This window comes from Neolewinella persica DSM 23188 (genome assembly GCF_000373105.1).
GTDB lineage: Bacteria > Bacteroidota > Bacteroidia > Chitinophagales > Saprospiraceae > Neolewinella > Neolewinella persica.
The window spans coordinates 115,343-156,428 of the sequence record NZ_KB890419.1; the positions used below are offsets into that span (position 1 = coordinate 115,343).

Genomic DNA, 41,086 nt, shown 5'->3' on the forward strand with positions numbered 1-41,086 from the left:
AAACCAGTACACCCAAAGCCGCTGTAGCAATGGTCAGCGTAATAAAGGCGAGGAACCACCGACCATATTTACGGTGCGTGGTTCCTCCTTTCACGGAAGCGTAAGCGACGATGGCCATGATAATGGCGATTAAGCCAGACAATACATGTATGGAAATATTGATTTGGTGCAACACGGAGAACTGTTTTGGTTGGAACCAAAGGACCGGCTTACTCCAGGTTCTCACCAGGCGTTTCGGGTAAGTTGGGCAGTTGTATCCGTGAAACGGGTCTCCCGGATGGTGAAACCAACTTCTCCGACGGCTTCTACAGCTGCAGGAGGGCCTTGACCCGATCGGTATAGCCCGCGCTGCTGCGAATACTGCTGCTTTTTGTGTCCGTAAACGTGATTACGTAGCGGCCTTTCAAGTGTGGGGTGATCCCGGCGATCTGGCCCGTATTGATCAGGTACTTGCGGTGTACGCGCAAGAAGCGATCGTCTAGCCTGCTTTCAAGATAAACCAGGGAGTAGTTGCAAAGGCTGCGCTGACCATCAGAATCGTGAAGGAAGGAGTAGTTGTCGTAGGCCTCAAAATAAATGATGTCTTCCAAGGCCATGAAGGCAGTTGTCTCTCCCTTGCGCAGGGGGATTTTAGTGAGGGGTTCTTGTCGCGGAATTCCCGGGGCTTCAACTGAGGTTTTGGCTGCTGGTGGCAGTGCCTCCGGACGCCAACTTTTAAGCATCATACCCAGAATGCCGGAGAGGATGCCGTTGAAAAGGTAGACGCCACCGGCTTGGAAAGGACGGTAGTTTTGTACGTTGAACAGTAAGTAGTCAGCCAATAATTGCCCTTCTGTAGCCAGTAGGCCAAGGAGAAAAAAAGCGGGTAGTAACCACAGCTGCTGGCGGTAAGATGGTGTGCTTTCCGGCCACCATTGGCGGGCATTATGCCCAATGACCAATGACGGATAGCCGATCAAAAGACTAATGATGACCTGGAGGACCATACTGCGGCCAAGGCTTTCGTAAACCCCCAGGGAATAATTCGCCAGGCCTAGTGCAAGCCCAACTAAAATAATCATCCACAAATGTCGATTGGCAGTAGTGAAGTCCGGTCGGTGGAAGGAGGCGATGGCGTAGATGGTTGGTCCGTCGACAAGATCGCTAAGAAATTCCGGTTAAAGCCACCAAACCTTACCTAAAGTACCTTCCACCAGCCTTTTGTCGGAACCAAGCCCCAGCATCATGCCACCACCGCCGGCACCGCATAGTTTAAGTTTGTAACCGTTGTTGGTCCATTTAGGCCTAAGACCGGCGGGGATGAAATCGGAGAATTCCCGGAGCTGGAACTCGCTGAGTTCGGTGGTGTGGTGCCACAAAGCTTGGCGGTCTTCGGCTAGAAGGGCGTCTATAGCGGCATTGGCACTGGTGGTCCATCCAGTGTCGATGGCCCGGGCGAAGCCCGGGTCGCTATCGTAACGAGAGGTGAACCGTTGGATGTAATCGGCCGCATTTCGTTCCTGGCCGGTGTCGACCAGGAAAAAGCCTTCGTTCCAGCCAGAAGGTAATCGGGTAGTTTGTGGTGGCACGCCACCTCCCAGCAATATCGGAGTGTTGAGGTAGCAGATCAAAGGGTCAGTACCCGAGCTGGCACCGTGAAAATGCTGCTCCATCCGGGCAAGATTCTTTCGCAGCGCTTCGCCGCTGAGGGATTTGCCAGAGAGTGTGGAGAAATTGTCCCAGATAGCGGCACAGACGGCCCCGCTACTGCCCAGCCCGTAGCCCGGCGGGATGTCCCCGGCCAGTCGCCAATCATCGAGCAGATGGTCCTCAAGGGCATCTGCGTCGAAAAGATCAGCGGACATGACTACTCGCAGGTAATCACCAAATTTGAGGAGGCGTTCGTCTGGCCGATCCTTGATCCAACGTAAAGATTTCGCGGTATAGGGTACGGCCAATCCACGACCGCCGCGTAAAACGGTGTGCTCGCCGTACAACAGAACTTTGGCGGGGTATTCGCGGTGCATTACTTGTAAACTCGCTGCACGATGAAGTAGTTCATAGTAGGCAGTGGATAGTTTATGGTGGGTAGTCAGTAGTAGGTAGTTCCTTCCGTAGGGGCTTTGGGTCTATTGCTCTGTTGAGAATAGTACCAACAGACCAATAGCACCAATAGACCATTATGGTAAGGGAAAACTTTGACGCGGGAGTGGGGATCGAACCCACGACCACTGGCTTATGAGACCGGTATGCTACCGCTGCACCATCCCGCACCAGCATCATGTCATACGGAGCAGGGGAAGTTGCGGGACTAGCCTCTTTTTTGGCGGGAACGCAGGTGCTGGGTAGGTTGAAAGAAGCAAAGCGAGTCATAGGTCGTCGCTAGGCGGTAGCCGCCACGAGCGGAGAGAGCATCCCTTCGCGGGAGCCATACCAGACTACTGAATTACCAGGCTACCAGACTAATCACTCCGCATCCACGTCAATCAAGTTGTCATCCGAAACCCGGTCAATCAGCTTATTGTACGGGTCAATGCCAGCTTTGACCGGGGCTTCGTCGACGTAGATTTCGATGACGTGCTCACCGGGGGTGAGCCAACGCTTCTCCAGGAAAAGCGGCTTCTTTTCTGCCATGCCTTGCTTATTGGTGCCGTCTGCGGCAAAGACACCGATCTCGATCAGACTGCGCTCCGTTGGCCGGGATTTCTCCTCCCCGGAGCCTTCGTAGATGATCTTGCGGGTGTCTACCTTCAGGGTGACTTTGTATTGGCCGTTAGCGTCGGGCGTAGTGTTGTATTTCGCTTCCAGCGCCCGGTTTTCGTAGAGGGTGATCTCTTCGAAACTCTCCCGGAGAAAATACTTCAGGGAGTCCGGGGTTACGCTGTTGATGTAGTAGTACCAGTCGTCCGTAGTGGCAAAGGGAGCTGTTTCCTTCAGGGCGAAGGAGTCGACCATGGCCGCAAGGCCCGCGTTGAGCTTTTCTTCTCCGATATAATCAGAGAGTGCATACATGATCAGGCCGCCCTTTCGGTACCAGACGTAGGCCTGGGTGTCGTTATCGAGCAGGGTTTTCTCGAACTTGCTTTCGCCGGCGCGGGAGCGCAGGTAATTGTCGAGTTCATACTTCAGGAATTTACCCATTGAGGCTTCACCGTATTGCTCTTTGGTAACCATCAGAGAAGCATACTCAGCCATCGTTTCGGATATCTGGTTGGCGCCACGGGTAGCGCTTGGCGCTACCTGATGACCCCACCATTGATGGGCTACTTCGTGTGCCGTAACGGTGAAGGCATAGTCATTGTCGGTCGGGTCGCTGAAGTTAGCCGTCCAGCCAAAGTCTTCTGCGTAAGGCACCGTATTGGGGAACGACTGAGCGAAACTGGCATAACGCGGGAACTCGAGGATACGTAACTGATCGAACTGGTAGGGACTGAAATTCTTGGAATAATACTCCAGACTGACCTTGGCTGATTGCATGATTCGATCAATGTTCCAGGCGTGATCCTTGTGGTGGAAAATTTGAATTTTCACGTCCTGTCCATTCGAGTTACGGTAGCTGTCTTCGGCTACTTCGTAGCGGGCAGAGGAGATGTTGAAGAAGTTCTGAATCTTTCCCTCGTTGGCGTATTCGAAGTACCGTCGACCGTCTTTCTCATATTCCTTGATGAGCTTTCCGGGGGCGATGGCGATCTGATCCGGAGCCGTGGAAACGGTTGCCTTAAAGGTGACAAAATCAGCATCGTCATCAAAAAGCAGGGTGCTCCGCCCCAGGGAATCGTCTTGCGGTGGCAAGCTGTAATCTTTAATTTCCAGTCCCCGTTTCTTCCGTTCCAGATCAGAGCTGATACCACCGCCTGGATAGCCAAAAGTTGGAAAGATGGAATTGTTTAAGAAGGTGCCGTTGTAGACAATATCGCGCTGGTAGCCTTCATTGGGGAAAGCACCAAAACCACCCTCGATGAGCATTTCCATGGTGGTAGTCTCACCGGGTGCCAGTGGATCGGCCAAGTGGTAGATCTCGAAATTGGCGTCTTCGACCCGCTTAACCAGTTCAGGGCTCTCACCGCCGATGGTGAAGGTGCTCATCTTCGCCGTTTTCGGACCGTAGGCGTGGTTGATCAGCAAAGTGTCGATTGGCGCGTTACCCTTGTTCTTGATTTGGTAAACCGCCCGGGCCTTCACGTCACGTTGTTCCGGAATCAGGTCAATAAAGACCTCCGTATCGGTGATCTTCGGCTGCGGGAACTTCTCGTACTTGCTGTAAGTCTTCTCGAAGGCCTCCTGTTGGTCCAGCCCTTTTTCGTTGGTAGTATAGGTGTTTTTGACGCTTACATTCTGGTAGATCGTAAAGCCGGAGAGCGCAAAAAGGACCAGTGCACCAAGAATACCCAGTGCCGGTTTCATGCCCCAATCCTGCCCGAAGCGCTGGAAGCGGCTTTTCATGGCATTGTCGGTGCCGCGGGCCCAGAACAAGCCACCCACAATCAGCAGAATGGCACCGAAAGCCAGCCAGTAGACATTGAACCAACTGACGGATTTGACGAAGTGGCCGAAACCATTCATGTCTGAAACAATGTAACTCGGCCGGCTGGCAAACAGAAACATATTGTAGTCAATCTCCAGGATGGAAGGGACGAAGAAAACCGCCGCGTAGGTGCCGATGGCGATGACGTGGCCCAGGAATTTCTTATTCACCAGTACGTGGACAAAGAAGGCCAGGGACATCAATACAATATACTGTGGCCAAGTCAGCAAGTACAGGTCCGTAAAGTATTGACCGAATTCGTAATTAGTATAGCCCTGAATCGTTTGGCTGAAGATGCCGATGACCCATACCATAGTAACCAATAGAAAGGTGACGAGGAACATGGTCAGTAATTTACCGCCATAGGTGGCCCAGTTGGGGACCGGCAGCGCATCGCTGATCTGGTCAAACTTTACGGTACGGTCCCGGTGTACCACTTCGCCGGTGTAGAAAACGAGGATGATCATGACGAAGAAAATGTAAGTCGCGTTCTTCATCTCCAGCATCGTGTAGGTGGTCGGTAAGCTGGGCGTACCGTAAACCGTGTTGCCAAACCATCCGTCCAGGAAGAGGAACAACAGTGCTCCGGAAATAATCCCTGCGAAATAGGGGTCACGGAGAATGGACTTGAACTCGATCCAGGCCTGAGCAAACATGTGGCGAACGTAGTTTCCACTGCGAAAAGTTTGCTGCACCACAGGAATGGACACTGCACCTGCGGCCGCGCCCTGATAGCCTTCCGATGCCAAAGCCTTCTTCACTTTCTGCTTCCCTCCGCCCAGGAAGCGGGCAAAGTCGAAACGGAATAGCGTAAAAACCAGTAAAGCCAAAGCTCCCCCCATCCATATCAGGCGGTTGAGGAGCAAATTCCCGGTAATCGGTGCATGAAAGGTATTCTGCTCCGGAGGGGTGAGGTATTTGGTCGTTTCCTGTAATGCAGAGCCGCCGAAGGGGTCAAGAACAGACACCAGGTTCTGGTTTTCAATGTCCTGCGTAAGTGTGAGTGCAACGAGGTAGAAAATGAAGAACAGGATGCTGCCGACGTAGGAGATGAAAATCTTGCGCGTCAGGGCCACCAGGCAGAAAAAAATGGTACCGGTCAGGATTAAATTCGGCCATAGGAAGGTGGTGGTGCCGTAGATGTAGTCCCCGATGCGCAGCGGACCGAAACGTTCCGGCTCTTCCCACCCAAGAGCTGGTCCTAAGCCATAACCCAGCATCAACCCCAGTACCAGCCCGAGGCTGATGAACAGTAAGGTGATCAACGAGCCGGTATAACGCCCAAGCAAATAGCCTTTTTCGGAAACCGGATAGGTGAAATAGTAGTCCTTCACGCTGTGTTCAATGTCTCTATACACCGGAACTCCCATAACTGCGGAGGCAATCAGGGTGCCGAAAATACTGACCGTCATCAGCAGGTTAGTAACCGTGATAGCAGAGTTTGCAAAAGCTTTTTCGGAACCTGCGTTCGAGGCGTTTGCCGCAAGAAGAAAGCCGAAGAGCAATAGAATGCCGAAGTAAGCCCAGGTGGCGGGGCGCTTGAGGCGGTATTTGAGCTCGAATTTGAGGATGTTGAAGAACATGGCGGGTTGTCTAGTTGTCGGGGTGTCGAAGATATCGGGTTGTCAGGGTGTCGGGGTGTCGAGTTATCAGGTTTTCGGGGTGTCTGGCTGTACTTGACACCCCGGAAACCTGACAACTTGACAACTTGACAAATCAGACCAATTCCAGTTCCATTCGTTCCCCGATCCGGGTAAAGTACACGTCTTCCAGGTCGGCGTTGACGGCGGCGAAGGAACTGTCTGGCTGGTTTTCGCTGAAGACGTGAATTTCCGTTTTACCGGCTTTGAGGCGGGTAGAGATGACGCGGAAGGCTTCCATATGAGCCTGCAGGTCTGCCTTGTTGATGGACTTGCTCCAGACACTTCCCTGGACTTCCTTGACCAGCTCCGCTGGGTGCCCGGTGGTAATCACCTGCCCGAGGCAGATGATGGCCATGTCGTTGCAGAGGTTGGTGACGTCTTCCACAATGTGGGTGGAAAGGATGACGATGGTATTCTCTCCGATTTCGCTGAGCAGGTTGTGAAACCGGTTGCGTTCGGTGGGGTCGAGGCCGGCCGTGGGCTCGTCGACGATGATCAACTTGGGGTTGCCAAGCAGGGCCTGGGCGATGCCGAAGCGTTGCTTCATGCCGCCGGAAAAGGTGCCGAGGTTGCTTTTTCGCTTGTCGTATAGGTTGACGCGGTTGAGCAGCGCACCGACGAGTTCCTTGCGCTCCTTGCGGTTGTTGATTCCCTTGAGGCCGGCCACGTGGTCGAGCATATTCTCGGCCGACACTTTGGGGTAGACGCCGAATTCCTGGGGCAGGTAGCCAAGGATGCGGCGAACGGCATCTTTGTCGTTGAGCACATCAATATCCCCCAGGGTAATACTGCCGGAATCGGCTTCCTGCAGGGTGGCAATAGTACGCATCAGGCTGGATTTGCCGGCACCGTTGGGGCCGAGCAGGCCGTACATCCCCTGATCGATGGTCAGGTTACAATTATTGATGGCGTGGACGCCGTTGCCGTACGTTTTGTTGAGGTTCTCAATTCTTAGCTCCATAGTGGGTGATTTGGACTTGTGTTGCCTTTAAGGTCTGAAAAAATCTTTTTATGCCACGACAAATATGACAAAACACGTAATTATACCTGTACATAACTGGTTTTTAGCGACAAAAGCGCAGTCGGAAACCCGTAGTAAACAGTCTTTAGTACGGGCTTATGTGTCCTGACTTCAGACCATTCCCCTTCAATCTGCCTGACCATTATGGCGCGGCCGCAGGTGCAGGGTGCTATTCTGATCGGCAACGGAGGCCGTTAGGTAACATGTAAAGTGGCATCACCCAAGGTGAATGAGGATTGTAATCCCTTGAGAAATTGTAACTCACTCCGTGCCTTTTCCTCTCTTACTTGGTTGCCTCCCGTTAAAATCCTCTTATTATTTGCCCCTAAGCAAGTAAAGGTGTGAACCCCGTAGCGTTGGAAATCCTTATTATTGACGAATAACTCCCCGTTCCAGCTATGACCAGACTCCGCCAATCCCCACTTGTTTTTCCAACTTTGCCCAACATACTTCGACGGGCTCAGTACACCGCCCGCGTTCGCGCCCAAAGAAGCTGGCTGCTGCTACCCTTACTCCTTTTTACCCTCACCCCTTTACTCCAGGCCCAAATCACGCCCCGGACCCTCCCCGTCCGAGTTGAAGATGCCCTCCGCTTCAGCCTGATCGAACCAATGGGCAACGCCCGCTTCGCGGGCACCGGCGGCAGTATGACCTCCATCGGGGTTGTCGGTACCACCCTGCATACCAACCCGGCCGGCATCGGCTGGAACCGGTACAGCTCTGTCGAGATAACCCCCGGCTTTACTTTCAATAATCTGGATGCCCGCCTGGTCAATGGTACGGGGAACGAAGGTATCCAAGAGAATAAATCGGCCTTCGTTGTCCCTAGCCTCAGCCTCGTCTGGGCTGGTGATACCCGCTCGATCAACTGGTCGACGTTCAACTTTGGCTTCAGTTACACCCGCATGGCGGACTTTAATGAAACGATCCTTTATGAAGGCCGCAGCGAAGGCGGCATCATCGATGCGGTGGTGGAAGACCTGAATGACGGCGTCTTCGACCCTTTCCGTACCGACCTTGCCCAGAACATTCCAAACGTTATCCAGCAGGACGAGCTTGGCTTCTTTTCAGACTTCGACCTCGACAGCAGTCTTGGCGGGCAGATTAACCGAAGCGGACGCGTGGAGCGCACCGGTGGCATCAATGAATTTGCCCTCGGTTTTGGCGGTAACTACAAAGAAAAAGTGCTTTGGGGGCTTACCCTCGGAATTCCGACGATAAACTTCAACGAGACAAAGACTTACGACGAGGTCGACAACCAGGACGAGATCACTTTTTTTGACAACGCCGGCTTCGACGAACTGCTGGAGTTGTCGGGCTCTGGGATCAACTTCAAGTTCGGTCTCATCGGCCGACTGACGGAGCAGCTGCGCCTGAGCGCTGCCGTACACAGCCCGACCTTCTGGACGGTAGACGAAGTGTACGAAACAACCTTTGAGTATAACTTTACCGACAACGGCCAGGCGCAGGGCGGTACGGAACTCAGTCCGCGCAGCGAGGCTGCCTTTAACCTGCAAACGCCCTGGCGATTCTACGTTGGCGGCGGTTACCTAATCGGACGTAACGGATTTGTCTCCATTGACGTCGATTACCTCAACTTCGCGGGCACTTCCTTCAGCTCTGACGATTTTACTGAAGTCGATGTTGCCGCAAACGAGGACGTTGATGCCAGCCTGAAGGGGAGCCTGGGCCTCCGTATCGGCGGAGAGCTCAACCTCAAGCCGTTTCAGGTACGCGCCGGCATTGGCTATCGCCAAAATCCGGTTATTGATCTGCGCAACGACGAAGATGGCCAATTCCTCAACCTCTCGGGTGGGGTCGGCTACGCTAAGGATAAATTCTTCGTTGACCTTGCCGTGCGTGTCGAAAGCGCGGCTTCCTACTATGCTCCCTACCGCACTTTTGCCTTCGACGGGCAAGTGGTGGAAACGGATCGAACGCGGCTGACGGGGCTGATAACGGTGGGTTACCGGGGGTTTTAGTCTTGAGTTGTCGGGTTTTCGAGTTGTCGGGCTATCCAATAGTTAGCAACGGCTAATTTCGACAACCCGACAACTTGACAACTCGCCTTAAAACATAATCCCCAGCATCAGAACAATCGAGCTGACTTTTCCTTTGCTATCATCTTCGCGTGGGTTGCGGCCTTCCCGCAGGAGGCTGGTTCCCTTATCGGTGGTCAGGTCGGCAAAGCCAGACTGGTAGCCAATGCCTGCGATGATGGCCGTACCCGTGGATATACTGTATTCGATGCCACCACCCAGGCCCCAGCCCAGGTTGATGCCGTTGACGTCTTTATTGATGTCAAAATCCTCCTCATCTTCCACGAAGCCGGCATTTTTCAGGCTGCCGCGTGATTTGGTAACGATGCCGAGGTGAAAAGTCGGGCGGACAAAGTATCGAATGTAGCCGAACTCCCGGGTCCGTAGCGTTAGGCCGAGGGGGATTTCGAGGAACTGGAGGTCGTATTTGTAAGACAGGCCGCCGCTGATGGAATCAGGCAGGGCACTGGCGGGCAATGCACTGTCGAGTGATTCGCGCCAGATGTCGACCTTGGTGTACTGATCTTCATAAAAGAGTGTACCACCAGCATTGAAATGGAAGTTCAGACCGGTATGGAAGCTGTAGTTTTCGCGAAAGTAGTACTCTCCCACCAAGCCCAGTTTCATGCCCAGATTGGACCCGTCACTGTTGATCAGGTTGTCGTTGGTGCTCATGCTGCTAAAGGTGGGGCTGGCCTGGATGCCGAACTGCAGATCACCCGGTAATTGAGCGGCAACAAAGGCCGGTAGCAAAAAGAGTGCTATAGCAATTACTGGTAGGCGGAGGAGGTTGAAATTTTTAAACATGTAGGTCCGTTGGTTTAGTGGTCTTTTAATCTATATCTAAAACGAGCCGGCTTAGCTGGTGTTTAGCCCGACTATGAAAGTAAACGTAAAATTAATCCCCCTTAGCCTATTTCTCTTATTATTCTGGACATGTACAGAGGATACAGCTTTGCCTCCGCCCGATATTTCCGGCATCACCGCTTCGGTCAAACTAGTCCGCTTCGACCGGGCATTGATGGCCCTGGACACCGCTGACCTCGCTACCGGCATCAGTCAAATGGAAGCGCAATTTCCGGACTTTACCGACAATTACCTGCGGCACATCATCCCCTTACGGCGAGGTGATTTCAGCCCGGAAGAGCAGCTGTTGATGATGAAGGCTTTTCTAACCTTTTTTTTAATCAAGGAGGTCGATTCCACCATTCTTGAAAATTTTCCCGAAGCCGTACTCGAAAGGCAACGGGAAGATTTCGAGCGGGCCCTGCGCTACTACAAGTATTACCTGCCGGACGCTCCACGCCCCGATACCCTGCTTACCTTTTTTTCCCAGTTTGAACTTGCCGCCGCGCTCTACGGCGACGGCGACATGGCCGTCGGGCTGGAGTTTTTCCTGGGGCCGGATTACAACTACCACCGCATAGATCCCCGGGAGACGATCTTCTCCGACTACCTGGCCCGTACTTACACCCCGGAGCACATGACGGAAAAGCTGATGCGCACCCTGATCGACGACCGCGTCTCCCGGCCGCGCGGCGGCCGGCTGATCGACAACCTCATCTACGAAGGCAAAAAACTGTTCCTGCTCGACAAAGTATTGCCGGAAACGCCAGATAGCATCATCCATGAGGTGACAGCTCCCCAAATGGAATGGCTGCGGAACAACGAAATACCCATCTACGCCCACCTTCAAAAAGAAAAGCACCTGTACAGCACTGATCCAGCCTTGATCAAGAAATACACGCAGCCGTCTCCTTCGTCCCAGGGAATGCCCAGTGAGTCGCCCGGGCAGGCCGTTAACTATCTTGGAAAAAAGATTGTGGAGGCCTTCGTAAAGGCAAATCCCCAGGTCACTATGGCACAGTTGCTGGAGATCGATGATGGGCAGAAGGTGTTGGTGGGAGCGCGGTATAAACCTAAGTAGACTAGTTCACAGTCTAGTAGGTCATGGCAATCACATGGTGCAGCTTTCTGCGCTCGTTTACATTTCCCCAAAGCCAATTGACCCCTATTAGCCGGAGGTGTACGAGCGGTAGCGAGCATTCCCGCGCGGAGCACTGTGAACTATGAACTAACTTCGCTCCATGGCGCAATACATTGAAGACGTACACGACGTAGCCCGAATGATCCCTCCCGGCAGGGTAACCAACTATGGCGCCATCGCAGATTTCCTGACGCTTGGCAGCGCGCGGATGGCGGGTTGGGCCATGAATAAGGCGCACGGCATTGACGACATCCCCGCACACCGCGTTGTTAACCGAAAAGGGGAGTTGAGCGGAAGGAACCATTTTGCCACGCCGACCCTGATGCAGGAAAGGTTAGAAGCCGAGGGGGTGGAGGTTGTCGACAATAAGGTGGTTAACTTTGCAGCACTTTTCTGGGCACCCACCGAATTACTGAAATGACGCAATTACTTCTTGAAACGGCGACGGATGTTTGCTCCGTTGCGATTGCCCGCGACGGGGTCCTCCTGGCAGAGCATACCGCTACGGAATCACACCAGCATTCGAGTCACCTGACGCTGTTCATCCAGCAGGTGATACAAGGGGCAAAAATTGATATAACGGAGCTGGAGGAGGTCGTGCTGAGCGACGGACCAGGCAGTTACACCAGTTTGCGGGTGGGTGGGGCCACGGCCAAAGGGCTTTGCCTGGCGTTACCTGGGTTACAATTACGGGTGGTGCCGACGCTTGCGGCATTAGCGGTGGCTACCGGAGTGACAAAAACTCCGGTGTTGGCCACGATCAACTCCAGGAAAGGAGAGGTCTTCGGGCAGCTTTTTTTAGGGGCGGGATCGCAGGTGCAAAGTGAGTTTGGGAAGCAGGGTATTCCTCCCGGCCTTAACCCTTTGATCCTCGGCCCAACAAATATCCGGCTAACGGAAGAAGACTGGCACGAAAAACTGATAGTTGCGGCTGGAGTAAGGGAGGTCCTCGTCTGTGGTTCCGGGCAGGGCCGGGTGTTGGAAGCCGCACCGGCTGACCATAAACTAATCCCGGCATCCCCCGCACAATGCTCCGCAAGTCACCTCCTTGCACCCGCGGCCTCGCCTGATCATTCCCACCTGGTTGACGTGGCGAGCTACGAACCTTTCTACCTCAATGCTCCCTTTGTGACCAAGTCGAAGAAAAAACTACTGGGGTAATGGAAAGCAACCGCTACGCACTTGAACTGGCCTATAACGGGACCAACTATTCGGGCTGGCAGCGCCAACCTAACGCGATGAGTGTGGAAGAAATCATCGACACTACGCTGAGTACCATTCTTGGAGAAAAAGTAAAAATCGTCGGTTGTGGCCGTACGGATACCGGGGTACACGCCAGCTACTACGTCGCTCACTTCGACTTCGCCGGCCCCTTCCCCCCAGCCTTTCTCCGGCGGTTCAATCGGTTTGTGGCCGACGATGTCGCCATTCTCGGCCTCTACCGCGTTCCGCCCGAATTCCACGCCCGGTTCCACGCCACGGGGCGTGGGTACACTTACCGGTTGGCCCTTCGTAAGGATCCCTTCCGGCCTGATACCGTAGCCTCTTTACCACAGTTTGTGGACGTTGACCAGAAAAAAATGCAAGCTGCGGCAAATATTTTACTTGAATACGGCGACTTTGCTCCCTTCTGCAAAACAAACTCTGACGCCTTCACCATGAAGTGCCAGTTGACGGAAGCCCGCTGGGATTTTACCGAAGATGGGTGGACATTTCACATCTCCGCCAACCGTTTTTTACGGGGTATGGTCCGGCTCATCGTGGGGATGTGCCTGCGTGTCGGTGAAGGGAAATTATCCCTGACGGACCTGCGCCAGGCAATGGACAACCAGACGCGACTGCCAAAACCATGGAGCGCTCCGGCCTCAGGACTTTACCTCAGTAAGGTGGAATATCCTGATAAATCCGCCTGGGAAGATTTGAGTTGAGCCCGTTGCAACCTATCTTTGGGATTCCTATGCGTGTTTTCTATAGCGTTCCGCCCTCTACACACCGTTTCATCCCAAAGACATGTTAACTCTAGTTCTTAGCTTCCTGATGTCTTTTGCATTAGTATTTGCTATTTCTCCCGCAATGATTCGCATTGCTTACCATAAAGGTCTGATGGCAGAGCCCGTAGACCGAAGCAGCCACAAGGTTTCTACGCCGTGTATCGGCGGCATTCCAATTTTTATCGGCATCATTTTTACCACCCTCTTACTCACTCCGCACGATGAGTGGGCCGAACTTCAGTTCATACTAAGCGCGATGGTGATCGTTTTTCTGGTAGGGGTGAAAGACGATATTGAAGGGCTGTCTCCCCGCCATAAGATGGTTGGCCTCATTGTGGCCATCTCGATTTTGGTATCCCGGGGAGAAGTACAACTAAACAATATGTACGGCCTTTTTGGTTTAATTGGCGAGTTCCCCCGGTGGCTAAGCCTTCTGGTCAGTGGTTTTACCTTGCTTGTCATCACCAATGCTTTTAACCTGATTGACGGAATCAACGGCCTGTCCGGCGTTGTAGGAACCATCGCCAGTGTTACTTTCGGTACCTACTTCTTTATGGTGGATGAGTTTTACCTGGGGGTTCTCTCCATGACGACCGCCGGGAGCCTGATCGCCTTTCTTCGCTTCAACGTTACGCCGGCCCGTACATTTATGGGAGATACCGGTGCTCTGGTTGTGGGGCTCTTACTTGGGGTAATGACCATTAAGTTTATCGACATTGCCTCAGCACCTGATCTGCTGCCTAAATACACCTTTGCTAACCCGATTGCGGTAGCCGTCAGTATTCTCATTATTCCACTCTTCGACACCATTCGGGTTTTTACCACCCGCATTCTTCGGGGTAGCAGCCCATTTGTGCCTGATCGTCGGCACATTCACCACCTGCTGATCGATTCAGGTCTGGACCACATGCAGGCTACTACCGTACTTGGACTTGCAAACATGCTCTTCATTAGCCTGGTCTTCGTTCTGGACGATCTACTCGAATTGCACGCACTTATTGCACTGCAAATTGGTATTGCATTACTGGTTACTTTCTTCATCCACCGTAATGTCCGGAGGATAGTAGCGGCCAGAGTAGCTGCTGCCCGCCCGAAAGAAGTTGTTTCGGAGCCGCTAATCGAAAACGCCTAGTGGCTTGGTTGCTGGTTTTCATCGGCGGCGGGCTAGGCAGCCTGGCCCGTTACAGCATCGCCCGTCTGTTGCCACCGGCAGAGCTGGCCGAAGGCCACCTACCCTGGTTTACCTTACTGGCGAACGTACTGGCTTGTATACTTCTTGGTATCGGCATCGGACTGATTAGTAAGAACCAACTCTCCCGCCCACTACAACTCCTGTTGCTTACCGGTTTTTGCGGCGGGTTTTCCACCTTTTCCACCTTTGCCCTCGAGCTGGTCGTTTTGGGAGAGGAAGGGCATGCCGGTGTGGCGTTTTGGTACCTCTTACTCAGTTTGCTGGGCGGGATGGGGGCGTTATGGGTGGCTTTGGTGGTGGTGCGATGATTTTTCTTCGACGGTAACTAGTGCGCTGTCAGGTCGACTTTGCCACAGTTGGCACCTTGTCTTTACCGACTGCATTCCCGTCTAACATGCCTGCCGGCGGCCTACTTTTGATGCTTCAAAAGGAGGCCGCCGGCAGGCAGGCAAAACGTGCTGCCCTGTTTCGAATTAATGTGCCAATATTGGCCTGCTAGCCCAACTCACGATCTGAAACACTATCCTTAGGGGTGAAGCACCCCATCCCCACCAGCACCGCTAAATTCAGCAAATACTGTGCCCCCACTTTATCTGTTTCCATCTGGTCATTGATGATGTTGAAGGCATCGACGATGAGCATGGCGAGTAGTGCGGCCATGATGGCATTGCGGGCGGCGGGATCGGTTTGCCGATGGTACATCCGCTCTCCGATGAGGAGGGCACCGAAGATGTACACCAAGAAGATAAACAGACCGGGGAAGCCCTGCTCTACCAGTGTCATGAGGTAATAGCTATGGATGCCGGAGCGGCCTTCGTTGTCGGATACGTAGGTACGGAAGGCATTAACGGTGTACCCCTTATAGTGATCAAGGAAGTTGCCCGGACCCCAGCCGGTCCAGGGGCGATAAGGGACCATGTGGCCAGCGGCAACCCAGCGATAGAAGCGCTCCATTGTGGAGATGTCTTCCAGCTTATAGGTGGCAGTGATGAGGTTGTCAAAGCGTTCCTGCGTGATGGTGGTCTCGAAATCGGGCGCGTAGTCGAGGTACTTGTTGTCTCGTACAAAGAAGAGTACTACGGCTAAGGCCCCGACGATGGCAAGCCCCAGGGCAGGTTTCAGCCACCGCCACTTAATGATGTAAAAAGCGGCACCGGCCAAAGCCAGGGCAACGAAGGCTGCACGGGTGTAGGAGAAGTATACTGCTGCCAGCCAGATGGGCAGTACGATGAGGGTAAGCCACCAGGTTGATTTACCCCGGCTACGCAACCACCACGAAAGAAAAAACAACCAAGGCACAAAGGTGGCCAGGCAACCGGCGTAAGAAACGTGCTCGTTCATAAACGGGAACATCGTCTTATGTTGCATGGCGAAACTGAAGCCATAGGCTGCGTGCCGTACCAGGGTCTGTAGCGCGACGAACAACAGCGGCCACAGTATACAGTGTACCATCAGGGTCACCTTACGGGGTGTCTTAATAATGAGTAAAGGCAGGAGGAAGTAAGCGCCGAGGTACCACAGTTTTGCCAGCGAAAACTTGAGACTTACCAGAAAGCCCTCGCTATACAGCGTGGCAAAGAGTATCCAGCCTATGTGAGCGTAAAGTAACCAGGCAATGGGGTGGCCGAAGCGTTTTTTCTCGTATTCCGGCCAGTGCCTGGCGGCGTGTAAAATCAGTAGCCCCGTCAGCCCAATGGCGAGCGGCTCCGTGGGTAGGTCTGTTCCGAAGCCGCCGGGTAAAATGATGTTAGTGCTGATCGGGATCATCACCAGCAGAAGCCAGAACAAGGGCCGGAAGTCCAGAAAAGCCTGCACCACCACCCAACCCAGCACCGGCGCTCCCGCCAACCAATAAGCCTCTGATACCATCCCCACGCCCATGCACAACAACGCCAGTGCCGCATAGCCGTAATAGACTTTGCGGGCCGGGGCCGGGAGAGGATTTTTAGAAGTCAGCAAAGAGGCGTCGGTTTTAAAGATCAGAGGTTAATGATCAATACTTGAGCTAGAGTAAGGGGCATCAGCTGAAAATTTCACGCCAATCATATCCTCTTGCAGTGTCGATCAATAAAGCGCCGACTACAGCAATGATGAAACTGAACATGAATGCTCCGATTACCATCAGGCTACGGATCGGGTAACTTTTTGCAACCGGCACCTTCGCTTCTTCGACGACCTCCAGCGCCCGTTGTTCGGAGCGCAGAATGGTTTCAAATTGCTTAAGGCGAATGCGGTCTTCAGAAAGCGCATCATTGAGGTCTTCCCGCTCCTCTTCCAGGTTTTCAATGGAACCAATACTGAGGTTCAGCCGGACCAACTGACTATCGAGATTGGTGCGGGCACTTCGTAAACCAGCTAATTGGATCTCGTATTTCGCAATACTGTCGCGAGCTCCCCTTCCGCCTCTTTGGCGATACGCCAGGAGTTTTGCTTCAGTAGAGGCAGTGGTTGACTGCATGGAGGTGGTCTGCTGAGCCAAAGCTTCACTCTGGGCCCGGGTGTTGTACACGCCGTACTTCTCCCGTAAGTCGCCCAGCCGGCGATTAATTTCCTTCAGCGTCTCCTCGCGGTTTTGTACCTCACTGCGCAAGCCAGCCGCACTACGCTCCTGAGTGCCACGGATAAGTTCGAGGCTGATTTTGTTGATCTCCTCTCGCGCAGCTCGGGCCATGTCGGCCGCACGAATGGGGTCACGGTCGGAAATTTCCAGTTCGATGGCGTCCCGAGGTGTTTTCGTTACGTCGTACAGTCCGAGGAATTCTCGCCGCACGTATACGGGCGCCTTTTTCTTGGTGCTGTCGATGTCATAGGCCTTGTAGAGGTGGAATTTTTGCACCATTTGATCGACGAGCGCGTCGCTTTCAGCGACGGCCATCAGCCGGTCAATATCATCTCCGGTTCCGTAGAACTGGATGCGGCTGTTATTATTTCCAAATACACCATCAATAGACACCTGATCGGGACTTATGGTAAGGAAAGCGGTACGGCTGGTGTAATATTCTGGCACCAGCAGTGAAATAATTACGGCTAAAAGGGTGCCGGCCAGGGTAACGTAAATGATCGGCATACGCCATTGCCATAAACTGCGAAGCACCCCAATCAGATGTGGTGGCGCCGGTTTGGTGCTTTTAGTATCAGAAGCCATGTTCGTAGTTAGGTCAGAAAAGTGCGCAAAGGTACAAGAAGCAGCTTTGCTTTACGTATTACGCAACGAATAGATAACTTTAAGGGGCAGAGTGTGGCTTTTGGGATGATGAATTCAAGAAGGTTTTATGGGCCCATTAGGTTTAGGTACCTCAATTACAGCCCCGAAGCCTCAGCCTGCTTGAGCTAGTCAAAACTAATTGTAAGTTATGGGGGAAGTGTCCTGATGGACCCTAATTCATCTCGATCTCCACCACTCCCGTGGCACCTCGCATGCCATATAAGCTAGTATCCACGGAGCTTTTTAGCACCCTAACCCGTTTCACCTGCTGTACATCAACCATGTTGAAAATGACCGAATAATTATTGCCAATGGGATTGCCATTTACAACGAAGAGCGGCGAAGTCTCAGAATTGATGCTGCTGACGCCCCGTACTGTAATGGTGGCGTCTCCACCTGAGCCGTTAACCTGCACGCCGGATATTTGCTTTAGGTAAAACGTCAAATCAGTTATACCCGTTTTAGTGTTATCGACCTCGAGGGTGTTGCTTTTTCGTTCCTTATCCTGGCTGGCAACCGCCTGCGAAGTACCGCAAGAAGTAGCTAAACTAATAGCGGCCAGCAGGCCGATTAGCGCTGCAAGTGAGAATGAAAAGTTGGGGTACCTAAGCATTACGACTAATCTTTAAGCTTTATTTCAATTACGCCATTACCGCCCTGTAGCCCGTATCGATTCGTCTCGCTGGCAGTTTTCAGCACCTTAATCCGGGAAATTTCGTTGGGGTCGATGCTGTTATAGAGTTGGGCAAAGTTATTGCCAAGTATCGTTCCGTTGACCACAAACAATGGGGTCGTATCAGATTGAGCACTACGGCTATCCCGGACCCGAATCATGGCGGTTGGACCGGAACCGCGTACTTGCATGCCAGCGATTTTCCGAAGATAAGAGGTTAGATCTATGCCTGAAGCAGCATCTACATCCACGGAATTTACGTTGTTTTTCTCCGCAGCGGCCTCGTTTTCCAGGTTTTGAGCTAGGTTGGTGGCACTTTTTTGGGTCGTACAGCTGTTGAGCAAAAACATTGCTAACAGCAGGCAGAGTGAAAGTAGTCGCATGGTCCTTTTATTTTAAACTTAAAGATACGTCTTTGGCGGCTTCTCTTGAATTACCTTTGCAATCTTAAATCCGCCTTCGTCCGTAGGAAGGCACATAATTGTTCTAATGATTAACATGAAATTTCCCGACGGTAACGTCCGTCAGTACCCCGCCGGCAGCACGGCCCTCGACATTGCTTCCAGCATCAGCGAAGGCCTGGCGAGAAATGTTTTCTCTGCTACCGTCAACGGTCAACTAACCGATCGAGATCTTCCCCTGAGCGAAGACGGGACCATCATTTTTCACACCTGGAACGATCAGGGCGGTAAGGAAACTTTTTGGCACTCTACCGCTCACCTGATGGCAGAGGCGCTAGAAGCCCTCTACCCTGGCATTAAATTTGGCTATGGACCCGCCGGCGAGAACGGCTTCTTCTACGATGTTGAGCCGCCAGAAGGCGTAGCTATCTCTACCGACGATTTCCCCGCCATTGAGGCTAAAATGCTCGAACTGGCCCGGGGTAAGAACGACTTTGTCCGGAAGGAAGTCAGTAAAGCTGATGCCATCGCCTACTTCACCGAAAAAGGTGATGAATACAAACTAGAACTTCTCGAAGATCTGGAAGACGGTACCATTACCTTCTACACTCAGGGAGAATTTACCGACCTCTGCCGCGGCCCGCATATCCCGAATACGGGGGCGATCAAGGCCATAAAGCTGATGAAAGTTGGCGGCGCCTTCTGGCGTGGAGACGAAAACAACAAGCAACTCACCCGTATCTCCGGAATATCCTTTCCCAAAGCCAAAGAGCTCAAGGAATACCTGGAGATGCTGGAAGAAGCCAAGAAGCGTGACCACCGGAAACTCGGCAAGGAACTTGAGCTGTTTATGTTCAGCGAAAAGGTAGGTGCGGGTCTGCCGATGTGGTTACCCAAAGGTACCCAGCTTCGCCAGCGACTGATCAATTACCTCACTACGCGCCAGGAGGCTGCTGGTTACCAGCAGGTATCCACCCCGCACATCGGTAAAAAAGAGTTGTACGTAACCAGTGGTCACTGGGACAAGTACGGCGAAGACAGCTTCCAGCCCATCAAGACGCCGCGCGAAGGCGAGGAATTCATGCTTAAACCCATGAACTGCCCGCACCACTGCGAAATCTTCAAGTTTCGCCCGCGAAGCTACCGGGAACTGCCGATCCGCTTCTCCGAATTCGGAACCGTTTACCGCTACGAGCAAACCGGTGAACTTCACGGCCTGAGCCGGGTCCGCGGATTTACGCAGGATGACGCACATATCTTCTGTACGCCCGAGCAGGTGAAGGGAGAATTCCTTGCTGTGGTCGATATCGTACAGGAAGTACTCGGAATGATCGGCTTTGACGACGTTACCGCTCAGATATCCCTCCGTGACCCCGCCACTCCCGAAAAATACATCGGTAAGGACGAGAACTGGGAGATTGCCGAACAGTCCATCATCGATGCCTGCAAGGAAATTGATATGAAAACGGTGACCGCTTATGGCGAAGCGGCTTTCTATGGCCCGAAGCTTGACTTTATGGTCCGCGATGCCCTCGGTCGCCAGTGGCAACTGGGTACCGTGCAGGTAGATTATAACCTGCCCGAGCGTTTCGAACTTGAGTACATCGGTTCTGACAACGAAGCGCACCGCCCGGTGATGATCCACCGTGCCCCCTTCGGTAGTATGGAACGGTTTACGTCCATCCTCATCGAACATACCGCAGGTAAATTCCCCCTCTGGCTGGCACCCGAGCAGTACGTCCTGCTTCCCATCAGCGAAAAATTCAACGACTACTGCGAGGACGTTATGAAGCAGCTGGCCGAACAAGACATTCGCGGTGTGGTCGATGATCGTAACGAAACGATTGGCCGCAAGATCCGCGACAACGAAATGAAACGCATTCCCTTCCTGCTCATCGTTGGGGAGAAGGAAATGGAGGCTGGGGGCGTTGCACTCCGCATCCAGGGCGAAGGAGATAAGGGCACGATGTCCCTTGAAGAATTTACTACCTTTTTTAAGAGCCAACTCTAGGCTGTCTACATTACCATATCATGAAGTTCCGAGGGCACTTTCCAGCTGGAGAGTGCCCTTATTTATTAAGGAATTACTTCACTTTCTTCCCAGTAAAAGTAGGCCCCGGCGTCACGATCGTCATCCCGGTCACTTTACCGCCCTCCCGGTCGAAGGTCAATCGGGCATTTTTGCTGGATACGAAAAAGACATCTTTCTCCAGCGGTACAATGGATTCCCTCGCCGTTTCGGGGGCGAGGATCCAGAGTTTACCGTCTTCTAATTCAAGGTTGAAGGTGAGGCCGATGCTTAGGTCATAGGCGCCGGTATAAGCACGGAGTTGCTTGTTAGTTACCTCGTAGCTAGGAACGTCCTCACCGACATCAACACCGAGCTCCTTCAGGGCTACTTTAGTGGACAGGTTGGTTGGGGCTATCTTCAGGGCTTTTTGTAGACTGGTGATGGCGGCCTTTTCCTGTCCAGCGTTTTTTTGGTACTCTCCCAGTTGACGCCAGGCCCTTTCTGATTTTGGGTAAAGTTTTGTTGCCTTCTCTGCAAAGGGCAGCGCGCTTTCGGCATCGACGTTGTTAAACAGCCGTTCGGCGACGTTAAGTATACGACCTTCTCCCCATTCCGGGACTACGCCAAATTGGCTGCTGACCTTCTCCTCGTAATCAGCAAGGCTCAGTCGCCCCGCTCTGAAGTCATCCATTTTGTTGTTCAGGTCGTAGTCTGAGAAAATAAATTCCAGGCCTTTGTAGGTACTCCTGAAAGGAATGGTGCCGTGGGTTTCTTTCTCCATGCGGTTGAAGTGCCACTTCAGGCCTTGGGGCCCTTTTTCCTCCAGTAATGCCGACAGTTTCCAGGCACCACCCACCATCGTTCCACTTTCATTGCCCATAGTCATGTACAAATGACCTTTCAATTCATCCTGCTCCTTGAAAAAGGCATCGGATTGGTTAAGGACCAGGTCCTGATCGTCCCACCAAAGACTGGGGCTGATAGCGATGTAGCTGTCGAAAATACCGGGGTGGTGTAGCAGGGTATGCGTGGCGAATAAGCCGCCGAAGGAATGACCGATCAGCAGTTTATAGTCCGTGGCCCGAAAGTTCTCTGCCAGGTAGGGCATGACCTCGCCGGTGATGAAGCGCAGCATGTTATCTGCCCCACCAGCGGTGGGGAATTCGTCTTTTCGGGCGGTTGTTGGGGGCGTCAGGTCCCGCGTGCGATCGCCGGTATTTGGGATGCCTACGACGATCATTTCGGGAATTCGTCCCTGATTAGCAAGGAAACTGACACTGGCGGTGGTATGGTGGAAATTGTGGCCACCATCCAGTAAATAGATGACCGGGTAGGCTTTTTTACTACCCTCGTATCCTTTCGGGAGGTAGATGTGCAAGGGGCGGTCCTCGTCCAGTATGTCGGAATGGATCTGGTAGGTTTTACCGATTTCAATGGCTTTGCCTTCAGGGTCGTTTTCTGGCTGGGCGGAAAGGTTCAGGAAGGAAAATAGCAGGCAGGCGGATAGGAGGTAACGAAGTCTCATATGGGGTCGTTTTGGCTAGTCAATGGAAACCTAAGATAGGGGAGTATGCTTAGGAAAGACGACGGTATTGGGGAGGCGTTGCATTAGGGGGCGCGGCCGCAGGTGCAGGGGAAGGTCATGCGGGAGCCCGCGTAGTTTCGGTTGCCCGGCCTTCAGGCCGTGATGGTTCCCCAGCCTTCAGGCTGGGAAAGCCTTATTCAATCATGCTTCTCCGGATTGCGCTCCACTTTTAGCGTATCTCCCGAACGATTACGATACACCCAAGTACCGATCTTCAAAGGGTACTTTTTGCGAGGAACATATTCGTCATAAACCTCATAAGTGTCAGGGTTGACCGTAAGAACTGTGTCGACATAAGAACTGTCAATTTGCTGGTAAGCCCCTTCCTTCATTACGACTTTATCAAGTGTAAGTTCCATGTAGTGACCAGTCAACACGTCGTCAAGATAATAGGCAAAGACGACTTCTTTGTCTAGGTGATGCAAGCCACTGTGTACATTTATCCGCATTTCCAAGCCACTCTGTTCGCGAAATATGCCTTGACGTCTTCGGATGGTATGCCATGAGCCTCCGCCAAAAACAGACACCCGAACATCTGTATTCCCTCTGTCACATATCCCTTTAACCGTATCTCCCTGGTAACTGAATACTATTCTGTCTTCCTCCCGATGGTAAGCAATAGTGTCAGGATTCGCGACGTGAATAATGTAGTAGTTCAAACTATAAACACTCTGTAGGCAGTACCAATAATCTTCATTACCTGATTCAAATAGGGATTCGAGAAACTCATCCGTAATCTCCTGGCCATGCAACAGACCGCCAAAAAGAAAGCATACTAGAATGATGAAGGGCTTAGCCATATAGGATTAACGCTGTACACCTTTCTACATTGCTCCATTTCTGGCCCTACAGCACCCGCGCCCCCGCCCCCCTGAACTTCCGAAACTGCCCCGGCGTACATCCCTTCAATCGCCCAAACTCCCGGTAAAAAAACGGCAAGGTGTCGTACCCGCAGTCGTACCCTACGTTGGCCACATTGGCGTCTGTCTCCAACAGCAACCGGCAGGCCATATTAATGCGGTACTCGTTCAGGAAACGGAAAAACGGCCGGCCCATCGACTGGCTGAAGAACCGGGAAAAGGACTGTTCCGATAGGTTAACCTGGGCGGCAACCTCCGCCAGGGTGATCTTCCGCTGGTAATGGCCGGTAACAAACTGCTGGATGCGTTGCAGCCGGTCGCCCGTCCGGCTGGAACCATCGTAGGAGAAGGCCCGATCCGCCAGTAAGCGAGGATCTTTAGCTCGTGTCAATTCGTCGAGTAACCGGACCAAAAGCAAATAAGCCTCCAGCGGCTCAGCATTGATGATCGCCGCCATCTGTTCGCTAACCTGCTGTGAAGTGCGTTCCGAAAAGCGTATACCCCGGTCAGCCGCAGTCATCATTTTTCTGATCGCCCTAAACTCTGGCTGCGCACCCGGAAACGATGCCCCCCACTGGATAACCAGAGAGTTGGCCGGTTCGTCTCCTGTAGACACATTGCGCCAGCAGTGCGGAAGATTTGCTCCAAGCAATACCAGATCTCCTGGCTCGAAATCGCCCAGGTGATTACCCACGTAGCGAATACCGCTGCTACTTTTTATGTAGGTAAGTTCATACTCAGGGTGAAAGTGCCAGGGGGCATCAAAGCTCGCTTCCCGATACTCGAAAGCGACAAAGGATTGCTCGGGGGCAACGGTTATTTTTTCGAGGGAGGCTTTCATGTTAAACGAAAAGTAGTCTATTCGTTGCTAAAATGAGATAAAATTGATCAGTTGATGACAAAATAGAGTGTAATTGTGCCAAAAGAGGATAATTTGAAGGTAAGGGATTCGGCTACCTTTGGCCACCACACAGCATTCAATAATGCACTTGAGATAAAAACTAATAAATGACCGCTCCCATAACCTGCCTGGCCGCCGTTGCCACGGGTACCGGAAATTTCTCCATCGAAGAAGTGGTCGTCGCGCCACCGAAGGTGTACGAAGTCGTCGTCCGAATAAAGGCCGCAGGCCTTTGCCACACCGACCATGATTCCCTGAGTTGGGGTAAACCCATCGTGATGGGCCACGAAGGGGCGGGGGAGGTCTTTGCGGTCGGCCCTGGCGTACCTGATTTTCGGGTTGGGGATAAAGTAATCCTCAACTGGGCTACCCCTTGCTACACTTGTTTCCAGTGCGAACGAGGGAACGAACACATCTGCGAACAAAACTCCCCGGTCGTTGCCGGAGGTAACGGGTTCACCCCCGGCCACGCCCACCTGGAGGGTACGACCTGGGAGGGCCAGCCCATCGAACGGTCCTTTAACCTGGGCACGCTCGCGGAGTACGCCATTGTGAAAACTTCTGCCTTGGTCCGAATGACCGCAGAACTTCCCTTTGCTTCGGCAAGCATCGTTAGCTGTGGCGTGATGACGGGCGTTGGGTCAGTCATCAACGTCATTGATGGTAAGGCGACGGACTCCGCCGCCGTTCTCGGCACCGGTGGGGTAGGGCTGAACGTGATCCAGGGGTTAAAGATCGCCGGCGTTGGCAAAATCATTGCCATAGACATTAACCCGGAAAGACTCCAGATGGCCCGGAAATTCGGCGCTACAGCTACCCTCCTGGCTGACCGTGCTGACGAAGGCTTGCTACTGGCCGCCGCAGCCGTTAAAGAAATGACCGGCGGCCGGGGTGCGGATTATGCCTTCGAGTGTACCGCCATCCCCGCGCTGGGCGTTGCCCCCCTGGCCATGATCCGCAACGCAGGCACCGCCGTTCAGGTAAGTGGCATCGAACAAGAGATTACCGTCGATATGACCCTGTTTGAATGGGATAAGATTTACCTTAACCCACTCTACGGAAAATGTTCCCCCCGTAGAGACTTTCCCAGGCTGATGGATTGGTACGCCGACGGCTCGTTGCTGTTGGACGAGATGATTACCCGAACTTATCCTTTGGCTGAACTTCAACAAGGCTTTGATGACATGCTGGCGGGGAGGAATGCTAAGGGGGTGGTGGTTTTTTAGACTTCCCCAAAGTCGCCTCTCCCCCGGCCCCTCTCCCCGGGAGAGGGGGACCCAAGCATTAGTATTTTGAGGTGAAAAAGAGGTAGGTTAGAAGCCTTCAAGTATAAGCAAAGACTACCATTTAAGCTGCTTAAGCAGGTAAAGTAAGGCGGTAGCCGCAGCGTAAATTAGTTCCCCTCTCCGGGGGAGAGGGGCTAGGGGAGAGGCGATTGCTTGAGGAGAAGTACCATCATAAAATGTATCCATGCCAAGATTCCGCACCACCGAATTATCCGACCCCCGTTTCGAAACGGATAACCTGCGCTTCCTGACGGTGAAAACACCCAATTTGAAAGGACGAGGGGACATCTGCGTCTTCGTGCCCGTAGGCGTAGTAGCAGAGAATTTACCGCTGGTCATATTGTTACACGGCGTATACGGTTCCTGTTGGTGTTGGGCGATGAAAGCGGGCGCGCACCGCACTGCCGCCCGCATGATCACTAACGGAGACATTCGGCCCTGCATCCTGGTGATGCCCTCCGACGGTCTGTGGGGAGATGGCTCAGGGTATCTTCCGCACAATGGTTACGACTTTGAGAAATGGATAGTCGAGGACGTAATCGATGCGGTTCGGGGAAACATCCCTCAGGCCAAAGCCTCGACGGAAACGTACATCTCCGGACTGTCGATGGGGGGCTACGGCGCCTTGCGGTTGGCGGCAGCCTATCCTGAAAAGTTCGCAGCAGCTTCCGGACACAGTTCCATCACCAATCTTGATGACTTGTCTAAGTTCGTTGAAGAAGATAAAATAGCCTACCTACAGGCGGATGACCACTGGGGAAATGTAATTAGCCTCCTTCTGAAAAACCGGGAAAACCTCCCGCCAATTCGCTTTGACTGTGGTTGGAAGGATGACCTGCTTGAAGCCAATCGACAACTGCACCGGCTGCTGACCGAAGCTGGTGTCCCACATCTGTACGAAGAATTTGATGGCGGGCACGAGTGGATCTATTGGGAGACGCATTTGGTGGATACGTTGCGCTTTTTTCTGGGGTAAAGGGGTGAATCACTGAGTTGGGGAGTCGCTGAGTGGCTGCCGCTTTTACCATTCACTTCGCTGCGCTCATTCGCCTAAGGTGAGCAAGCGAAGCGCGGCGAACGGTTCCTGCGGCAGCTACTCACCCATTCTCTAACTCACCAACTCACTAAGCGAAGCGCGGCGAACGGTTCCTGCGGAGCAACTCAGTGACTCATCAACTCACTTAACTCACCGCCCGCACCCGGGAAGCCGCCCACACCGCCAGCACACTCATCACGATGGTGAAGTACCCCAGCCATTCGTAGTGTTCCAGCTTACCGTCGGGGCCTTCAGTGATGATGAAACCGGCGATGACGGTGCTGGCAAACAACGCCATTTCGTTGATGGATTGCCGGATACTCATGAAGCCGCCCCGGTTCTCGGGCCGCACCACGGAGGTGATCATGGTGGTCGCAGGAACGTTGCGCCCGCTGGCAACAACAAAGAAAGATGAGGTCGCTACCAGGGCAACGGCGATGGACTCCGTATCCAGATTGGTCAGCGCATAGATGCTCCCAAGGGCAAAGAAGGAGGCGATGGTGAAGATGCGCATCCGGCCGTATTTATCTGCCAACCGGCCGAAGAGGGGGAGGAGTACCACGGTAAGCAGACCGCCGATCAGGTAAATGAGGCCAACCTGTTTGTCGCCAAAGCCGATATTGATCTGCATGTAAGGCGCAATGAAGGGGATGATGGTGAAATGACCCAGCATCAACGTCATCGTAAAGAGTAGGGCCGCCCGCTGGTTGGCGTCGGAGAAGATGCGGACGAAGGGGTCAACAACTTTGGCGAACCCGCGCTTCGGAACCAGAGCCGAGGCTAAAGGTGGCATGGCCAGAGTATCCAGTACATCGGCTGCTGACGCTTTCCCTCTTTGCTCCTTTAAACCGTTCCCTGGCACCTGCGGCCCCGCCTGAAAAGCAGCTTCGGCCTCAAGGTGCCCCCGTAATGACGGCACAAAAAACCAGGCTAAAACCACGAAAAAGGCGGCAATGGCTGCCGTGACGATGAACGGAGAGTTCCAACCGTACTCCGCAGCAATCCAGATGCCCGCCGGCACCCCGACAATGCTGGCCGCGCTAAAGGCCGTCATTACCCAACCCATGGCCGAAGCCCGGCGCTCCAACGGAATCACATCGCCAACAATGGCCAGCACCAGAGCGCCTAAAGTCCCGCCAAAAATTCCGGTGCAGGACCGGAAGACCAGCAGCATAATATAGCTCGGCGCAAAGGCACAGGCCAGGGTTCCGAGGGTGAAACCACAAAACAGGAATAAAAGAGCGGTACGCCGGTCGAACCGATCAATAAAGGCCGTGCTGATGAGGTTACCCGTTAACGCGGCGCCAGCATAAGCCGATACGACCCAGGCAAATTGCCCGGGTGTAATATCAAACACTTCCATAATGGTCTTGCCCAGTGGCATGATAATCATGAAATCAATGATGTGCGAAAACTGGACGGCAGCGAGGATGAAGAGCAGGCGCTTTTCGTTCATGGGGCGGGGGAAGTAGAACACTGCAAAGGCGGCGCTGGAAATATGTGGTAATACACAAGGAGGGAACAGTGTAACTATCAATCTCTATCGACGACAAATCAGAATATTTCACGAATCTGACCGTAGTCCCCGAATTACGCCGATCAGCACCAGCACACCCAGCGCAATCCCGATTCGTAACCAATAGTCCTGCCGGGTCAGTACTGCCGCTTTTAGGTGGTCAGGATTGGCGGCACATGGCGTACCGCTCCCTTGCTCAATGGCCCAGTGGCGCGGATCGCCATTGTTTAGCGCAGGCAGTACCAGCGCGTAGGTGAAGGCCGTATCGGGATCAGGTATTTTGTAGGTGAGGGTGTTTACGTAACCGCCGTCAGGACCATAAAGCCCGAGGACTTCGCCATCTTTGTCGAGGCCGAATGACAGGCCGCCAACCACGTTGTAAACCTGGGGATGAGTGCGATGGAAGTAATCCGCATCGGCGCAGATGACCAGGTAATCGCCGGAGGAAATTTTTGCGCGCGGTAGCCGAAAATTGTGCGTTGCGTCGGTCAGTAGCCAACCGGTCAGGTCAACGGTTGCTTCGCTGCGATTGTGCAACTCGAGCCAGTCGCCGCCGGCCTTCCCAGCAGGATGGACCTCGTTGAAAATGACCTGATTTGCCAGCGGATGATCCAAAGGTTCGAAGATGGCTTTCAGGGCGTAGCTTCGCTGATCGTTGAGGGGGAGTTCCAGTTCCGATTGCTGGCTGTTGGCACCTTCCCAGCCTTTGAAACGGAAGCCATTGTGGGCGACGGCGCGCAGGTGCAAGGGAAGGTTCTGGAAGTAAGTCCCGCTGTAGCTGGCCTCGTCGATGCGGATATTTTTATTCAGTTCCACGTAGCCGCCGGGTGTGGCAATGAGGGAGACGGGGCGATCTTCACCACCGTTGAAAAATACCCGCAGGTGTTCGCGCAGGTACTTCGGCCGTTCCCGGCCGAAGGCCCGGACCCGATCGAGGTGGATTCGCCAATTCTTGTCTTTTCCTTTCCAGCGGGCGAGCTGCCGCGGCATGTCGAACTCCAGCCCGGCAACCCGCCGCTCAATGGCGGTGGTAACGGTGACGGGCGAGAAGTCGGTGTGCAGGTAGTCCAGTGTCCGGTTGGCGAACAGGCGGCCGTATTCCGGGTTGGCCAGCAGCTTGCGCTGTAGCAAGGTCGACCACGGCGGGTTAGGCCAGCTCGGGCCGTCGGCCTCGGTATGAAAGGCGAGGGTGTTCCGTTCGTAGCCGTTCTCGGAGTGGAGGCCGAAGCCCTGGTCTACGTCGTACAATATCCACCGCCAGCGGCCCTCCGGCGTTTGCGGTCGCCAGAAGCGGATGTTGCCCCCGGCGTCGCGGTTGTCAAAGTAGGTCTGGGCAATCTGCAGACGCTGGTAATTATCGATGTCCATCAACTCTCCGAGTTGACGATAATTTTCCGGTTGGCTAAAATCGTTGTTTTCCACGAAGCGAAGCAGCTGCCCGTAGGTCCCCATTTTACCGTGTTTGACGGACTCCTGGTGCTCCAGAAAATCGATCTTGTTCTTATCTACCTCTGGGTGGCGGTCTCCGATAAACTGAGGGTTGATCTTCTCCCGCAGGTGGTAAATGCCCCAATACCTGCCGTTGATGTAGACCTGTACGGGGCGCGCAGCCTGCCGTTCCAGGTCCCAGCTTTCATCTTGCAGCAGGCCGGTAAGCAAAGCGTCGCGAAGGTAGCTGCGGTTCCAGTCGGAGCCCGCGTTGCGGGCCACCAGAAACTGGAATGACTTGCCGGCATCGTCGCCAAAGATCTTGTGCTTAATCCGTTTTTTGCCGTAGCGCTCGCGGGCCGAGAGGGAAAACGATTTTTGGGGGTGGAGCCGACTCATGCCACCGAACATCCGGAAGCCCACAGTGCCACTGAAGACCGCTTCGCCGTCGGTTTCGATCAGGTCAAAATGGACGGGGTGTTCTTTCTTGGTCCACCAGTTAGCGCCGGGTTGTTTCCAGTGCCCTGGGTCCGCTCCGGGGCCTGAGCGAAACCACCCGTTCACCCCGTCGAAAAGCCGCCAGGGATCGATCCCGATGCTGAGGGTAGCCAGGCGAGTGGCTGGCTCATCGATGAAATAGGTACTGCCGGAGATGACCGACGTTCGCTCCCCTTCAGCATCGAAGGCGGCGTACCGGACGAGGGTGGTTCGGCTAATGGTGAAGGCTGTTTCGAAGGTTGGAGAGGTGGCCGAAGGTGAACTTCCATCCAGGGTGTAACGGACGCCCACTGGCAGGGAAACCTCAATGGGGTGATCGTAAAAACCTGCCTGGTGCAAATGCGGGATATTGCTTTCCAATCCCTCCACTGCACCTGCGTTCGCGCCGAAAAAAACACCCGGCAACAACCACAACACCAGCAAATTTGTCCGTATATATACGCTCAAAACAAGGGAATGACTAAAAACAGATGGCTAAAACCATTTGGCCAATGTCCGAAAGATACTTCGGTCCGATGACATTCTCCCTCAAATCAGCCCCAAGTTTTAAACCGTTAACCACCAAAAACCGCTTATGCGCCACAGTATTGAAAACCATCGTCTCCGCATCTCCATCGAGGATGTAGGGGCAGAACTTGCCAGTCTGGTCAATTTCGATTCGGGTAAGGAATACATGTGGCAAGCCGACCCCGCCGTCTGGGGAAGTCACGCGCCGGTCCTCTTCCCAATCATCGGGATGCTCAAAGGCGGAGAGACGCAAATCAATGGCAAAACGTACCGGATTCCTAAGCACGGCATGGTGCGGCACAACGATAAATTGGAACTGTTTAATCATTCCGAAGACCGAATCACCTTCCGGATGTGCTGGGACGAGGAAACCCTGAAAAGTTACCCTTACAAATTTGACTTTCGGATCACCTACCGACTGCGTAATGAACACGTGATCGTGTACCACGAAGTTCAGAATCACGGACAAGAACCGATGTACTTCTGCCTGGGAGGACATCCTGCCTTCCGCGTCCCTTTGCACGACCACCAGCCTTACGACGCCCATTTCCTTCGCTTTGAACACGATGAAACGGTGGAATCGAATACTGTTACGGAAGCCGGTATCTTAAGCCGGACCACCAGGCCGGTGCCCTGGCAAAAAGGAAACATCCTGCCACTAACCCACGAACTGTTTGAGCAGGACGCTTTGGTATTCCGCAACCTGAACTCTCCCAGTGTGGTCCTTGAAAGCCGCATCACCGGTCCGATCCTGAAGGTGGATTATGCTGGTTGGACGCACCTCGGTATCTGGGCGAAGCCAAACGGAGATTTCGTTTGTATTGAGCCCTGGATGGGCTTGAGTGATTATGAGGACAGCGACGGCCAGTTCGTCAATAAAGAAGGGGTAGTTGAACTCGCAGCGGGGGATATTTACGAGATGAGCTACGATATTAAAATATTATAAACTGGTTTACGACGATTCATGGAGTAACATGTAACTACCTTACGGTTATTCGATAGGCTTGCTTTCGAATGTTAACCACCTGCTTACATGACGAATCCCTTTACTCTCGACTTCAGTAACCTGAAGGGTGATTTCCTTGGAGGTCTCACCGCAGGAATCGTCGCATTGCCACTTGCCCTCGCCTTTGGCGCACAAACGGCACTTGGCGCTATGGCGGGCTTATATGGCGCAATCGCCATTGCCATTGTTGCTGCCCTGTTCGGCGGCACGGCCACTCAGGTGTCTGGCCCCACGGCTCCAATGACGGTAGTTTCCAGTGCGGTAATTGCTGACTCCATCATTGAGAGTGGTGCTAGTAACGTACAGGAAGCCCTGATGCTCATCCTGGCCGTTTTCTTTCTGGCCGGACTTGTCGAAATGATTCTCGGAGTACTTAAACTTGGCCGTTACATCAAATACATCCCCTATCCGGTGGTTTCTGGCTTTATGTCGGGTATCGGTGTGATCATCGTTATTACCCAGATTTTTCCACTGCTGGGCTACAACTCAGCCCAGGATCAGGAGCTGGTGCAGTCGCAAATGGTCCACGCCGAAGAGCAGATCCTTGAAAAGATCATCAAAGAGGAAGAGCAGAATGGCACACTGAAGGGTGTCATGGACGGTGCGGTTATCGCCGCTACTGACGCTGCCTTCGCCGAGGTGACCAACGATCAAATTCTGGCAGAAGCCCGCAATCAGGCGAGTAAAAAAACCAAAGGAACGGTGGGTACTATGAAGAATATCCTTCGCCCTTTTCAAACGAATGGGATCAACTGGCTGAACCTGCTACTTGCGCTGGGGACGGTCATTGTTATCTACGGATTTAAACGAATAACGACGGCCTTGCCCTCCAGTCTGGTCGCCCTGATCCTTTTTACGCTGATCTCTTATTTTTTCCTGGAACCTGGCTCCGTGCCCGTCATTGGCCAGGTGACGCAGGGCTTACCACCGATATATTTCGGATTTTTTGGCGAGTTCGTCGCTGGAAACAACCTCATCATGATGCTGGAATTCGCCATTACCCTGGCCTTGTTGGGGGCGATCGATTCCCTGTTGACTTCCGTCGTTGCCGATAACATTACCAAGACAAAGCACGATCCCAATCAGGAGCTCATCGGCCAGGGCCTGGGCAATATGGCTGCGGCCTTCATTGGCGGCCTGCCCGGTGCTGGTGCTACGATGCGGACGGTGATTAACGTTAACTCCGGTGGTAAAACTAAAATTTCCGGGATGATCGCCGGCTTCTTTCTTTTGGCGGTACTGCTGGGGCTGAGTGGCATCGTGCAATACATCCCCAACGGTGTTTTGGCGGGAATCCTGCTTACCGTAGGTATTGGCATCATCGATTACAAAGGCTTCCGGCACCTGCGCGCGGTTCCAAGAGGAGACGCCGTAGTGATGATCCTTGTGCTTTTCATGACGGTCTTCGTTGGCTTGCTGCCCGCGGTGGCCATCGGTATGGTGCTGGCTACCCTACTGTTCATGAAAAAGACGGCGGATTCGGTCGAAGACGGCGCATCTACCAGCAGCTTTGAAGAGTTCAGCCGGGAGAAACCGTGGCAGGACGAAGGAAACTTGATTCAGCGCGTCGGTGATCGGGTCTACATTAAGCACCTCGACGGTCCCCTGTTTTTCGGATTCGTCAGTTCTTTTCAACGCATCGTAAAGAATCTTCCCAACGTAGAGGTCGTCATTATCCGCATGGGGAGGGTACCCTACGTCGACCAATCTGGCTTATACGCGATGGAGGACGCTATTCTGAATTTACAGAGCCGGGGTGTTGCCGTAGTGTTTACGGGCATGAACGAGCAGGTGCGAAGTATGATGGAACGCATCAATCTTATTCCCGGCCTGATTGACGAAAAGTACTCGTTCAAAACATTTAAAGAATGCCGGGCCTGGTTGAGTGATCGACTTGAAGAAGGGAACCTCAATACAGTTTCTGATGACCAGAAGAACGCGCCACCGAAGGTGGGGGATAATGTGGATGAGATGTAAGAGGGTTTCTCGAGCTTACCTTGCAACCTGCAACCTGCAACCTGCAACCTGCAACCTGCAACCTGCAACTTTTATGTACCTTTGGCTCCACGGGTGTACGCAAGCTAAATAAGCCTTCGTTATACCTCGGGAATCAGGTTCGTCAAACGAAATTGGTTCCGGTAGCGGCCTTCGGGCCATCCACGAATAATAACCCTTCCACGGAAGGTTACTATAGCATAGTTGTTCTTTTGGCCGGGTAAAGGTCAGTAACCAGCGTTTTATCAGTGCGTGGCTTCTTAGGCGCGGCCGCTGGTGCAGGCAAAGGGTTTTTAAGGAGCAACATTTTGCCCTCCCCGGTTATCCTCATGCAGGATTTCTGGTAAAGGGGGCCTACCGGTTCCGACCACCGTAAGCGGGCCTGGTTTTCCAACAGGATTATCAGGATACCCATGCACTTTCACCAACTCGTTCATCAGCCCCAGGGGCTTCAGCAACTGCGACAAATGGCGGCGACGGATCGTTTGCCGCACGCTAATCTGCTGTTGTCACCTCCCGGCGGCGGCGGCCTGGCCGCCGCACTTGCCATTGCGACCTTGCTGTTGTGCGAGAATCGTCAGGGAGAGGCCGCTGATGTGCCCTGCGGGGCCTGTCGGGCTTGCCGGAAAACGGCTAAATATATCCACCCCGACCTGCATTTTGCCTTCCCCACCATTGGTTCAAAAACGAATAGCGACCCCTTCCTGCCACAGTGGCGCCAAGCGCTGAAGGAAGCCCCTTACCTGGAGGCCAATGACTGGCTCCAACGCATCGGTGCGGAGAACAAGCAAGGCAATATCACCAGAGATGCCTGCGCCAATATTATCCGGAAACTGAACCTCAAGATCTTTGAAGGGAACTATAAGATCATGCTGATATGGTTGCCCGAATACCTCGGTAATGAAGGAAACCGATTGCTGAAGATGATTGAAGAACCGCCGGAGAAAACCGTTTTCCTGCTGGTCGCTGAGCGCGCAGAGCTCATCCTTAATACCATTCTCAGCCGTTGTCAACTGACAAAACTGACACCACCCACCGCAGCCGAGATGACCACCGCGCTCTCTGCCCAGGGTGTCGATGCTGAACGTGCGGCTGCCGCCGCACGCCTGGCCGACGGAAATTTCAGCCTGGCCGGTTCGCTGGTCGAAAACGAAGCGATCAACCACGGCCCCCGCTTCCTCACCTGGATGCGGGCCTGCTTCCAGGGCAGCGCTGCTGGCCTCACTGCATGGACCGATGAGTTTTCCAAAATCGGCCGCGAAAATCAAAAACATTTCTTGCGCTATGCGCTCCATTTCTGGCGGGAGTTCCTCCTGCTCAGCGTAATGGGTAATGCAGATGGCAACGTCCGCCTGCCCGCTAACGAACTGGAAAGTGCGCGCAAGCTACTGCCACTGGTTGACCATGACCAGCTGGCGGAAATCACCACCATTCTCAGCGAATGTACCGAACACGTGGAGCGAAATGCGAATCCTAAGATTCTCTTCCTCGACGCGGGCATCCGTATTCATCAAATCCTCCGCCGACCGAAGCCCCAGGCCCAACCGGCGTCTTAAATAACCAGGGAGTAATGAACGAATAGGCTAGCACGTAACGATCCCGGAGGGATCAAACCGTTTAACCCCGGACGAATGTAAGTCGCGAAGCGACGAACGGAGTTCGGGGGCGAAAGCGAAGAGCCCTAGTCTGCAGTGACGAGCATAGTCTGGGCCTACAGCGATAAGCATAGCTCAGGGTGAAGTATCGGACGCCGTCCAAGCCAACCCACTCCCCCATAAAAAAACAATCCATGGCCTGCAAATCCTGCGGATCCGGAACGAACGAAGATGGCACACCAAAAGGTTGTGGCAGTAAAGGTTCCTGTAATACCAGCTCCTGTAATAAACGGAGTGCCTACGACTGGCTGTCTGACCTCGGTATCGACGATCCTTACGCCAACAACATCGTTGAGGTAAGCTTCAAAGACGGTGCCTCCCAAGGCTTCTACCATGCGCCGGCAGACCTGGAAGTTTTTACCGGGGACAACGTCGCGGTGGAAACAAATAACGGCTTCAACGTAGGCCGGATCACCCTCAGCGGTGAACTGGTTCGACTACAAATGAAAAAGAAAAAGGTGGCCGAAGCCAAAGTCACCGAATCCGTAATACGGCGGGCCAACGCCCGCGATATGGAAAAGGTGGCCGAAGTCCGGCTTCTCGAAAAGGAAACCCTGGTAAAGGCCCGGGCGATCTCCCGGCAGAACCACGTAAAGATGAAGGTGGCCGACGTCGAATACCAGGGGGACGGCCGCAAGGCAACGATCTATTACACGGCAGATGACCGAATCGACTTCCGGGAGCTGGTCCGCCAGTTCTCCCACCAGTTTCGGGTCAAAATCGAAATGCGGCAGATTGGCCCCCGGCAGGAGACCAGCCGTTTGGGCGGTATTGGTAGCTGTGGCCGTGAGTTGTGCTGTTCCACTTGGCTGAGTGATTTCAATGCCGTTAATACCGCCGCTGCGCGCTACCAGAACATCGCCATCAACCAGGCGAAACTTTCCGGACAGTGCGGTCGCCTGAAGTGCTGTCTCAATTACGAACTGGATACCTACATGGAGGCCCTCGAAGCCTTCCCCAAAAAGGCCGACAAACTGAAAACGGGTGCCGGCCTCGCCATCCTGATCAAGACCGATATCTTCAAGGGAATCATGTACTATACTTACCGCGAAAATCGTGGGCTGTTGTACCCAATCCCCGTAGCCAAAGTTCATGAGATCATCGCCATGAACAAAGCTGGAAACGAACCCGTCGACCTGCAAAGCAACCAACTCGTCGTCGAAACGAAGGAAGAAGTCTTCGGCTACGATGATGTCACCGGAGCCATCGACCTCAAGCCGCTTGAAAAGCGCAAGAATAAGCGGCGGAATAAATCAGGTGGTGGTAAGCCCCAGGGCAAGTCAGGCAACTCTCGGCGGAAGTCCTCCGGCGGTACTGCTAAGGCTGGTTCCGGAGGTAGTTCTGCTGAAGGCAAGAAGGAGTCTGGTGGAGAAAAGAAAGAAGGTACACGCAGCAACAAGCGCCGCAACCGGAACAACCGCAAGAAAAAAAGCGGTGACAGCGCTAATAGGCCGAACGCTAATGCCTCGGGTAATTCCTCAAATACAAAACCCACCGACAGCAAGCCATCGGGAGATGGTGGAAAGGGAGGCGGCACGCCCCGGAAAAAACGGACTGGGCGGCGGAAGAAGACCGGGGGCGGGCCGCCTAAGGAGTAAACGGATCAATTGTCTATGGATTTACCTGATGTTTGTTTGCGTATCAATGAAAACGCTGTTGGACTTACCGGCAGTAGTTTATGCAGAACTGACGGATGATAGCTATGAGAAGGGCACAGCCCATTCGTCCTAACTTCCCAGAAACTTCAACAGCGTCGTTCGAACCATGACTTTTTCGAATTTCCATCTTTAGTGTCCGGGTATACTTCAGTTACCGCCCGCGAATATGCCGCCGGGCAATCACCGTCAAATCAGTAGTGACAATCATAGTTTGGGTGCCAATCGGGAGGTAGTTACCGATGTCCATAGCTTCTCCATCTTGTCTGAATGGTTCATCTATGGGACCGGTAATCAGTTCCCGTTGGTCCTGATAAAGCAGTAGGCCGTTTTCATCGAAAAAGTGGAACGTTGCCGTTACATTTCGGGTGGCAGTGCCTCTTACCCGGAAATTACCTTCATGTGGGATGGGCCAAATCTCTATGTCCCTCAGGTCGCTACCGAAAGAAATTCCAGATTCCAATCCAAGGCTGTCCAGACTTTCGAATATTTCTATCTCTCGCTCAATAGAGGCGTAGCAACCTCCGGAGTAGGCATCCATGCCTATTTGATAGATGCCAGGTTCGGCAAAGGAGAAGTTGTTTAAGAAGCCTGTGCTGTTAAGTAACGTAACCCGGCTGTCATCGTAATACCATACTACCGAGTCAGGGGAAGGCTGTGTACGGTTAATGACGGTGATGGCAGTATCAATTACGCCCCGTGTTGGCATCAGCAGGTCTGCGAAGAATTCCTCGTTGTTCAGGAAGTCTACTGAGAAAGTATCGACGAAAACACAGCCGCCTCCATTATTAACGGTAAGTATATATTCCCCAGGTAAAGCAGCGGAGAATTCAGTTCCTTCTTCGGACGCACCGCCTGGTGAAACCCAGGTGTAAGAGAGTTGATCGTTAATATCCTGAAGGCTGAAATTAACCACGTTGACGGAGCAAACTGAGGTGTCGTTAACACGAGCGTCAACAGCAGCGATAACGGGGTCTTCCCGCAGTTCGATCAACAGACTGGTTGAACAACCAGTGTTATCAGTTACCGTTAGGCCATAGGCGCCTGAAGGGAGGTCGAAGCGGGTCGCATTGGTAGAGCCGTCGGACCAGCTAAAGTTGTAGTCCCCGGATCCGCCGGAGGCAGTTACGGCAATCTCTCCATCAGCCTCTCCATAGCAGAACGGCGGTACCACTACATCAGGAGTTACCTCGAGTGGTAGGAATAGGTCCACATTTATGGTATCCGTTTGAGCGGGACATTCTGTTTGAGGGTTACGAACGTGGACGACGTAGGTTCCCGCTACCAGGCCAGTGAAGGAAGTAGCTTCGGTAAATGACCCATCATTGAGGGCAAATTCAAGCCCGTCAATCGTGGGGATAAGAAGTATTGATCCACCCGTGCTTTCCGGACAGTCTCCCGCTGGGAAAGAGGTAGCTCCGGCAATCAAACGCTCATCATTAGCACCAACGATAACGATGCTATATACGGAGGTGCATTCGTTACTCGTGGAACCAACCATTAAGTTGTAGTTGCCTGCAGCGAGAGCCGTGAAGTTGCCTCCGTTCCAGCTTTGCCCACCGTCGATACTGTAGCGTTGCCCCATTGCTCCAATAACTGTTATTGCACCTGCGGCCGCGCCACAATCTGCGTCAGTTACGCGTACCGAATCAACCTGAGCTTCGAAGCCACCATTGATGCGTACACTATCAGACCAGCTGACACAATTTGCTGCGCCGCGGTAACGAACGCCCACCAAGTGAAGCCCGGAAGACAAGTCAGTACCAGTGGCTTGGTTGCTCCAAGTGTCTCCACCATCAAAGGTGAATTCCGTATTAGAGGAAGCTCTTTCGGTCCTGACAGTAATCCTGCCGTCATTGCTTTCGCATGCTGTTACGTCGGTTATAATTATGTCGGTTATCACCGGAGAACGTTCCCCTTCTACGATGATTGGGATATTCCAACTGAAGATACAGCCAGTGATCGAATCTCGTATGGAAGCCATATAAGTGCCTGCCATCACATCCGGGAATACGGCAGATGCCTGCCAGGCCCCGGAACCAATCCGGTAGTTGGTGCTTGCCGTCACTCGCTCGCTCGTCAGGGTAATTGTCCCGTCTGCGCTGTTGCAAGCCGTAGCTGAAGTAGCCGTAACTGCGGTGATGATGGGCTGGTCTTCAGTAGCGAGTATCAGCAAGGTATCCGGACGGAATTCACAGTCACCGTTTGCCGGGCTTACCACGAGGCTGTAAGCACCACTGCTCAAGTTCCGGTAGACTTGGTTGGTACTTGCGGTCGTGCCTCCATCGATACTGAAGAAAAGAGAAGCATTAGGGTCTGCTGGAAGGAAAGAAATACTACCGGAAGTTGTATTGCATTCTTCTGGGGTGACGACTTCAATTGCCGCCATCAGGTTAGGTAAGGAAGCCATGCTAAAGGGAATGCCACTAAATGTGCATCCGGTACCGTCAACAGTACGAACCAAGAGCTGGTAATCGCCCGGCTCCAGGAATTCATATGTTGAAGAAGGACCCCAGGTCATGCCAGCATCAATACTGAATTCAAGGTCTTCTCGCGCTGTTTGGAAGCGTACGTAGCCGGAGGCATTGTCGCAACCAGCGGAAGCAGATAGCTCAATATTGGGGACAATCTCTAATAACGGCCGGGTACAAGCAGTGTCGGCTATGGAAAGCGTTACCCTGCAAGGTCCGGCAGCACTACAACCCAATTGATCGACTACGCTAAAGGAGTAATCGCCCTCAACTAAATCACTTATTCTAATCAGGTTAGCACTGGTGACGGAGTCTCCGGAAACGGGGCCACCGTAAGAAATAGTATAAATACCGTTTCCACCTGATAAGGTAAGGTCGACAAAACCGTCCTGTTGCCCCGCAACGGAAACGGCCGTGGCCACACAAGATATTTGAAGAGAATCAGGTGCGGTGATGGTGACGGTGTCAGACCGCATACAACCGTTCCCATTGGTAATGTCAACCCAATAAGTTCCTGCAGGGAGATCGGTGCGGAGTTGATCTTCTGACCCATCTTCCCAGCGGTATTGGATTGGCTCAAGGCCACCTGAAATGGTGGCAACGATTCGCCCGTCACGGCTGTCTTGGCAATCTAATCGCAGCGATTCGGCATTAATGGAAGCAGTAAAGGCAGCGGCTTCGTCGATTACCATAAAGCTGTCGACTAAGCTACAGCCATTGTCATCCGTGATGGTTACCCAATAGGTTCCGGCATCGATGATGTTACTCAGTACGGCACCTTCAGCAATGCCGCCGGGAGACCAATCATAGTCATAATCTCCTGTGCCACCACTAGCCATTACAACGATTTGCTGAGGTCCACTACAGTCAACAGAGGTCACAACGGCGGAATCAATAACAAGAGGAGCGGGCTCGGGAACATTGATGGGTACCACAATGCTACAACCACTACCGTCGGTAATAGTGACAAAGTGTTCACCACTTGGTGTGGAGAAAATGGTTGGCGTATTCCCCACGCCAGGGATGCTCCATTCGTAGTTTAAAGGCTCCACAACGGTTCCAATTGATTCAACGTTTACTACGCCAGTTGCCCCATTACATAAAATGGGACTAAGTACCTGAATATTAGCGCTGAAAGGAATATCAGCGACGATACTATCACTTAATACCAGTGTGCAGCCACCTTGTGTAATGGTTACGGTATACCGACCTTCCGACAAATTAGTCAAGTCCTGGGAAGTTTCGTCATTGCTCCACCTGTAGGTTGTCGTCGTGGTACTATCGTGCTGGAGGTCGATAGCTCCAACGTTACCACAATTGATATTAGTGGTCTGTAGATTGGCCGTAATCATACCGCCTTGTTCCGTAAGTAGCATGCTTTCGATTGCACTACATTCACCGGAAGTAACCGTTACTGAGTAAAGACCTGGAGCAAGATTACGCCTGGTTGATAGGGTAGATGTACTGTCCGACCATCGATAGGTCGGATTAGGAAAGTCATCACTAACGCTAATGCTGATAGCGCCATTGGATACTCCACAAGTGGGTTGATTAACGGAAGTAGTCCAACTCAGTTCCGGTGTTTGTATAAGTTCAATCGTGTCTGTAACGGCACAACCATTACTGTCAGATACAGTAACGTAGTAAGTTCCCGCAGCCAGGCTGTCCCGTGATAATGCACCTTCTCCAACATCACGCCATACGGCTGTGTAGCCGGAGCTGCCACCGCTTGGGTTCAATTGGATTGTTCCCAGGGCGCGGCCGCAGGTACCGGGGAGGGTTGAAGGAGCAAGGACTAGCGTGTCTGGCGCATCGATCGTCGTGGTTGCGCTTGTACTACATTCGTTCTCATCAACAACGGTAACGGTGTAGGTCCCTGCCTGGCGATTCGGTAGGGTNTCGTTGGCCAGGGCTACTCCGTCGAAGAAGTAGGTAAAGCCGCCGTTACCGCCCGTCGCAGAGATGACGGCGTAGCCATCATCCCCTCCGATACAGTTCGGCGGGCTGGTGGTGAAGGTGA

At 53.1% G+C, this 41,086-nt stretch carries 30 protein-coding genes and 1 tRNA gene (1 of these 31 only partly in view); 14 read left to right on the forward strand and 17 right to left on the reverse strand.

Features of this window, described 5'->3' with window-relative positions; genetic code table 11:
- The 6 genes from B036_RS0105990 to B036_RS0106015 form a co-directional block, all read right to left on the reverse strand.
- A protein-coding gene (locus B036_RS0105990; protein ID WP_157472053.1) for a hypothetical protein crosses the window boundary here: on the reverse strand, window positions 1-175 show its start. It extends 497 nt beyond the left edge of the window; the window shows 175 of its 672 coding nt (coding positions 1-175); it begins with the start codon at window positions 173-175; its stop codon lies beyond the left edge, outside the window.
- A gap of 130 nt (window positions 176-305) precedes the next feature.
- Entirely contained in the window at window positions 306-1,061 is a 756-nt protein-coding gene (locus B036_RS31705) for a LytTR family DNA-binding domain-containing protein (RefSeq protein ID WP_020567788.1), read from the reverse strand.
- Between the two features lie 96 nt (window positions 1,062-1,157).
- A complete protein-coding gene (locus tag B036_RS0106000) occupies window positions 1,158-2,006 on the reverse strand; it encodes a mevalonate kinase family protein (RefSeq protein ID WP_020567789.1) in 849 nt (282 codons plus the stop codon).
- Between the two features lie 174 nt (window positions 2,007-2,180).
- Window positions 2,181-2,252 (reverse strand) — tRNA-Met (locus B036_RS0106005).
- A gap of 193 nt (window positions 2,253-2,445) precedes the next feature.
- Entirely contained in the window at window positions 2,446-6,087 is a 3,642-nt protein-coding gene (locus B036_RS0106010; protein WP_020567790.1) for an ABC transporter permease/M1 family aminopeptidase, read from the reverse strand.
- Window positions 6,088-6,220: 133 nt separating this feature from the next.
- Window positions 6,221-7,108: an ABC transporter ATP-binding protein gene (locus tag B036_RS0106015; RefSeq protein ID WP_020567791.1), complete on the reverse strand. Its 888-nt coding sequence runs from the start codon at window positions 7,106-7,108 to the stop codon at window positions 6,221-6,223.
- Between the two features lie 458 nt (window positions 7,109-7,566).
- Here B036_RS0106015 and B036_RS0106025 point away from each other — a divergent pair, with 458 nt between their 5' ends.
- Entirely contained in the window at window positions 7,567-9,150 is a 1,584-nt protein-coding gene (locus B036_RS0106025) for a hypothetical protein (RefSeq protein ID WP_026231736.1), read from the forward strand.
- An 87-nt stretch (window positions 9,151-9,237) separates the two neighbouring features.
- On the opposite strand, the gene B036_RS0106030 is transcribed toward B036_RS0106025, so the two are convergent.
- Window positions 9,238-10,014 (reverse strand): porin family protein, encoded by a 777-nt coding sequence (locus B036_RS0106030; RefSeq protein ID WP_020567793.1) that lies wholly within the window; start codon window positions 10,012-10,014, stop codon window positions 9,238-9,240.
- Window positions 10,015-10,087: 73 nt separating this feature from the next.
- On the opposite strand from B036_RS0106030, the gene B036_RS0106035 reads away from it, so the two are divergent.
- From B036_RS0106035 to crcB, 6 genes are all read left to right on the forward strand, one after another.
- Entirely contained in the window at window positions 10,088-11,134 is a 1,047-nt protein-coding gene (locus B036_RS0106035; protein WP_020567794.1) for a gliding motility protein GldB-related protein, read from the forward strand.
- Between the two features lie 160 nt (window positions 11,135-11,294).
- A complete protein-coding gene (locus B036_RS0106040) occupies window positions 11,295-11,615 on the forward strand; it encodes an MGMT family protein (protein ID WP_020567795.1) in 321 nt (106 codons plus the stop codon).
- Window positions 11,612-12,355: a tRNA (adenosine(37)-N6)-threonylcarbamoyltransferase complex dimerization subunit type 1 TsaB gene (gene tsaB / locus B036_RS31710; RefSeq protein WP_020567796.1), complete on the forward strand. Its 744-nt coding sequence runs from the start codon at window positions 11,612-11,614 to the stop codon at window positions 12,353-12,355. Before B036_RS0106040 ends, tsaB begins: the two co-directional genes overlap by 4 nt.
- Window positions 12,355-13,122 carry a tRNA pseudouridine(38-40) synthase TruA gene (gene truA / locus B036_RS0106050; RefSeq protein ID WP_020567797.1) on the forward strand — a complete coding sequence of 256 codons (768 nt, stop codon included), beginning with the start codon at window positions 12,355-12,357 and terminating at the stop codon, window positions 13,120-13,122. The genes tsaB and truA overlap by 1 nt, the downstream gene beginning before the upstream one ends.
- 82 nt (window positions 13,123-13,204) lie before the next feature.
- Window positions 13,205-14,317 (forward strand): glycosyltransferase family 4 protein, encoded by a 1,113-nt coding sequence (locus tag B036_RS28240; RefSeq protein ID WP_044101920.1) that lies wholly within the window; start codon window positions 13,205-13,207, stop codon window positions 14,315-14,317.
- Entirely contained in the window at window positions 14,317-14,685 is a 369-nt protein-coding gene (gene crcB, locus B036_RS0106060; RefSeq protein ID WP_020567799.1) for a fluoride efflux transporter CrcB, read from the forward strand. Before B036_RS28240 ends, crcB begins: the two co-directional genes overlap by 1 nt.
- Window positions 14,686-14,872: 187 nt before the next feature.
- On the opposite strand, the gene B036_RS28245 is transcribed toward crcB, so the two are convergent.
- From B036_RS28245 to B036_RS0106080, 4 genes are all read right to left on the reverse strand, one after another.
- On the reverse strand, window positions 14,873-16,336 hold the full coding sequence (locus tag B036_RS28245) for an O-antigen ligase family protein (RefSeq protein WP_044101921.1): 1,464 nt from the start codon (window positions 16,334-16,336) through the stop codon (window positions 14,873-14,875).
- A gap of 61 nt (window positions 16,337-16,397) precedes the next feature.
- Window positions 16,398-17,522, reverse strand: coding sequence for a Wzz/FepE/Etk N-terminal domain-containing protein (locus B036_RS0106070; RefSeq protein ID WP_020567802.1), 1,125 nt, complete (start codon window positions 17,520-17,522; stop codon window positions 16,398-16,400).
- A gap of 232 nt (window positions 17,523-17,754) precedes the next feature.
- Window positions 17,755-18,195, reverse strand: coding sequence for a TonB-dependent receptor plug domain-containing protein (locus tag B036_RS0106075; protein WP_020567803.1), 441 nt, complete (start codon window positions 18,193-18,195; stop codon window positions 17,755-17,757).
- A gap of 5 nt (window positions 18,196-18,200) precedes the next feature.
- Window positions 18,201-18,638 (reverse strand): TonB-dependent receptor plug domain-containing protein, encoded by a 438-nt coding sequence (locus B036_RS0106080; RefSeq protein ID WP_044101923.1) that lies wholly within the window; start codon window positions 18,636-18,638, stop codon window positions 18,201-18,203.
- Between the two features lie 106 nt (window positions 18,639-18,744).
- Here B036_RS0106080 and thrS point away from each other — a divergent pair, with 106 nt between their 5' ends.
- On the forward strand, window positions 18,745-20,667 hold the full coding sequence (gene thrS / locus B036_RS0106085; RefSeq protein ID WP_020567805.1) for a threonine--tRNA ligase: 1,923 nt from the start codon (window positions 18,745-18,747) through the stop codon (window positions 20,665-20,667).
- A gap of 73 nt (window positions 20,668-20,740) precedes the next feature.
- Here the strand turns inward: thrS and B036_RS31715 are convergent, their stop codons facing one another.
- From B036_RS31715 to B036_RS0106100, 3 genes are all read right to left on the reverse strand, one after another.
- A complete protein-coding gene (locus B036_RS31715; protein ID WP_020567806.1) occupies window positions 20,741-22,192 on the reverse strand; it encodes an alpha/beta hydrolase-fold protein in 1,452 nt (483 codons plus the stop codon).
- 197 nt (window positions 22,193-22,389) lie between these two features.
- A complete protein-coding gene (locus B036_RS0106095; RefSeq protein ID WP_020567807.1) occupies window positions 22,390-23,052 on the reverse strand; it encodes a hypothetical protein in 663 nt (220 codons plus the stop codon).
- A 46-nt stretch (window positions 23,053-23,098) separates the two neighbouring features.
- Window positions 23,099-23,953 (reverse strand): AraC family transcriptional regulator, encoded by an 855-nt coding sequence (locus tag B036_RS0106100; RefSeq protein WP_020567808.1) that lies wholly within the window; start codon window positions 23,951-23,953, stop codon window positions 23,099-23,101.
- 167 nt (window positions 23,954-24,120) lie between these two features.
- Between B036_RS0106100 and B036_RS0106105 the strand changes: the two genes are divergently transcribed.
- A complete protein-coding gene (locus tag B036_RS0106105) occupies window positions 24,121-25,239 on the forward strand; it encodes a Zn-dependent alcohol dehydrogenase (RefSeq protein ID WP_020567809.1) in 1,119 nt (372 codons plus the stop codon).
- Between the two features lie 244 nt (window positions 25,240-25,483).
- Entirely contained in the window at window positions 25,484-26,275 is a 792-nt protein-coding gene (locus B036_RS0106110; protein ID WP_020567810.1) for an alpha/beta hydrolase, read from the forward strand.
- A gap of 205 nt (window positions 26,276-26,480) precedes the next feature.
- Here B036_RS0106110 and B036_RS0106115 read toward each other — a convergent pair whose 3' ends face one another.
- Both B036_RS0106115 and B036_RS0106120 read right to left on the reverse strand, forming a co-directional pair.
- On the reverse strand, window positions 26,481-27,791 hold the full coding sequence (locus B036_RS0106115) for an MFS transporter (RefSeq protein WP_020567811.1): 1,311 nt from the start codon (window positions 27,789-27,791) through the stop codon (window positions 26,481-26,483).
- A 108-nt stretch (window positions 27,792-27,899) separates the two neighbouring features.
- A complete protein-coding gene (locus B036_RS0106120; RefSeq protein WP_083926149.1) occupies window positions 27,900-30,224 on the reverse strand; it encodes a CotH kinase family protein in 2,325 nt (774 codons plus the stop codon).
- Window positions 30,225-30,351: 127 nt separating this feature from the next.
- Between B036_RS0106120 and B036_RS0106125 the strand changes: the two genes are divergently transcribed.
- The 4 genes from B036_RS0106125 (at window position 30,352) to B036_RS0106145 (ending at window position 36,538) form a co-directional block, all read left to right on the forward strand.
- Window positions 30,352-31,230 (forward strand): aldose 1-epimerase family protein, encoded by an 879-nt coding sequence (locus B036_RS0106125; protein ID WP_020567813.1) that lies wholly within the window; start codon window positions 30,352-30,354, stop codon window positions 31,228-31,230.
- Window positions 31,231-31,317: 87 nt separating this feature from the next.
- Window positions 31,318-33,267 carry a SulP family inorganic anion transporter gene (locus B036_RS0106130; protein WP_020567814.1) on the forward strand — a complete coding sequence of 650 codons (1,950 nt, stop codon included), beginning with the start codon at window positions 31,318-31,320 and terminating at the stop codon, window positions 33,265-33,267.
- A 431-nt stretch (window positions 33,268-33,698) separates the two neighbouring features.
- Window positions 33,699-34,841 (forward strand): DNA polymerase III subunit, encoded by a 1,143-nt coding sequence (locus B036_RS0106140; protein ID WP_020567816.1) that lies wholly within the window; start codon window positions 33,699-33,701, stop codon window positions 34,839-34,841.
- Window positions 34,842-35,074: 233 nt separating this feature from the next.
- On the forward strand, window positions 35,075-36,538 hold the full coding sequence (locus B036_RS0106145; protein ID WP_020567817.1) for a PSP1 domain-containing protein: 1,464 nt from the start codon (window positions 35,075-35,077) through the stop codon (window positions 36,536-36,538).
- A 211-nt stretch (window positions 36,539-36,749) separates the two neighbouring features.
- Here the strand turns inward: B036_RS0106145 and B036_RS0106150 are convergent, their stop codons facing one another.
- Complete coding sequence (locus B036_RS0106150) at window positions 36,750-41,057, reverse strand: SprB repeat-containing protein (protein ID WP_455014404.1); 4,308 nt, start codon at window positions 41,055-41,057, stop codon at window positions 36,750-36,752.
- Window positions 41,058-41,086 lie beyond the last annotated feature (29 nt).

What these genes read in the sequence shown, in the direction of transcription:
- B036_RS0106145 (WP_020567817.1), top strand. Translation starts at nt 35,075, where the DNA reads ATGGCCTGCAAATCCTGCGGATCCGGAACGAACGAAGATGGCACACCA.
- B036_RS31705 (WP_020567788.1), bottom strand. Translation starts at nt 1,061, where the DNA reads ATGATTATTTTAGTTGGGCTTGCACTAGGCCTGGCGAATTATTCCCTG.
- B036_RS0106130 (WP_020567814.1), top strand. Translation starts at nt 31,318, where the DNA reads ATGACGAATCCCTTTACTCTCGACTTCAGTAACCTGAAGGGTGATTTC.
- B036_RS0106015 (WP_020567791.1), bottom strand. Translation starts at nt 7,108, where the DNA reads ATGGAGCTAAGAATTGAGAACCTCAACAAAACGTACGGCAACGGCGTC.
- B036_RS0106105 (WP_020567809.1), top strand. Translation starts at nt 24,121, where the DNA reads ATGACCGCTCCCATAACCTGCCTGGCCGCCGTTGCCACGGGTACCGGA.
- B036_RS0106075 (WP_020567803.1), bottom strand. Translation starts at nt 18,195, where the DNA reads ATGCTTAGGTACCCCAACTTTTCATTCTCACTTGCAGCGCTAATCGGC.
- B036_RS0106025 (WP_026231736.1), top strand. Translation starts at nt 7,567, where the DNA reads ATGACCAGACTCCGCCAATCCCCACTTGTTTTTCCAACTTTGCCCAAC.
- B036_RS31715 (WP_020567806.1), bottom strand. Translation starts at nt 22,192, where the DNA reads ATGAGACTTCGTTACCTCCTATCCGCCTGCCTGCTATTTTCCTTCCTG.
- truA (WP_020567797.1), top strand. Translation starts at nt 12,355, where the DNA reads ATGGAAAGCAACCGCTACGCACTTGAACTGGCCTATAACGGGACCAAC.
- B036_RS0106095 (WP_020567807.1), bottom strand. Translation starts at nt 23,052, where the DNA reads ATGGCTAAGCCCTTCATCATTCTAGTATGCTTTCTTTTTGGCGGTCTG.
- B036_RS0106080 (WP_044101923.1), bottom strand. Translation starts at nt 18,638, where the DNA reads ATGCGACTACTTTCACTCTGCCTGCTGTTAGCAATGTTTTTGCTCAAC.
- B036_RS0106115 (WP_020567811.1), bottom strand. Translation starts at nt 27,791, where the DNA reads ATGAACGAAAAGCGCCTGCTCTTCATCCTCGCTGCCGTCCAGTTTTCG.
- B036_RS0106035 (WP_020567794.1), top strand. Translation starts at nt 10,088, where the DNA reads ATGAAAGTAAACGTAAAATTAATCCCCCTTAGCCTATTTCTCTTATTA.
- tsaB (WP_020567796.1), top strand. Translation starts at nt 11,612, where the DNA reads ATGACGCAATTACTTCTTGAAACGGCGACGGATGTTTGCTCCGTTGCG.
- B036_RS0106070 (WP_020567802.1), bottom strand. Translation starts at nt 17,522, where the DNA reads ATGGCTTCTGATACTAAAAGCACCAAACCGGCGCCACCACATCTGATT.
- B036_RS0106000 (WP_020567789.1), bottom strand. Translation starts at nt 2,006, where the DNA reads ATGCACCGCGAATACCCCGCCAAAGTTCTGTTGTACGGCGAGCACACC.
- B036_RS0106110 (WP_020567810.1), top strand. Translation starts at nt 25,484, where the DNA reads ATGCCAAGATTCCGCACCACCGAATTATCCGACCCCCGTTTCGAAACG.
- B036_RS0106125 (WP_020567813.1), top strand. Translation starts at nt 30,352, where the DNA reads ATGCGCCACAGTATTGAAAACCATCGTCTCCGCATCTCCATCGAGGAT.
- B036_RS0106010 (WP_020567790.1), bottom strand. Translation starts at nt 6,087, where the DNA reads ATGTTCTTCAACATCCTCAAATTCGAGCTCAAATACCGCCTCAAGCGC.
- B036_RS0106100 (WP_020567808.1), bottom strand. Translation starts at nt 23,953, where the DNA reads ATGAAAGCCTCCCTCGAAAAAATAACCGTTGCCCCCGAGCAATCCTTT.
- B036_RS0106040 (WP_020567795.1), top strand. Translation starts at nt 11,295, where the DNA reads ATGGCGCAATACATTGAAGACGTACACGACGTAGCCCGAATGATCCCT.
- B036_RS0106140 (WP_020567816.1), top strand. Translation starts at nt 33,699, where the DNA reads ATGCACTTTCACCAACTCGTTCATCAGCCCCAGGGGCTTCAGCAACTG.
- thrS (WP_020567805.1), top strand. Translation starts at nt 18,745, where the DNA reads ATGATTAACATGAAATTTCCCGACGGTAACGTCCGTCAGTACCCCGCC.
- B036_RS28240 (WP_044101920.1), top strand. Translation starts at nt 13,205, where the DNA reads ATGTTAACTCTAGTTCTTAGCTTCCTGATGTCTTTTGCATTAGTATTT.
- B036_RS0106030 (WP_020567793.1), bottom strand. Translation starts at nt 10,014, where the DNA reads ATGTTTAAAAATTTCAACCTCCTCCGCCTACCAGTAATTGCTATAGCA.